The 56964-nt window shown below is 69.5% G+C and carries 54 protein-coding genes and 1 pseudogene (1 of these 55 only partly in view); 24 read left to right on the forward strand and 31 right to left on the reverse strand.

Annotated elements, in window-relative coordinates; genetic code table 11:
- The coding region (locus ABZS69_RS35315; RefSeq protein WP_355379733.1) for a hypothetical protein at positions 1–208 on the forward strand (208 nt) is incomplete at its 5' end.
- On the opposite strand, the gene ABZS69_RS35320 is transcribed toward ABZS69_RS35315, so the two are convergent.
- From ABZS69_RS35320 to ABZS69_RS35370, 11 genes are read right to left on the reverse strand one after another with little or no spacing between them, the layout of a single operon-like run.
- Positions 199–768 (reverse strand): hypothetical protein, encoded by a 570-nt coding sequence (locus ABZS69_RS35320; RefSeq protein ID WP_355379734.1) that lies wholly within the window; start codon positions 766–768, stop codon positions 199–201. The genes ABZS69_RS35315 and ABZS69_RS35320 overlap by 10 nt on opposite strands.
- Positions 765–2645, reverse strand: a complete 1881-nt coding sequence (locus ABZS69_RS35325; protein ID WP_355379735.1) for an AMP-binding protein — start codon at positions 2643–2645, stop codon at positions 765–767. The genes ABZS69_RS35320 and ABZS69_RS35325 overlap by 4 nt, the downstream gene beginning before the upstream one ends.
- Positions 2646–2668: 23 nt before the next feature.
- Positions 2669–3436: an SDR family NAD(P)-dependent oxidoreductase gene (locus ABZS69_RS35330; RefSeq protein ID WP_355379736.1), complete on the reverse strand. Its 768-nt coding sequence runs from the start codon at positions 3434–3436 to the stop codon at positions 2669–2671.
- Positions 3433–4620 carry a CaiB/BaiF CoA-transferase family protein gene (locus tag ABZS69_RS35335; protein ID WP_355379737.1) on the reverse strand — a complete coding sequence of 396 codons (1188 nt, stop codon included), beginning with the start codon at positions 4618–4620 and terminating at the stop codon, positions 3433–3435. Before ABZS69_RS35335 ends, ABZS69_RS35330 begins: the two co-directional genes overlap by 4 nt.
- On the reverse strand, positions 4617–5042 hold the full coding sequence (locus ABZS69_RS35340; RefSeq protein ID WP_355379738.1) for a MaoC/PaaZ C-terminal domain-containing protein: 426 nt from the start codon (positions 5040–5042) through the stop codon (positions 4617–4619). Before ABZS69_RS35340 ends, ABZS69_RS35335 begins: the two co-directional genes overlap by 4 nt.
- The gene (locus ABZS69_RS35345) at positions 5039–5482 is read right to left on the reverse strand and encodes a MaoC family dehydratase N-terminal domain-containing protein (protein WP_355379739.1); all 444 of its coding nucleotides are present in this window, start codon (positions 5480–5482) and stop codon (positions 5039–5041) included. Before ABZS69_RS35345 ends, ABZS69_RS35340 begins: the two co-directional genes overlap by 4 nt.
- A gap of 15 nt (positions 5483–5497) precedes the next feature.
- Positions 5498–6643 (reverse strand): thiolase family protein, encoded by a 1146-nt coding sequence (locus tag ABZS69_RS35350; RefSeq protein WP_355379740.1) that lies wholly within the window; start codon positions 6641–6643, stop codon positions 5498–5500.
- Positions 6640–7074, reverse strand: coding sequence for an OB-fold domain-containing protein (locus ABZS69_RS35355; RefSeq protein ID WP_355379741.1), 435 nt, complete (start codon positions 7072–7074; stop codon positions 6640–6642). Before ABZS69_RS35355 ends, ABZS69_RS35350 begins: the two co-directional genes overlap by 4 nt.
- Entirely contained in the window at positions 7071–8024 is a 954-nt protein-coding gene (locus tag ABZS69_RS35360) for an SDR family oxidoreductase (protein ID WP_355379742.1), read from the reverse strand. Before ABZS69_RS35360 ends, ABZS69_RS35355 begins: the two co-directional genes overlap by 4 nt.
- Before the next feature lie 17 nt (positions 8025–8041).
- On the reverse strand, positions 8042–9232 hold the full coding sequence (locus tag ABZS69_RS35365; protein ID WP_355379743.1) for an acetyl-CoA acetyltransferase: 1191 nt from the start codon (positions 9230–9232) through the stop codon (positions 8042–8044).
- Position 9233: 1 nt separating this feature from the next.
- Positions 9234–10550, reverse strand: coding sequence for an OB-fold domain-containing protein (locus ABZS69_RS35370; protein WP_355379745.1), 1317 nt, complete (start codon positions 10548–10550; stop codon positions 9234–9236).
- Positions 10551–10691: 141 nt separating this feature from the next.
- Between ABZS69_RS35370 and ABZS69_RS35375 the strand changes: the two genes are divergently transcribed.
- Positions 10692–11855 (forward strand): TetR family transcriptional regulator, encoded by a 1164-nt coding sequence (locus ABZS69_RS35375; protein ID WP_355379746.1) that lies wholly within the window; start codon positions 10692–10694, stop codon positions 11853–11855.
- Complete coding sequence (locus ABZS69_RS35380) at positions 11852–12304, forward strand: nuclear transport factor 2 family protein (RefSeq protein ID WP_355379747.1); 453 nt, start codon at positions 11852–11854, stop codon at positions 12302–12304. Before ABZS69_RS35375 ends, ABZS69_RS35380 begins: the two co-directional genes overlap by 4 nt.
- Positions 12305–12380: 76 nt before the next feature.
- Here the strand turns inward: ABZS69_RS35380 and ABZS69_RS35385 are convergent, their stop codons facing one another.
- Positions 12381–13586 carry a sialidase family protein gene (locus ABZS69_RS35385; protein WP_355379748.1) on the reverse strand — a complete coding sequence of 402 codons (1206 nt, stop codon included), beginning with the start codon at positions 13584–13586 and terminating at the stop codon, positions 12381–12383.
- Between the two features lie 525 nt (positions 13587–14111).
- On the opposite strand from ABZS69_RS35385, the gene ABZS69_RS35390 reads away from it, so the two are divergent.
- A complete protein-coding gene (locus tag ABZS69_RS35390; protein ID WP_355379749.1) occupies positions 14112–15071 on the forward strand; it encodes a teichoic acid biosynthesis protein C in 960 nt (319 codons plus the stop codon).
- A 151-nt stretch (positions 15072–15222) separates the two neighbouring features.
- Here the strand turns inward: ABZS69_RS35390 and ABZS69_RS35395 are convergent, their stop codons facing one another.
- The 3 genes from ABZS69_RS35395 to ABZS69_RS35405 all read right to left on the reverse strand — a co-directional run bounded on the left by ABZS69_RS35395 (position 15223) and on the right by ABZS69_RS35405 (position 20163).
- Positions 15223–16788: a PQQ-binding-like beta-propeller repeat protein gene (locus tag ABZS69_RS35395; RefSeq protein ID WP_355379750.1), complete on the reverse strand. Its 1566-nt coding sequence runs from the start codon at positions 16786–16788 to the stop codon at positions 15223–15225.
- On the reverse strand, positions 16785–18605 hold the full coding sequence (locus ABZS69_RS35400) for an NAD(P)/FAD-dependent oxidoreductase (RefSeq protein ID WP_355379751.1): 1821 nt from the start codon (positions 18603–18605) through the stop codon (positions 16785–16787). Before ABZS69_RS35400 ends, ABZS69_RS35395 begins: the two co-directional genes overlap by 4 nt.
- A gap of 937 nt (positions 18606–19542) precedes the next feature.
- A complete protein-coding gene (locus ABZS69_RS35405; protein WP_355379753.1) occupies positions 19543–20163 on the reverse strand; it encodes a helix-turn-helix domain-containing protein in 621 nt (206 codons plus the stop codon).
- A gap of 156 nt (positions 20164–20319) precedes the next feature.
- Here ABZS69_RS35405 and ABZS69_RS35410 point away from each other — a divergent pair, with 156 nt between their 5' ends.
- The 5 genes from ABZS69_RS35410 (at position 20320) to ABZS69_RS35430 (ending at position 24831) form a co-directional block, all read left to right on the forward strand.
- Positions 20320–20517, forward strand: coding sequence for a ferredoxin (locus ABZS69_RS35410; protein WP_355379754.1), 198 nt, complete (start codon positions 20320–20322; stop codon positions 20515–20517).
- The gene (locus tag ABZS69_RS35415) at positions 20514–21716 is read left to right on the forward strand and encodes an FAD-dependent oxidoreductase (RefSeq protein WP_355379755.1); all 1203 of its coding nucleotides are present in this window, start codon (positions 20514–20516) and stop codon (positions 21714–21716) included. The genes ABZS69_RS35410 and ABZS69_RS35415 overlap by 4 nt, the downstream gene beginning before the upstream one ends.
- A gap of 141 nt (positions 21717–21857) precedes the next feature.
- Complete coding sequence (locus ABZS69_RS35420) at positions 21858–23069, forward strand: cytochrome P450 (RefSeq protein ID WP_355379756.1); 1212 nt, start codon at positions 21858–21860, stop codon at positions 23067–23069.
- A gap of 31 nt (positions 23070–23100) precedes the next feature.
- The gene (locus ABZS69_RS35425) at positions 23101–23862 is read left to right on the forward strand and encodes an SDR family NAD(P)-dependent oxidoreductase (RefSeq protein WP_355379757.1); all 762 of its coding nucleotides are present in this window, start codon (positions 23101–23103) and stop codon (positions 23860–23862) included.
- Between the two features lie 33 nt (positions 23863–23895).
- On the forward strand, positions 23896–24831 hold the full coding sequence (locus ABZS69_RS35430; RefSeq protein WP_355379758.1) for an SDR family NAD(P)-dependent oxidoreductase: 936 nt from the start codon (positions 23896–23898) through the stop codon (positions 24829–24831).
- Between the two features lie 653 nt (positions 24832–25484).
- On the opposite strand, the gene ABZS69_RS35435 is transcribed toward ABZS69_RS35430, so the two are convergent.
- Positions 25485–26462, reverse strand: a complete 978-nt coding sequence (locus tag ABZS69_RS35435) for a LysR family transcriptional regulator (RefSeq protein ID WP_355379759.1) — start codon at positions 26460–26462, stop codon at positions 25485–25487.
- An 84-nt stretch (positions 26463–26546) separates the two neighbouring features.
- Between ABZS69_RS35435 and ABZS69_RS35440 the strand changes: the two genes are divergently transcribed.
- Positions 26547–29873 carry a S8 family serine peptidase gene (locus ABZS69_RS35440; RefSeq protein WP_355379760.1) on the forward strand — a complete coding sequence of 1109 codons (3327 nt, stop codon included), beginning with the start codon at positions 26547–26549 and terminating at the stop codon, positions 29871–29873.
- Positions 29874–29986: 113 nt separating this feature from the next.
- Here ABZS69_RS35440 and ABZS69_RS35445 read toward each other — a convergent pair whose 3' ends face one another.
- The 9 genes from ABZS69_RS35445 to ABZS69_RS35485 all read right to left on the reverse strand — a co-directional run bounded on the left by ABZS69_RS35445 (position 29987) and on the right by ABZS69_RS35485 (position 40229).
- Complete coding sequence (locus ABZS69_RS35445) at positions 29987–31174, reverse strand: hypothetical protein (protein WP_355379761.1); 1188 nt, start codon at positions 31172–31174, stop codon at positions 29987–29989.
- Positions 31171–34113: an AAA domain-containing protein gene (locus ABZS69_RS35450; RefSeq protein WP_355379762.1), complete on the reverse strand. Its 2943-nt coding sequence runs from the start codon at positions 34111–34113 to the stop codon at positions 31171–31173. The genes ABZS69_RS35445 and ABZS69_RS35450 overlap by 4 nt, the downstream gene beginning before the upstream one ends.
- Before the next feature lies 1 nt (position 34114).
- The gene (locus ABZS69_RS35455; RefSeq protein WP_355379763.1) at positions 34115–35197 is read right to left on the reverse strand and encodes an HNH endonuclease; all 1083 of its coding nucleotides are present in this window, start codon (positions 35195–35197) and stop codon (positions 34115–34117) included.
- A gap of 201 nt (positions 35198–35398) precedes the next feature.
- Positions 35399–35587, reverse strand: a complete 189-nt coding sequence (locus ABZS69_RS35460; RefSeq protein WP_355379764.1) for a hypothetical protein — start codon at positions 35585–35587, stop codon at positions 35399–35401.
- 94 nt (positions 35588–35681) lie between these two features.
- Positions 35682–35990 carry a hypothetical protein gene (locus ABZS69_RS35465; protein WP_355379765.1) on the reverse strand — a complete coding sequence of 103 codons (309 nt, stop codon included), beginning with the start codon at positions 35988–35990 and terminating at the stop codon, positions 35682–35684.
- Between the two features lie 135 nt (positions 35991–36125).
- The gene (locus ABZS69_RS35470) at positions 36126–36854 is read right to left on the reverse strand and encodes a hypothetical protein (RefSeq protein ID WP_355379766.1); all 729 of its coding nucleotides are present in this window, start codon (positions 36852–36854) and stop codon (positions 36126–36128) included.
- A 377-nt stretch (positions 36855–37231) separates the two neighbouring features.
- Positions 37232–37813 carry a hypothetical protein gene (locus ABZS69_RS35475; protein ID WP_355379767.1) on the reverse strand — a complete coding sequence of 194 codons (582 nt, stop codon included), beginning with the start codon at positions 37811–37813 and terminating at the stop codon, positions 37232–37234.
- 815 nt (positions 37814–38628) lie between these two features.
- Entirely contained in the window at positions 38629–38943 is a 315-nt protein-coding gene (locus ABZS69_RS35480; protein WP_355379768.1) for a hypothetical protein, read from the reverse strand.
- Positions 38944–39101: 158 nt separating this feature from the next.
- Entirely contained in the window at positions 39102–40229 is a 1128-nt protein-coding gene (locus ABZS69_RS35485; protein WP_355379769.1) for a hypothetical protein, read from the reverse strand.
- 208 nt (positions 40230–40437) lie between these two features.
- Here ABZS69_RS35485 and ABZS69_RS35490 point away from each other — a divergent pair.
- From ABZS69_RS35490 to ABZS69_RS35500, 3 genes and pseudogenes are all read left to right on the forward strand, one after another.
- A pseudogene (locus tag ABZS69_RS35490) lies at positions 40438–40647 on the forward strand (helix-turn-helix transcriptional regulator); the annotation flags it as partial.
- 58 nt (positions 40648–40705) lie between these two features.
- Entirely contained in the window at positions 40706–40957 is a 252-nt protein-coding gene (locus ABZS69_RS35495) for a hypothetical protein (protein WP_355379770.1), read from the forward strand.
- A gap of 70 nt (positions 40958–41027) precedes the next feature.
- Entirely contained in the window at positions 41028–41435 is a 408-nt protein-coding gene (locus ABZS69_RS35500) for a hypothetical protein (protein WP_355379771.1), read from the forward strand.
- Here ABZS69_RS35500 and ABZS69_RS35505 read toward each other — a convergent pair.
- On the reverse strand, positions 41418–41600 hold the full coding sequence (locus tag ABZS69_RS35505; protein ID WP_355379772.1) for a hypothetical protein: 183 nt from the start codon (positions 41598–41600) through the stop codon (positions 41418–41420). The genes ABZS69_RS35500 and ABZS69_RS35505 overlap by 18 nt on opposite strands.
- Before the next feature lie 7 nt (positions 41601–41607).
- Positions 41608–41787, reverse strand: coding sequence for an NAD-dependent epimerase/dehydratase family protein (locus tag ABZS69_RS35510; RefSeq protein WP_355379773.1), 180 nt, complete (start codon positions 41785–41787; stop codon positions 41608–41610).
- A 614-nt stretch (positions 41788–42401) separates the two neighbouring features.
- On the opposite strand from ABZS69_RS35510, the gene ABZS69_RS35515 reads away from it, so the two are divergent.
- From ABZS69_RS35515 to ABZS69_RS35540, 6 genes are all read left to right on the forward strand, one after another.
- A complete protein-coding gene (locus ABZS69_RS35515) occupies positions 42402–42878 on the forward strand; it encodes a carboxymuconolactone decarboxylase family protein (protein WP_355379774.1) in 477 nt (158 codons plus the stop codon).
- Between the two features lie 201 nt (positions 42879–43079).
- Positions 43080–44336, forward strand: a complete 1257-nt coding sequence (locus ABZS69_RS35520; protein WP_355379775.1) for an FAD-dependent monooxygenase — start codon at positions 43080–43082, stop codon at positions 44334–44336.
- A 120-nt stretch (positions 44337–44456) separates the two neighbouring features.
- Positions 44457–44795, forward strand: a complete 339-nt coding sequence (locus tag ABZS69_RS35525) for a YciI family protein (RefSeq protein WP_355379776.1) — start codon at positions 44457–44459, stop codon at positions 44793–44795.
- Between the two features lie 14 nt (positions 44796–44809).
- Positions 44810–45955, forward strand: coding sequence for a sigma-70 family RNA polymerase sigma factor (locus tag ABZS69_RS35530; protein WP_355379777.1), 1146 nt, complete (start codon positions 44810–44812; stop codon positions 45953–45955).
- Between the two features lie 63 nt (positions 45956–46018).
- Entirely contained in the window at positions 46019–46330 is a 312-nt protein-coding gene (locus tag ABZS69_RS35535) for a DoxX family protein (protein WP_355380002.1), read from the forward strand.
- Positions 46331–46382: 52 nt separating this feature from the next.
- Positions 46383–46820: an ester cyclase gene (locus ABZS69_RS35540; RefSeq protein WP_355379778.1), complete on the forward strand. Its 438-nt coding sequence runs from the start codon at positions 46383–46385 to the stop codon at positions 46818–46820.
- Positions 46821–47549: 729 nt separating this feature from the next.
- On the opposite strand, the gene ABZS69_RS35545 is transcribed toward ABZS69_RS35540, so the two are convergent.
- Positions 47550–47783, reverse strand: coding sequence for a hypothetical protein (locus tag ABZS69_RS35545; RefSeq protein ID WP_355379779.1), 234 nt, complete (start codon positions 47781–47783; stop codon positions 47550–47552).
- Positions 47784–47838: 55 nt separating this feature from the next.
- Between ABZS69_RS35545 and ABZS69_RS35550 the strand changes: the two genes are divergently transcribed.
- The gene (locus ABZS69_RS35550; RefSeq protein WP_355379780.1) at positions 47839–48357 is read left to right on the forward strand and encodes a carboxymuconolactone decarboxylase family protein; all 519 of its coding nucleotides are present in this window, start codon (positions 47839–47841) and stop codon (positions 48355–48357) included.
- Between the two features lie 80 nt (positions 48358–48437).
- Here ABZS69_RS35550 and ABZS69_RS35555 read toward each other — a convergent pair whose 3' ends face one another.
- Entirely contained in the window at positions 48438–48650 is a 213-nt protein-coding gene (locus tag ABZS69_RS35555; protein ID WP_355379781.1) for a hypothetical protein, read from the reverse strand.
- Positions 48651–48721: 71 nt separating this feature from the next.
- Here ABZS69_RS35555 and ABZS69_RS35560 point away from each other — a divergent pair, with 71 nt between their 5' ends.
- The 4 genes from ABZS69_RS35560 to ABZS69_RS35575 all read left to right on the forward strand — a co-directional run bounded on the left by ABZS69_RS35560 (position 48722) and on the right by ABZS69_RS35575 (position 53916).
- Entirely contained in the window at positions 48722–51421 is a 2700-nt protein-coding gene (locus ABZS69_RS35560; RefSeq protein ID WP_355379782.1) for an AAA family ATPase, read from the forward strand.
- Between the two features lie 137 nt (positions 51422–51558).
- Entirely contained in the window at positions 51559–53088 is a 1530-nt protein-coding gene (locus tag ABZS69_RS35565; protein WP_355379783.1) for an MFS transporter, read from the forward strand.
- A 14-nt stretch (positions 53089–53102) separates the two neighbouring features.
- Positions 53103–53558, forward strand: coding sequence for a GNAT family N-acetyltransferase (locus ABZS69_RS35570; protein WP_355379784.1), 456 nt, complete (start codon positions 53103–53105; stop codon positions 53556–53558).
- Between the two features lie 34 nt (positions 53559–53592).
- Positions 53593–53916, forward strand: a complete 324-nt coding sequence (locus ABZS69_RS35575) for a hypothetical protein (protein WP_355379785.1) — start codon at positions 53593–53595, stop codon at positions 53914–53916.
- Between the two features lie 223 nt (positions 53917–54139).
- Here ABZS69_RS35575 and ABZS69_RS35580 read toward each other — a convergent pair whose 3' ends face one another.
- Both ABZS69_RS35580 and ABZS69_RS35585 read right to left on the reverse strand, forming a co-directional pair.
- Positions 54140–55390, reverse strand: a complete 1251-nt coding sequence (locus ABZS69_RS35580) for a TIGR02679 family protein (protein ID WP_355379786.1) — start codon at positions 55388–55390, stop codon at positions 54140–54142.
- Positions 55387–56964, reverse strand: partial view of a TIGR02680 family protein gene (locus ABZS69_RS35585; protein WP_355379787.1) — the end only. 2511 nt of this gene lie beyond the right edge of the window; 1578 of the gene's 4089 nt are visible here — the last part of the coding sequence; its start codon lies off the right edge, out of view; the stop codon is at positions 55387–55389. Before ABZS69_RS35585 ends, ABZS69_RS35580 begins: the two co-directional genes overlap by 4 nt.

Genomic DNA, 56964 nt, shown 5'->3' on the forward strand with positions numbered 1-56964 from the left:
GTTCCGGAGCCGCGCAACGGATCGCATTCGCAACTCTGAAAGACGCAACAGACCCGCGCGAACACGCAATGCCGGACGCTTGGCCTGCGCTGGAGGCCGCGCCGCGACCGCGGGGCTCGCCCGCCGCGGTGACGGCACGCCGGTGTTCGTCAAGGCATTCGGCGTCTCCGTGAAGGATGGTTCCGAAGACGACGCCGATCAGGCCTGACGCAGTTCCCGTGCCGGGTCGTCCGCGCCCTGCCACGGACCGATGGGTCCGTTGAGCAGGAAACAGCCGTTGGCTTCTGTGCGGGTGCCGTCCGGTTTCGGATGGGTGGCTGCGCCCAGGTAGAGCCCTGGTGACAGCCGGCGTATCTCGTCGACCAGGCCGGAGCGGCCGGGTCCGTTGTTGAAGGCGGTGTAGTCCATCAGCAGTGCCGGACGCCCGTCGATCAGCGACGTGCCGATGCGCGTGGTGAACCGGCCCGCTCGCGGGAATGCGTAGCCGTCGTCGGTGGCCGTGCGGAACACGTTGTAGCCCTCGTCGGCGGAGTACGCCTTCCCGATCCAGTACCCGTTCCGCGAACGTTCCTGGTACATGGATCGGACCAGCGCCTGCACCATGTCGTCGGCCAGTCCGTGAATCGGCAGGAATCCGGCGTATTCGCCGTCGAGTTCGCCCTGGTCCGGTGCCGGCGACGAGGTCCACATGCGGAACAGTTCGGATTGCGTGGTCGCCAGCAGTTGCTGCAGGCCCACCGCCGCGCACGGGTCGATACGCGTCGTCATCGGGGGCCTCCTTTCGTGGTGGGAAGTTTCGCGGTGGCTGTGCCGGAGACGAGGACCTCGTCGTGCTGGTTGGTCACCTGGAGGGTGACCTCCACGATCTGGCCGTGCCTGCGGGTGACGGCGCCGGAGCAGGTCATCGTGTCGCCGGGGAAGAGCTGGCGGCGGAACCGCACGCCGAACTTGCGGATGTTCGGCCTGCCGAGCCAGTCCGTGAGGTAGTGCGACAGCACCCCGGCGGTGAACATGCCGGGCCCGAAGACCGTGGGATAACCGGCGGCCCGTGCGTAGGCGTCGTCGTGATGGATGGGGTGAAAGGAGCCCGAGGAGCCTGCGTACCGCGCGAAGTGCGTGCGGTTCACCGTCTCCTCGACCCGCCACACCGGACCGGGCGCGCCCTCCCGCAGGTTCTCCAGGTCCAGCAACGCGATCTCGCGCTCGCGGATCGCGACGCGGCGGGCCTTGCCGGCGTCGTCGCGCAGCGGTTCGTCCACGATCCTGATCGAGCGCGGAATCTTGTACCGCACCAGCCGCTCGCCGAGGAAGCGCAGCAACTCCTCGGTGGTGACGTCGCCGTCGTTCTCGACGACCGCGTGCACGCGCTGACCGAGGTCGTCGTCGGGCAGCCCGACGACGACCGCGCTCGCGACCCGGGGGTGCTCGATCAGCGCGGCTTCGACCTCGGCCGGGTAGACGTTCGCGCCGCCGGAGACGATCATGTCGATGCGGCGGTCGCTGATGTAGAGGTAGCCGTCCTCGTCCAGCCGGCCCAGGTCGCCGACCGACATCCAGTCCTGCCGCCTGCGGATCTCGGCGCCCACCACCCGTGCCTTCTCCGGTGCACCGGCGACCGGCCGCATGTAGATCTCGCCGACCTCGCCGGGCGGCAGCTCGTTCCCGTCGGGGTCGAGGATTCTGACCTCCCCGCCGACCGGCCTGCCGACCGAACCTCGGTGCGCGAGCCATTCCGTCCCGCTGATCACGGCGCCGACAGGCGCCTCTCCTGCGCCATAGAGCTCCATCAGGTGGTCCGGGCCGATGATCTCGAGCCAGGCGTCCTTCACCCACGGTGGGCACGGGCCTGCGCTGTGCCACACCATGGCCAGGGACGAGAGGTCGAACCGTCCCGGCACGGCGTCTCGCGCGTGGAGCATGCGGGACATCATCGTCGGCACGAGGAACACCCACTGAACGCGGAACCGGGTGATCGCCTCGAGCGCCGCGGCGGCGTCGAACTTCGGCAGCACCACCACGTGCGCGCCGAGGAGAAGGCCCGACCACGCGAACTGGAACCCCGCACCGTGGTACATGGGTGTCGGGACGAGCACCACACCTGACTCGGGCACGCCCATGTGCGTGGCCATGACGGTGAGCAGCTGCGCGGCGTCCTGCGACGAGAAGCTGGACACGATGAGTTTCGGCCGTCCCGTGCTGCCGCCGGAGGTGGTGATCTGCCACGACGGGCTCACCAGATCGCGGTCGACCTGTTCGGCGGTGGGAGGTGGCGTGAAACCGGGTGGCAGGCAGGTCCGCCCTGGGTGCTCGTCCTCGGCGGCCCCCACCACGACCCTCGCGTCGGCCAGATCGACGACGGCCCGGCGTTCTGCGGCGGGAAAGCGGTGGGACAGGGGCAGGGGCACCGCGCCGAGCAGCCAGCACGCGAGCGCGGCGACGAAGAACTCGATGCCGTTGGGCAGAGCGACGGCGACGGTGTCCCCGGCCGTCACCCCGCGTTCCCGGTAGGCCTGCGCCATTTGTCGTGCCCGCTCGAGCAGCTCGCCTCGGGTGAGGTGGTGCCCGTCACACGTCACCGCGGGAGCCCCCGGGTCCTTCTCGGCGAGCTCGCGCAGGATCCGGGCGATGGTCGTCGAACCGGACATGGCTGTTCTCCCTTCCACGGGTTTCATGCGCGCGGACCGGGCTTGAGCACCCGAGTGCCCGCGCCCGAGCCGCCGTCGATCGGGTACACGCTGCCGGTGATGTAGGAGGCGTTGTCACCGGCCAGGAAGGCGACGAGGTGCGCGATGTCCTCCGGTTGGCCCACCCGGCCGACCGGGATCTTGGCGCCCATCCCGCCGGCCAGCTGTGCGACGGCCTCGTTGCTGGCGACGAAACCGGGACACACCGCGTTGACGCGGATGCCGTACGGCGCGAGGTCCAGCGCCGCGGACTTCGTCAGCCCCAGCACGCCGTGCTTGGACGCCGAGTAGGCCGAGGCCGCCCCGACCCCGCTGAGCCCGGCCGAGGAGGAGGTGATCACGATCGATCCGCCGCCCGCGTCCACCATCGCGCGCGCGGACGCCTGCAGGCCGAGGAAGACCCCGCGGAGGTTGACCGCCATCGTGCGGTCCCACTCCTCGATCGGGAAGTCGAGCACCCCGGCGGTGTAGCCCGTGCCCGCGTTGAGGTGTGCGATGTGGACGGCGCCGTAGCGCTCGGCCGCGGCGGCGACCATCGCGGTGTTGTCCTCCGGCACCGCGACGTCGGCACGCAGCCCGAACGCGTGACCGCCGGCGCGGGTGATCTCGTCGGCCACCGCCAGGGCGCCCTTCTCGTCGAGGTCGGCGCAGCACACACGTGCTCCGGCGGCGGCCAGCGCGATGGCCGACGCGGCACCGATGCCGGACGCCGCCCCGGTCACGATGGCGACCCTGTCGTTCAGTGCAGTCATCTGTGTTGTCCTGTTCTTCGAGGTCCCGCGACCGCCCCGGCGGCACGCAGGGCGTCCACTTCGCACTGGTCGAAGCCCCAGTCCCGCAACGCGGCATCGGTGTCGCGACCCGGGGCGGGCGCCGGACCGGAGATCGATCCGGGCGTACGGGAGAACCGCGGCGCGGGCGCCGGTTGCACCACGCCGGAGTGCTCGGTGAACGTGCCGCGCGTGACGTTGTGCTGGTGCTCGGGTGCTTCGTCGTAGTCGAGCACGGGCGCGAAGCAGATGTCCCGCTGGGCGAGCTCGACGTTCCACTCCTCGCGTGTCCGCGACCGGATCAGGTCCGCCAGCCGTTTGCGGATCACCGGCCACTGCCGTCGATCGTCGCGGTCGGGAAGGTCGTCGAGGCCGAGGCTGTCGACCAGCCCGGTGTAGAACTTCGGCTCCATGGCGCCGAGGGAGACGAACTTTCCGTCCGCGGTCTCGTACGTGTCGTAGAACGGCGCGCCGCCGTCGACGAGGTTCGACTCGCGCTCGTCGCGCCACAGTCCGGTCGCGCGCATCGAGTGGAGATGGGTCGCGAGCAGCGCCGTACCGTCGAGCATCGCTGCGTCGATGACCTGCCCCCGGTCGGAACGCGCACGCTCGAACAGGGCGCAGACGATGCCGAACGCGAGCAGCATCCCGCCGCCCCCGAAGTCGCCCACGAGGTTCAGCGGAGGTGGCGGCGGCGCGTTCTTCCTGCCGAGGTGCGCCAGCACCCCGGCGAGCGCGAGGTAGTTGATGTCGTGGCCGGCGAGGTGGGCGAGGGGACCGTCCTGGCCCCAGCCGGTCATGCGGGCGTAGACCAGCCGGGGGTTGCGTGACACGCACGCGTCCGGGCCGATGCCGAGGCGTTCGGCGACCCCGGGGCGAAACCCCTCGATCAGGACGTCGGCCTGTGTGGCCAGGCGCAGGACCGCCTCGACCGCCTCGGGGTTCTTCAGGTCGGCGGCCAGCGAACGCTTCCCCCGGTTCAGCAGGTCCTCGGGCACCGTGTCCGCGGATCCGGTGCTGGGCCGCTCGACCCGCAGCATTTCAGCGCCGGGCCGCTCGATCCGCAGCACTTCGGCGCCCATGTCCGCGAGCAGCATGGCGCCGAACGGGGCCGGGCCCACTCCCGCGATCTCGAGCACGCGTACGCCGTCCAGGGTGCCCGTCACGCCTCCTCCCGGCCCGGCAGCTCGGCCTTCACGTATCCCTGGACCAGCACCTCGCCCTGGGCGTCGATGACCTCGAGCCGAGCTTCGACGACGCCGTCGTGCTTGCCGGTGATGGTGCCGGCGCAGGCGATCGTGTCGCCAGGACGGAGCGGGCGCCGGAACCGCACGCTGAAGTGCCTCGTCCGCCCCACGCCGAGCCAGTCGGTCACGAACCGGGACAGCACTCCCGCGGTGAACATGCCCTGGCCGAAGACGGTCGGGTAGCCCGCGGCCCTGGCGACGTCCTCGTCGAGGTGGATGGGGTTGAAATCACCGGACGCCCCGGCATAACGGACGAAGTCCAGCACCTCGACTGCGTCGGGGACCTGCCAGCCAGCCGTTGTCGCTTCGGGTTCGGCGTCCTCGTAGTACAGCCGGCTCATGATTCGTCCTGTGTCCCGGCGCCCGAGGTCTCGATCAGGATCCCGCGCATCTTCAGCACGTCCTCACCGTGCTGGTTGGTGAAGATGGTCTCGGACTCGATGAACGTCATCGTCCCGCCGCGCGAGCCCTCCTTCTCGTACACGTCCACGATGGATCCCCGGGTCGTCAGCGTGTCGCCGGCGTGGATCTCGCCCAGGTACTCGAATTCCTGCTCGCCGTGCAGCAACCGGCTCATGTCCAGCCCGGCCGGCACCGGTTCATGCCCTTCGGCCTGCCAGTGCGCGGCCGTGACGCAGAACGTGAGCGGCACCGCCGGATCGGGGCCGAAGTAGACGGGGTTGTCGTCCAGGATGGACCTGGCGAACTCCATGATCTTGCCGCGCTCCACCGTCATGGTCATCGGAGGTGAGGTGGTGCCGATGATCGATCGGTCGATCATTTGTGGATCCTTTCCTTACGAACTGAGCAGGGTGCAGCCCGAGGTCCCCGGGATGCCGTAGACCTGGGCCAGGCCGACGCGTGGTGTGCCGGGCACCTGCCTGTCGCCGGCCGTGCCGCGCAGCTGGAGCACGAGCTCGTGGATCTGCCGCAGGCCCGACGCGCCGATCGGTTCGCCGTTGGCGATCAGCCCGCCGTCGGTGTTGACCGGCAGGCGGCCGCCGATGCGGGTTTCGCCCGCGCGGATCATGGCCTCCTGCGCGCCGTCGGCGCACAGGCCGGTTTCGGCCATCGCGATGATCTCGCTGCCGGGTTCGCTGTCCTGCAACTGCGCGATGTCCACGTCGCCCGGCTCGATGCCGGCCATCTCGTAGCAGTCGCGTGCGGCCGCCTCGGTCGGCGATTCGGCGCGCTCGGCGGGCAGCGAGGGGCTGAACACGTTGAAGGAGCCGAACTTCCTGGTGCGGACCGCCACGCCGCGCACGTACACGGGGTGGTCGGTGTAGCGGCGGGCCAGGTCGGCGCGGCAGAGCACGAGCGCGGCGCCGCCCTCGTCCGGAGAGCAGAACATGTACTGCGTGAACGGGTGGTTCAGCATGCGCGAGCCCAGGATCTCCTCTTCCGACAGCGCGGTCCGCCGCCACGCGTTCGGGTTGCGGGCTCCGTTCTCCCGGTTCTTCGCGGCGACCTTCGCCAGCACCTCCCGCGAGATCCCGTGGTCGTGCATGTACCGGGTGCAGCGCATGGCGAAGAACTGGGGCGTCTGCATCAGCCCGAGCCGGCCGTACCAGTCGCCGAGGCCGAGGAAGGCCGGGTCGAAGTCGAACGCGCCACGCGGGTGCTTGTCGAAACCGACCACGACGCCGAGGTCGTGGCGTCCCTGCCCGATCGCGTCGCAGGCCGCGACCAACGCGCTGGTCGCCGTGGCACACCCGTTGTGCACGTTGATGAACTGCACGCCGGTCAGCCCCAGGTGGGAGACCAGCGCGTCGGCCGCGCCGGACCGGAAGCTCCCGCCGTAGGCGAACTGGATGTCCGACCAGGACACACCCGCGTCCGCCAGCGCGGCCCGGACCGCCCGCGCGCCCATCTCCAGACCGGTGACACCCTCGTGCCGGCCGAACGGGAACAGGCCGACTCCCACGATCGCGATGTCACTCATCGGTTCTCCTCCACAGGGCGGAACGCGAACGTCGTGACCACGTCGCCGTCGTCGGCGTCTCCGCCGAGGGGGAACGGCACGAGGCACAGCTCCATCTCCGCGCCGATCCGCGGCTCTTCCCCCTCGTCGACCACCAGCCGGGTCTCGACGAGCACGCCGTCGGGCAGCTCGACGTAACCGAGCGCGAACGGCACGAAGGGGTCGCTGCCGGAGCCGGCGTAGGGCGGGGACTTCGGCCGGTAGGTCTGCGTCGTCCACGTCCACAGCCGGCCCCGCTCGGCGAGGTGCAGCGTGATCATGCCGTCTGAGCCGCAGCGTGGGCAGAGGTCCTGGGTGGGGAACGTGACGGCGCCGCAGCCGTCGCACCGGGCGCCGACGAGACGCGGCCGTCCCGACACCGAGGTGAACAGCCCGTCGGCGATCGCACTCATGCTTTCCCCTTTCGGATGGGTGCGGTCATCTCGCGTACGACCTCGTCCAGCCCCATCTCCTCGGAGAGCAGGCCGGTGGTCGTGCTCAACGGCAGGAGGGCCTCGTCCAGCGCGTCCGGCGTCCACGGCTCGTCGCGTGTCACGGTGTGCTGGAACGTGTAGCCACCGATCACGTCGACGCGGCGTCCGAACACGTGCCAGATGCCGCCGGTGAACGGCGACCGGGGTGAGGCGAGGTACGCGACGAGCGGGCTGATGTTCTCCGGTAGCCACGGGTCGAACCCGTTGTCCGCGGTGGTTTCGGTGAGCTCCCCCAGCCCGGGCGTCTGCTGGACGAGCCGGGTCCTGGCCATCGGGGCGATCGTGTTGACCCGGACGCCGTAACGTGCCAGTTCCTTCGCCGCGACCTGTGAGAACGCCACGATCGCGGCCTTGGCCGCCGCGTAGTTCGCCTGGCCGACATTGTTGAACAGGCCGGCGCCCGAGCTGGTGTTCACGATCGCGGCGACAACCTGCTCGCCCGCCTTGCTCCGCTCACGCCAGTGGTTCGCGGCGTGGCGGCTGACGCAGAAGGTCCCCTTGAGATGCACGTCGAGCACCGCGTCGAACTCGGCCTCGGACATGTTGACCAGCATCCGGTCGCGCAGGATCCCGGCGTTGTTGACCACGATGTCGAGCCGCGAGAAGGTGCCGACGGCCGTGGCCACCAGACGGCGCGCGCCGTCCCAGCCGGCCACGCTGTCGGCGTTGGCGACCGCCCGGCCGCCCCGGGCGACGATCTCGTCCACGACCTGCTGGGCGACCGACCGGTCGCGCCCGTCGCCGTCCGTGGCCGTGCCGGCATCGTTGACGACCACACGCGCACCGAGGGCCGCCAGTTGAAGCGCGTGCGCCCGTCCGAGACCGCGACCGGCCCCGGTCACGATCGCCACCTGCCCGTCCAAATCCATTCCGCCACCTTTCGAGGTCATGCGCGTTCCGTGCCTACGATGGACACGAAGCTCACGCAGCGGCCCGGCTGCCCGCCGAGGTTGTGGGTGAGCGCGAGCGTGCGATCGCCCGGGATCCGCCGTTCGGGTGGCGCTTCACCGCGAAGCTGGAGCCAGCACTCGAACAGCATGCGCAAGCCGGACGCGCCGATGGGATGCCCGAAGCTCTTCAGCCCGCCGTCCGGGTTCACGGGCAGGTCACCGTCGAGGTCGAACGTGCCATTGAGCACGTCCCGCCACGCCTGGCCGCGCTCGGCGAAACCGAGGTCCTCCATCAGGATCAACTCGGTGGGTGTGAAGCAGTCGTGCACCTCGGCCATCGCCAACTCCGCTCGTGGCTCGGTCACGCCGGCCTGGCGGTAGGCGTCGGCCGCGGACTGGGCCGCCTCCGGCAGGGTCGCGAAGTCGTAGCCCGGATCGCGCAGCCCGGAACCGTTGCCGGCGACCAGGGAGAGCGCCTTCACGAACAGGGGCCGGTCGGTGTAGCGGTAGGCGTCCTCGGCGCGTACGAGCACTGCGGCCGCGGCGCCGTCGGAGACTCCGGAACAATCGAGCACGCCCAACTGCCCGGCTACGATGGGAGACGCGGTGATGGCGTCCCTCGAGATCTCCTTGCGGTACTGGGCGAGCGGGTTCCGTGCGCCGTTGCGGTGGTTCTTCCAGGCGATGCGCGTCAGTACCTCCCTCAGCTGCTCGGCGCTCAGGCCGTGTTTCGCGCGGTAGGCCGGGGCCAGCAGGCTGAACATCGCGGGGGCGCTCAGCTCCACGTCGGTGCCGTCACCGTCCGGGCTGGGGATGGCCAGCCCGGAGAAACCGCTGTCTTTCAGCTTCTCCACCCCGACCGCCATGACGACGTCGTAGGCGCCGGAGGCGACGGCATAGCAGGCGTTGCGGAACGCTTCGGAGCCGGTGGCGCAGAAGTTCTCCACGCGCGTGACCGGCTTGCCGCTCAACCCCAATGGCTCCGCCAGCGTGATCCCGCTGAAGCCCGAGCTCATGGTGCCCAGCCAGTACGCGTCGACGCTTTCCCGGTCGGTGCCGCTGCTCTTCCACGCCTGGCCGACGGCCTCCTCCAGCAGCTCCGGCACGCCCTTGTCCCAGTGCTCGGCGAACCGGGTGCACCCCATGCCGACGATGGCCACCTTGTCCTTGATTCCGGTACTCGGCATGTCATGACTCCGTCACCAGGCGCTCGGGACGCGCCTTCCAGAAGTAGTTGTGGATCCCGTTCACCGTGTAGAGCCTGCGAAAGGTCATCTCGACGCGGTCGCCGACGGACACCGCGTCCGGGTGGACGTCGGTCAGCTCGGTCACCCGCCGTTCGCCGCCGTCGAGGTCGACGACGGCGACGATCGTCGGCGGGCTGGGGGAGTGGGCGAGGTGGTCGGTCGTGTACGTCGCGACCGTTCCGTGCACCGTGGACATTCGGCGGCGTGGCTCGCTGCCGGTGGCGAGCTCGAACTTCCAGTGCCGATGTCGGTACGCGGGCGGCCCCGCGGGCAGGGCCGGGTCGGGACGGCGCGGTGGCTCACGCGTCACGAACCCCCGCCAGCTGAGGAACTTCTCGTAGGTGACGTCCTGTCCGGGCGAGTCGAGCTGCGTGCGCAGACTCAGGGCAGGGCGCATCGCCGTGATCGCCGATGTCGTCCGGAACACCAGGACGTCGACACCGTCGGCCAGCGACACGAGGGCGAAGACCTGCCCCGGCTCGGCCTGTTCCAACGCGGAGACGAGGAGTAACTGGCCGTGGGCCGCGCCGCAGTGGCCTGTCCTCGCGGTCAGCTCGCCGTCCCCGTCCCCGTCCCTGTTCGCGCTCAGCGTCTTGCGGACGCTCGCGACCGCGCGGGCGTGTGCTCCGGAGACGAGCGGCCGGACCTCGTCGTGACTCACGCCGGCGCGCGCCAGCGCGGCGTCGACGACCTCGCCGACCACGCCGAGGTAGGCGCTTTCGCCGAACCGGTCCTCCCAGGCGTGGCTGGTGGTCTCCCCGGCGAGTCGCCACCGGTCCATGAGCTCCACCGTGGTCGACGCGGAACCGAGGAACTCGGCGACCACCCCGTCGCCGTCACCGACGACGACCGCCGCCGACGCGTCGCCGCCGAACCGTTCGTCGTCGCTGCCCGGTCGCCCGTTCCGCATGTCGGCGGCGACGACCAGGGTCGGCGGGCCGCCCTGCAGCGCCGTGAGCAGCGACCCGACCCCGGACCGCAACGCGCCACCGCTGTCGACCGCGGTCACGGCCGGGGGCAGGCCCAGCGCGGCGTGCACGGCACTGGCGTTGTTCTTGTCGACGTAGGCGGGCGCGGTGGTGGCGAACAGGAGCCGTTCGATCTCCTGGTGGTCGCGGCCGTGCAGCGCCAGCCTGCCGGCTTCGACCCCCAACGTCGTGGTGTCCTCGTCATAGGAGGCGACGGCGCGGGTGGCGCCGCTTGCCCACTGAATACGATGCAACGGGATATATGCCGCCACCGAAAGGATGCCTCGCACGGGATATGCCCACCCTTCTGCAAGAGCGAAAGATGCAGCCCGGATCGCTGACAGCCGGGCTAAATGCAAGGATAGGTTTACATACGATCCGTGCTCATGCAAGACTTCGTTTACATCAAGAGCTCTATTGGGAGGTCCGCTGTGGACAGTGAGCCGGCGGCTGACGCGAGGCCGCGCCGACGGGCGGAGGAGATCCTGTCCCGCGCGGCCGGCCTGTTCCGGCAGAACGGTTACCACGGTGTCGGCGTCGACGACATCGCCAGGTCCGTGGGTGTCACCGGAGGGGCGATCTATCGGCACTACCGCAGCAAGGAACAGCTCCTCGTGGCGATGATCGACCGGGTCGTCGACAGGCTCGCGGGACTGCTCGAGACAGTGCGGCGGGAGGATCGGGAGCCGCGGCTGCGGCAGCTCGCCGAGGTGACGGTCGGCCTCTGCCTGACGGATCGGGACCTGATGTCGGCCTACCAGCGCGAGATGCGGTCACTGCCCGCCGCTCAGCGCGACCGTGTGCGCGACCAGCAGCGAGAGCTGGCCACGGTGTGGGCGCGGGCGCTGAAGGCCGAAGTGCCCGGGCTGGCCGCGCCGGAGACCCGCTACCGTACGGCGGCGTTGATCGGCCTGGCGCTCACGCCGCTTTCCCACGACGCCGGCCTGCCGGAACCGGAGTACCGCACGATGATCGTGAACCTGGTCCTCGCGGCCGGCCAGGTGCCGGTGCCGGCCTACCCGCGAAGCCGAGGACGCGCGCCGACCGAACCGGACACCTCGCGGCGGCGCGACCGCATTCTGCACGAGGCGATCCGCCTCGCCAGAGCGCACGGATATCCCGCGGTCACCGTCGAGAGCATTGGCGCGGCAGCCGGGATCGACGGGTCCACGGTGTACCGGCACTACCGGGACAAGGAGGACATCTTCCTCACCGCCTACGAGTTGGCCGGCCGCCAGCTGCTGTCCACCCTGGACGACGACGCCTCCGTCCATGAGTTGGTCGCCCGCTACATTGACCACACGCTGCGCCACGGCGACCTTGTCGCGATCTGGCTGACCGAGAGCAACCACTTCACCGGCGCACGCAGCCGGGACGCCCGGGCGCTGCAGGCCGCCTACACCGAACGGTTGGTCCGCGCCCTGCGCGACCTCCGCCCCGAACTGGACAACGAGCACGCGGAGGTGATTGTGAGAGCGGTGTTCCTCTTGGTCAACGGCGCGGTTTCCCTCGGCCCCGCGACACGGTTTTCCGAGCAGCGCATGCGCGCGTTGCTCCAGAGCATGGCCGCGGCCTGCCTGGAGGTGCCGGCGTGAGCTCCCGGATCGGGATCGAGGACCGGTTGGCCATCATGGAGACGATCAACCGCTACGCCCTCACCTTCGACGAGTCCGATGTGGACGGCTTCGTCGACGTGTTCACCTCCGACGGTGTCTTCGAGGCGTTCCTCGCCGGCGACGAGGAGCCGCTGATGACGTTGCGGGGCGCGGCGGACCTGCGTGGCTTCGTCGAACGCGGGGTGCCGGGTGGCGGGATCGCCGTGCACCATGTCTCGGGAGTCGTGTTCGACGTTCTGGACCGCGAGGAGCCGCGCACCCGGGCAACCGTCATCGTCACCAAGCAGTTGGGGAAAGGCCCGGTGGTGGTCACCCACGGCTGGTACCACGACCGCTGGCACGAGACGGACCGCGGCTGGCGCATCGCGCACCGCCGGTACATCTCGGCCGGCTATCCCCCTGCTCCCCGCGCGTCGAGGGAGGGCTGACGGTCATGCTTGCGTAATCGGGGCACCCGTACGGCCCATGGCGCGGCAGGCGGCGCCACGTACGGCGGCGGCATCCTCAGCGCAGGCCGATGGCGCTCTCCCAGAACCAGTTCCAGCGGATCTCGTCGCGGAAGCGGACCACGCCCGCCTCGTACAGGACGCCGATCGCGCCGTTGCCGATGAGCACCATGTCCGAGTAGCCGCCATAGTCCTTGTCGATTTGCAGGCCCGCGTTGTTGACCTTGCCGTCCCAGTTTTGCCAGGTCGCGCCCTCGTCGAAGGACGAGCGGACGTTCATTCCCTTCGGGTTGTTGGCGGCGGTCTTGGGGGTGGCGGGTGCGGACAGCAGGATGCGGCTGTAGGGGCCGCCGTCCCAGCGCTGGCGCAGCAGCGCGGGGTGGGTCGGCGTGGCGATGATGTCGGAGTTGACGCGGAAGTCGCCGGCGAAGGTCAGGCCCCCGTCCGTGCTCACCGCCTGGGCCATGCCGTGGACGGAGGTCGGGTCGTCGACCTGGCCGTTGCGGGCGATCACGAGGACGCTGCCATCGGTCCGCTCCACCAAGGTCTGCTCGCCGAGTTTCAGCACGGACTGGTCGTAGGTGGCGGTCGCGCCGGTCTTCCAGGTCGTGCCGTGGTCGTCGCTGTAGATGAGCCGTACGCTCTGCCGGGTGCCGACGGTGAAGTACACGGGCACCAGCAACCGTCCCGTGTGGGCGCCCCGGGTCAGCTCGATCCCGTGCCCGGGACCGGTGGCGAACCAGTCGCCGGCTCCCGCCGGGGCCTTGATGACGTTCGACAGGTCCTTCGGATCCGACCAGTGCGCCCCGTCATCGGTGCTGACCTGGACCTTCGGGGTGCGCGGGCGGTGCTGTTCCGTGGTGGGCTCGGACGTGCTGAACAGGAACACGGGCCCGGTGGAGTCGGCGACGACCGTCGCGTCCCCCTGGAGGATCGCTCCCGTGGTGCTGCGCAGGACCGTGGTGCTGGCGTCCCATTCGCGGCCGTGATCGGTGGAGCGCCGCATCACGATGTCGAACGGGCCGTGGTCGTCGCAGTTTCTCATGATGCGCTTCTCGGCGAAGGCGAGCAGCACGTTGTTCTTGGTCTTCACCACGGCGGGGAGCCGGTAACAGGTCTTCGTCGCCCCGCTCCCGTACGACGCCCACAAGACCTGCTTGTGGAAGTCGCCCGTCGGGGCCTGCGCGGCGGCGGCGGGGGAGGCGGTGACCGCCATCACCATCAGTGCCGCTGCCGCGGCGTTCAATGTTCGGAACAGACGCATGAATTCCTCTTAGAACGGTGGAGGGCGCACGGCACGGGTCCGTTGACGGCTGCGCTCCTGAGAGGTCTGCCGTGCGAGATCGCGGCCAGTATCCCTCAGCGCCGTGGGGGAGGTGTTGCCCGTGAGTCCACACTTCCTTGACGCTGCGTTGACAGTGCCGGGGGCGCCCGGCCGGGCGGCGCCGTTGACCCGGTTCCGGACGAGCCGTCGCGTCGCAAGATCGGCCGCCACCAATCGTGGGTACAGAGACGATCATGGCGATTGCAACGCAGGCCGAGAAGCGCAAAGCCCTGACGATCCGCTCGGCCCTGCGGGGCCGGCGGCCTCGGGTTGTAGAGGCTGGGGCAAGAATCTGTGCACTTCTGGCCAACACCCCCCGCTGATCTTTTGGCAGAGTGTTGGCCGGTCCACCGCCGGGTGGCGGCATGAGGCGTCAGCTGTCCGCGCCTCTGCGGCAAGTAGCGGTGGTCGACCCGGCCACCAGGGTGCTGACGCGCAAGACCTCCAAGTCGAACGGATGTGGAAATGACCTCTCACACACCCTTAACTCGCAGAGACATCCTGAAGCTCGGCGCCGGAGTCGCCGCGACCGCCGCCCTGGCAACCGCAGAACCCGCGGCCGCCGCCGAGGGAGGCCGGTTCGACCTGACCGCCCCCTCCACCTCGCTGATCTGGAAGAAGGCCCTGTACGACCAGACCGTCCTGCAGTCGTTCGCCATCGACAACAGCAACGAGCACATCTACACCGTCCAGGTGAAGAACGGCGGCGGCTCGAACGCCGCAGGGGATCTGTGCCTGACCAAGCTCAGCCTGACCGGGACGATTCTCGGCCACATGTACCTCATGGGCTTCGGCCACGGCGTCCAGATCGGGGTCGAGCCGTCAGGGACCTCGGCCTACCTGTGGACGGAGACCGACGCGGTGAGCGAGGACGGGAGCGCCCGGGGCAGCAGGCTGGCCAGGTTCAGGTTCGTCGACGGCCAGACGCTGACATCGTCGTCGGCGGCGCTCACCAAGTACACGCCGGTTGCCGGCGCGACCAACACCACGTGCGCGATCGATCCCTCGACCAACCGGCTGATCATGCGATATTCGGACGGGAGCACGTTCCGGTACGCAGTGTTCCCGCTGGAGGCGCTCAAGGCGGGCACGGCGGAGAAGCTGTACGACGTGGCCCAGCCGACCGGCTTGGGCACCTTCCAGGGGTACGCGGGCTATGGCGACTTCGTCTACATGCTGACCGGCAACGCCTACAGCGACACGAACCCCGCTCCTGGCAACACCTACGTCACCTGCCTCGACCTGCGCACGGGAGAGCAGGTCCAGCGCGCGCACAGCGTGGCCGGCAAGTCTCTGGACTTCCGCGAGCCGGAGGGCATGGGCATCCAGATCGTCTCCGGCGCCCCTCGACTGTGCCTCGGTCTGGCCTCGGGCGCTGAGAAAGCGCGCCTGGCCAGCATCTTCTACAAGTCCGTGCTCATCTGAGCCGGCCGAGGAATTGAGTGAAGCCCGCCCATCGATACAACGCCGCAAGCCGGAGCCGGTCGGCGGGCCTCCATCGCCCTGATCATGCGGCAAAGTGCCAGCTACAGCATGAAACCGTATTTCCGGGCTGGGGTTCTGCCGGGGGTGGAGCTCATGGTGCGGCTTCTTCGGGGTGCAGGAGCAGGACGCTGCCGTCGCCGTTCGCGGCGATGATCAGCGAGCCGTCCGCCGTGGCCGCGATCCCGGCGAACGGCCGCGGCATTCCGGGCAGGCCGGGCGGGATGAACAGGCCGGGTTCCGGGCCGGTCAGGCCGGCCGCGGACGCGACCGGAAGCGAGTCGGCTTCGACCTGCACGTCGCCGGTGGCGACGTCGATGGCGAGCAGGCGGCGGTGAGCGGTCTCGACGACGTACACGATGCCGTCGTGGACGGCGATGCCCTGCGGGGCGCCGAGCCCGTCGGCGAGCGCCACGGGTACGCCGTGCTCGACGCGGTACACCGCGGCGAGCCGCTCGTCGCTGACGTAGCAGCGCTGGTCGGCGTCGACGGCGACGTCGACCGGGCGGCCGAGGCTCTCGGCCAGCACGCTGACCTGGTCGTCAGGGTCGATGGCGACGATGCGGCCGGCGCCGGATTCGGCGACCAGCAGGGTGCCGTCGGCGCGCACGGCGATGCCCAGCGGCCGGTTCAGGCCGTCGGCCCGGGTGCGTACCGTGCCGGAGCGGCGGTCGTAGGTGCGTACGTGCCCGTACTGGGAGGTGGCGTGCAGCAGGTCGCCGTCGGCGGCGACGCCGTGCACGAAGGTCAGCAGCTCGGTGGTGGTGACGTCTTCGTCCGGCCGGTCGGCGGGCCGGGCGAGGCGGTAGTGGTCGGCCACGTGGACGCCGCCGCCGAGATCGATGGTCACCCCGAAGGGGCCGCCGAGGCCGCGGGGCACGATCTGGCGGGTACGCCCGTCGCCCGCGAGCTCGGCGACGCCGCCATGCGCGTAGCTGGAGACGAACATCCGGTTGTCGGCGTCGAAGGCGGCGTTGTCCAGGGCGTTGAGCTCGCTGACGATTTCCGACCGGTCGCCGGTGCCGGCCAGGTCGACGCGCGTGACGATCCCGCTCGCCCCGCGGGCGAGGACCAGCAGGGCGCCGGCGCGGTCGAAGCGCACGGCGACCGGATCGGGGACGTCCGCGGCCACCAACTCAGGCTCGCCGCCGTCGAGCGGGATGCGGAACACCTCGCCGGTGAGCATGTGCGGGTAGTAGAGCCGCCCGTCCGGGCCGAGCTGCATCGCGTTGCCCATGGCGAGGCCCGCCGTGAGCACCGTGGGTTCGTCGCCGGCCGGGGACAGCTCCAGCAGGCGCCCATCCGGGATCATCTCGTTGGCGAACACCCGGGTGCCGACGCAGGCGATGCCGTTGGGCGCGGTGATCTCGCCGGTGACAAGCGTGAAGTCCCCGGCCGGGCCCCGTCGCCACACCCGGCCCGGGACCAGGTCGGTCACGTACATCGCGCCGTCGCTGTCGAAGGCGAGGTCGTCGGGGGAGTGCAGCGGCCCGTCCGGTGGCACGACCACCTCGACGTCGCCGGTGGCCAGGTCGACGGCGCTGATCTGACCGGCGAGGAACTGGGCCACGTACAGACGCCCGTCGGGTCCGAAGGCCATGCCGTTCGACCCCCACAGCGGACTCGCCCGGACCAGCACCTCGGCCTTGCGGCGGTTCATCGGTCGCCCGCCAGGATCTCGTCCATGCCGCCCTCGGTACGCCAGCGGCGCAGCAGGTCGTGGAAGGCGACCGGACCGGGCCCGTACGTCTGGCTGACCCGGCGGAGCTTGCCCTCGTTGTTGTAGTAGCCGGGCGTGCACTCGGCCTGGAACCGGCTGTTGTCCGGCGCCAGCTCCCGGATGGTGGCGACCCACGCGTCCTCGGCGTCCCTGGTCGGCTCGACCACACCGAGGCCACGCCGGCGGGCCTCGGCGACCACGGCGCCGATGTGGGTGGCCTGCTCCTGCAGGATGTGTACGAAGTTGACCGCGGAGGCGTTCTGCAGCGGGCCCAGGTGGAACAGGTTCGGGAAGCCGTGGCCGTAGAAGCCGTGCAGCGTGCGGGGGCCCTGCCGCCAGGTGCCGAGCAGGGGCGCGCCGTCCCGGCCGTACACCGGCAGGGCGCCGGAGAGGATGCCGGAGACGCCGACCTCGAAGCCGGTGGCGAAGACGACGCAGTCGACCTCGTACTCGTGCTCGCCGACCACGACCGCCGACTCCGTCATCGCGGTGATGCCGCCGTGGTCGGCGGTGTCGACCAGGGTGACGTTGGGCCGGTTGAACGTCTGCAGGTAGTGGTCGCTGAAGGTGGGCCGCTTGCACATGTAGCGGTACCAGGGCTTGAGCAGCTCCGCGGTGGCCGGGTCGTCGACGATCTCGTCGACGCGGGCGCGGATCTGGTTCATCTTCTGGAAGTCGGCGATCTCGTCGAGGTATCCGCGTTGCTCGGGTGACAGGTCGGTGTCGACGGTGCCGGCCATCAGATTGCGTTGCAGCCGAGCGGTGCTGGTCCAGCCGTCGTTGATCAGGTCCTGTTCGGCGGGTCCGCCGGTGACGACGGTGAGGAAGTTCTCCATCCGTTCCCGCTGCCAGCCGGGCTTGAGCGAGGCGGCCCAGGCCGGGTCGGTGGGGCGGTTGTCGCGCACGTCGACCGACGAGGGGGTGCGCTGGAAGACGTACAGGTGCTGCGAGTCGCGCCCCAGGTGCGGGATGACCTGGATCCCGGTGGCGCCGGTGCCCACGACCGCGACCCGCTTGCCGCCGAGCTTGTGCAGGCCGCCGCTCTGGTCGCCGCCGGTGTAGCCGTAGTCCCAGCGGCTGGTGTGGAAGGTGTGCCCGCTGAACGTCTCGATGCCGGGGATGCCGGGCAGCTTCGGCTGGGTCAGGGTGCCGGCGGACATGACGACGTAGCGGGCACGGAAGTCGTCGCCGCGGTCGGTGCGCACCTGCCACTCGGCCGCGGCGTCGTCCCAGCGCAGCTCCGTGACGCGGGTGTGGAACAGCGTGTCGCGGTACAGGTCGTGGAGTTCGGCGATCGCGACGGCGTGCCGGCGGATCTCCTCGCCGGGCGCGTACCGCATGGTGGGCAGGTAGCCGACCTCTTCGAGCAGCGGCAGGTAGACCGATGATTCGATGTCGCAGTGGATGCCCGGGTAGCGGTTCCAGTACCAGGTGCCACCGAAGTCGCCGGCCTCGTCGAGCATCCGGAGGTCCGCCACGCCGGCCTCGCGGAGCCTGGCGCCGGTGAGCAGCCCGCCGAAGCCGCCGCCCACCACCAGCGCCTCGACCTTGTCGCGGACCGGTTCCCGCTCGGCGCGTTCGGTGTACGGGTCGGCGGCGTAGTAGCCGAACTCGCCGCGGGCGCCCTGGTACTGGGCGTTGCCGTCGGGCCGCAACCGGCGGTCGCGTTCGTGGCGGTACCTGGCGCGTAGCACGTCCGGGTCGAAGCCCAGGTCCGCGACTGTGAGGCGGGCGGGCGGGGTCGGAGAGTGTTCCATGGATGCCCTTCGGATTCGGGAGATCAGGTGGGGAGCGGGTGAGGCCCAGCTCGGCGGCGTGCTCAAAGGCGTTCTTGCTGCGATTGGCGGTGGCGCTCTTGGCCAGGGGCGGTCTCGCTGATGTTGCGGGGCGAAGTCCGCGTCGAAGCGCCGGCGCTCCTCCACCGCCGTACGAATGAGCGAGCGGCCGGTGGCGAGTCGGTCCCGCTTGGCGCGTCGTCCAGCCGCATGCCGATCATTTTGGCGGTTGCCGGCGGACGCGGGCGCTCATGTACGCGGCGAACTCGGCCAGGCTGATCAGTGTGTCCGACCAGTACGCGAACTTGTCAGCAGGTCAGCACTGGTCGGCCGGATCGGCGTCCGTCCACCGGCACGATCGCGCCATCGATGAACGAGGCCGCGTCGGCGATCAGGCAGATCTTGTTGTCGAAAGCGCTCAACGTCCTCTCCTGTCTGGAGCGAGTGCCACAACCGGACAACGCTGTCCGGTAACAATGTAGCCCGTCTGACTGATCATTGTCGAATGCGGGGCATGCTGATGTTGAAAATGCGGACACTGTTGTCCGGTTGGTGGTGTGAGAGTCGTGTCCGGGGCACGGGGCGCCCCAACACGCTCCGGCTCCTTTTGTCGCTGATCACCGATGCGTGCGATCCGGAGCACCCAGCCCACGCCTACATCAAGCGCCACCAAACGGACGGGGCCGCCTACTTCGCAGAAATCCCTGCGCCGACAGCAGGCCGATGGACTGGCCCATCCCGACATCGATCCGGAGCCGTTCGGCAGGCAAATGATCGCAGTCTGGGGCGGACTGCAGCCGCTCAACTCTGACCATATGTACGGCCTCGTTGCGGGGCCCTTGACGGCACGACCCCGATCGCCGCATCCCGCCGAGCCGGTGTATCGATGCCACCGGCCATACGCCTCAAGCGTGGCGTGTCAAAGGAGCCAGTTGTCCGGCTGCTGAAGGGGCACCACGGCCGGCAAAGGGGTGGCTGCCTCGGGAGCCAGGGCGTCGAGGATGAGTGAGAGGTAGCGCCGCCAGCCGTCGCTGTGGGGGTCCATGGTCCACAGCAGTCCCACGAGCATGACCATGATGCGGGGCATGTCGTCGGGCACGAGGTCGGCGCGGATGAGGCCGGCCTGCTGTGCGCGGCTGGCCAGCAGGGTGAGTGACTCGAAGGAACGGGTCCCGGCTTCGCGGGTGATGGCGCCGGAGTCCCTCGCGGCGGCCACGGTGTTGTGTTCGCGGGCCGCCACGGACAGCGTCGCCTCAAGCGCGGTGACCAGGCCACGCTTGGGGTCGTCGTCGCTCATGGCCTGCTCGATGGCGGGCGCGATGTCCTCGGTGAAGCTCTGGTCGAGAGCGTTCCGGGCGAGCACCGCCTTGTCGGGGAAGCGGCGGTAAAGAGTGGCGATGCCTACCCCCGCGCGGCGGGCGATCTCTTCGAGGGGTGCGTCAGGCCCTTGTTCGGCCCAGACCTGCCGGGCGGCTCGCAGCAACTTCTCGCTGTTGCGTATGGCGTCGGCACGCAGCGGCCGTGAGCTGTCGGTGGTCACCCGACAAGGATAGCAAGCGATAGTTGGCTATCGATTGTTGTTGACTTCCCGTGGCGCGGCAAGTAATAGTTGGCTATTACTTAACGGCCGCCGTCTCGGCGGGGCTTCCCGTGATGACAGACCTGCAGCGGGTGTGGCTCAACGAAGGAGAGTCAGATGAAGGTGGCAGTCGAGGCCGACAGATGTGTGGCCGCCGGGCAGTGCGTGCTGATCGCGCCCGAGGTGTTCGACCAGCGTGACGAGGACGGCATCGTGGTGCTGCTGGACGAGACGCCCGCGCCGGAGGTGCACGGCGCGGTCCGCGAGTCGGCCGGGGTCTGTCCCGCGGCCGCCATCCATCTGGCCGAGTCGTGAACCGGATAGTGATCGTCGGCGGGTCCGCGGGCGGGCTGGCCACCGCGGAGGCGCTGCGCAGGGCCGGGTACGGGGGAGCGATCACGCTCGTCGGCCAGGAGCCGCAGCTGCCCTACGACCGACCGCCCCTGTCGAAGCAGGTCTTGACCGGCGAGTGGGAGCCGGACCGGCTCGCCCTGCGCGGCAAGGCGGAGATGGACGCGCTGGGCCTGGAACTGCTTCTGGGCGTGCCCGCGATCGGGCTGGACCTGAGCGGCGGGAGCGTGGCGCTGGCCGATGGCGCCGAAGTGCCCTACGACGCTCTGGTCATCGCGACCGGCGTGCGTCCCCGGCAGCTGCCGGGCAGCGAGGTCGTGGCGGGCGTGCACACGCTGCGCACTATGGACGACGCCATAGCGCTGAAGGCGCGGCTGCTTCCGGGGCGGCGGCTGGTGATCGTCGGTGCCGGGTTCGTGGGCGCCGAAGTCGCCGCCGTCGCCGGCGGGCTGGGTGTGCAGGTGACGCTGCTGGAGGCGGGCCCGCTTCCGCTGGCGCAGGCCATCGGCGAGCAGGCCGGACATGTGCTGGCCCAGACCCACCGCGACCATGGCGTCGAGCTGCGCACACACGCCGCCGTCGCCGAGATCGTCAGCGCGGGCGGGGCGGTCACGGGGGTACGGCTGGCCGACGAGACGGTCCTGCCGGCGGACGACGTGCTGGTGGCCATCGGCTCGGTGCCGAACACCGAATGGCTGCACGGCAGCGGGCTGACCCTGGGCGACGGGCTGGTGTGTGACGAGTTCAGCGCGGCCGCCCCCGGCGTGTACGGGGTCGGGGATGTGGCCCGCTGGCACAACCCGTTGTTCGGCACGGCGATGCGCGTCGAGCACCGCACCAATGCGGCCGAGCAGGGCCTGGCCGTCGCCCACAATCTGCTCCACCCGCAGGCGCGGCGGCCGTTCGCGCCGGTGCCGTACTTCTGGTCCGACCAGTACGGCATGAAAATCCAGGCCTACGGTCACCTGCGCGACCACGACGAAGCACTCGTCCTGGACGGCGACGTCTCGCAACGGCCTCTCCTGATCGCCTACCGCACCGGCGACCGGCTGGCCGGAGTGCTCGCCGCCGGCCTTTCACCCAAGATCCTGCGCGCCTGGCGCGCCCTCATCGCGGCCCGGACCCCATGGGCCGGCGCCGTCGCCGGCACGACAGCCGCGTAACCCGCACCCTGGCGTCGCCCACGCCGGCGCGACAGGCGCGCAACTCGCACTGTGGCGTCGCCGACCCGCACACGACAGCCGCGTAACTCGCACCCTGGCGTCGCCGACCCGCACACGACAGACACCCTTCTGGAGTTTTGCATGAGCATCACGACCGACACCCACGACAACGCCGGCCTTCCGGTCTTCCCCGGCCTACGCTCCCAGCGCTGCCCCCTGGACCCGCCCGCCGAATACGCCGACTGGCGCCAGGCCGACGGCCTGCAGCAAGTGCGGATGTGGAACGGCCACACCGCTTGGGTGGTCACCCGGTACGAAGATGTCCGCACGGTCTTGGGCGACCCGCGACTCAGCGCCGACGCCCAGCGCTATCCGTCCGTGCTCCCGCACACGCAGGTCCCGGCGTTCCCGCGGATGGACGACCCCGACCATGCCCGGCTGCGCCGCATGCTCACCGCCGACTTCACGGTCAAGCGCGTGGAGGCGATGCGTCCGCAGATCCACGAGCTGGCCGAGCGGTTCCTCGACGAGATGATCGGCAAGGGGCAGCCGGCGGACCTGGTTCGCGAATACGCGCTGCCTCTCCCATCTTTGGTGATCTCGCTCCTGCTCGGAGTGCCGTACGACGACCACGAGTTCTTCCAGCGGCACAGCGCCACCATGAACCACGCCGACGCCTCGCCGCAGGACAAGGCGCAGGCCGGCGGGGCGCTGTTCGGCTACCTGCTCGGCCTGGTGGAGCAGAAGGAACGCGAGCCGGGAGACGACCTCATCAGCCGCCTGCTCAGCGAGCGGGTCGCCACGGGCGAGCTCAGCCGCGAAGAAGCCGCCATGAACGGCATGATCCTGCTGTTCGCCGGGCACGAGACCACGGCCAACATGATCGGCCTGGGCACGCTGGCGCTGCTGCGGAATCCGGATCAGGCCGCCCGGATCCGCGACACCGACGACCCCGCCGTGGTGGCCAACGCCGTCGAGGAACTGCTGCGCTACCTTTCCATCGCCCAGGACATGATCGTACGGGTGGCCACCGAGGACCTCACCATCGGCGGGCACCTCGTCCGGGCCGGCGAAGCGGTGACCGTCAACCTGCCCGCCGCCAACCGGGACACGGCGTTCCTCGACCGGCCCGACACCGTGGACCTCGGCCGCAACACCCGCGGGCATCTGGCCTTCGGCTACGGCATCCACCAGTGCCTCGGGCAGAACCTGGCCCGCGTGGAACTGCAGGTCGCGCTGCCCGCCCTGCTGCGCAGGCTGCCGGGGCTGCGCCTGGCCGTGCCGTTGGAGGAGGTGAAGTTCCGGCACGACATGTCCGCCTACGGCGTCCACGAACTGCCGGTCGCCTGGTGACCACCCCGCTACCGGCAGGAAGCCAGAACCGATGGACGCACTGAACGGCAAGGCCGTCGTCGTGACGGACGCGAGCACAGTCCTGGGACGAGCCATCGCCATCCGGGCTGCGGAAGCAGGAGGCGGAGTCATGGCGAACAGGCTCGCGCCCGGCGCCGCCGCGCACGTCGAAGAGGCCGGCGGAACGCTGGTCACCGCTGATGAAGATGTCACGACGACGCCCGGGGCGGAACGGCTCATTCAGGCGGCCGTGGATCGCCTGGGCGGCGTGGATCTGCTGGTGAACACCTCCCGCCCCATTCGCGATGTGCCCTTGGCCGGCATGCTGGAGGAGGACTGGGACGCCGTCGTCAACGGCCACCTTCGCGCGCTCTTCACCTGCAGCAGAGCGGCGACCGCGCTCATGTGCGAGAAGAGGGCCGGCCGCATCGTCAACGTGGCCTCCGAAGAGGGCCTCCAGGGGGCCGGCGGGCAGGCGAATTTCGTGGCGGCGCAGGCCGGCATCGCCGGATTCACCCGCGTGGTCTGCCGAGACGTCGGCAGGTACGGGGTCACGGTCAACCTGATCGTGACGCCTCGGCACCCGCAACCCGCGGACGAGGAGACGTCCGCGACACTGGCGGTATACCTCGGTGGCGACAAGGCGGCCGACATCAACGGCCGGCACTTCCAGATCCAGGGCCGGACCATCTCCGTCCTGACGCACCCCGTTCCGGGGGATGCGCTCTTCCACCCGGGGATGTGGCCGTCGCAGGAGTTGTCGCAACTGATGCCGACGCTGGCAAGAGCGTGACCGCGGAGCGGCGATCCAGAAGGAGCGAATCGAATGGGCGACCTGCTCAAAGGAAAAGTGGCCGCGGTGACCGGTGCCGGACGTGGCATCGGACGGTCGGTCGCGATAGGGCTGGCCGGCGAAGGCGCAAGTGTCGTCGTTAATGACCTCGGAGTCGACCCCGAGGGCGCGGGAATGGATGACGGTCCCGCCATTCAGGTTGTCCAGGAAATCCTGGGGCGGGGCGGGACCGCGGTACCGGACACCGGCAACATCGCCACGATGAACGGGGGACAAGCGCTTGTGAAGACGGCCGTGGACAACTTCGGCCGCCTCGACATCCTCGTCAACGTCGCGGGCATCTTCCGCCACAACCTGATTTTCGACATGCCGGACAAGGATTGGGATGCCGTCCTCGACGTGCATCTGAAAGGGCATTTCGCCTGCATCCAAGCGGCGCTTCCCTCAATGCGAGAGCAGGGGTTCGGCCGGATCGTCAATTTCTCATCCGGGGTGGCGACGCATGGGCGCGCCGCGGCGGCCAACTACGGCGCGGCCAAAGGCGCCATCATCGGTCTCACCCGAGCCCTCGCCCGGGAGACGGCGGAGTACGGCATCACGTCCAACGCCATAGCGCCTGCCGCCGAGACGCGGGTGACCCTCGGCTACGGTCGCCGCGTCAACGAAATGCGCGACAAGTCCGGGGCCGAGCAGACCGGCGGCAAAGCCCACTCCTTGCCCGACCCGGAATTCATCGTGCCGGCCATCACCTACCTTTGCACGGACGAAGCGGCCCGGATCAACGGTGAGGTGTTCCACCTGACGGGCGGCCTCGTACAACGCGCCTTCCCGGAACGGCCCTACCGTTCCATCACCAAGGGGGACGCCTGGACATCGGCTGACCTGGAGAAGGCGCTTCAGCCCGGCCTGCTCTTCGACATACAGAACCCGGCGCCCGCCACCGTTCAGGAAGCGGTGCGGCCCACTTAGAAACGCGGGCGTCAAAAGTGTCCGGGGCCGGTTGACGACTGCAGCCACCATCCCACTGGGAGAACCCTGTGAGAACTCGGCACCTACGAGCACCGGCTGCTGGTCGGGTGGAGCCGGGCCGGCTGGTTCGTCACCGGCTTCGTCGCGGAAGGCTTCAACGACGCCGGCGGACAGCCGGTACGCGAAGCGGCTGCGCAAGGCCGGCGCACTGGCCGAGCACCACGTCGTCCCACGAGCCGACCACGCATACGACATGAACGACGCCGACAAGGCCCGCCAAACCTACGCCCTGATCGCCCGTCACCTCAGAAGGGCCACACAACCCTCGGCTCCTGCGATGGAGTGACCCCTGCACCACGACACGTCTGCGGCAAGCCGTCAACCAGGCGATACGGCCTCCATGCCAACCATCCACCGCTTTCGGTATCACTCCCGAACCACGTCGAGCTGAACCTGCGACCGCCGCGAACGCAGCGCTCACCGCTCTGCTCATGCCCTTCGGCGTGACGCACCAGGGTGGAAGCGTCCACTTCTGTCGGCGTCAGGCCTCGGCTTCCTCCTGGGAGCGCCCATCAGCCTCAGCGGCGCGTGCGCTCGTGTTCCGCAGTTTTCCTCTGGTCACCCGCACCGGCCTGGCGAGCTCGCGGTACCTGCTAGGCGAAGGCCTCCACGTCGTGCTCCGACCAGGACCGGCGGCGGCTGCGCTGCCACGCCTGGTAGACCGGCATCGCCTCCGCCTGCTCCCGGTACGCCGCGGCGAGCACGTCGCGGATACCCGGTACGTGCTCGGCGACCGGCGAATCCGGCGACCACAGGAGCCGCTCCCGTACCCACATCGGGTCGCCGGCCAGTGGCCTGACCACCACGTTCTCGCGCTCGGCCGTGATCGCCCTGCACAGGGACACTCCGTGCCCCTGGCTGATCAGGGAGAACACCAGGCTGGCGTCGGTACGTTGGATGCGCCGCGGCACGAACCCCGCGCGGCGGCAGGTGTCCCGGAACATCGCCCGCATCCTGATGTCCTTGCCGACGCCCGGCAGCCAGCGCTCGCCGGCCAGCGCGGCCAGCGGCACCTCGGGTTCGGCCGCGAGCGGGTGGTCCTTCGACAGGACGACGAAGACGGGCTCGACGCCCAGTACCGCTTCGCTCAGCCCTTCGGGCACCGGCAGCTCGTAGCCCGGATAGTCGACGCTCAGCCCGATCTCCAGCCGGGATTCGGCGAGCAGTTCGACCAGTTCCTCGTCCGCGTCGCTCACGTGCAGGGACACCTCGGCCTCCGGCAGCAACCGGCGGCTGACCGTCATCAGGCCGGCGGCCATCGGCCCGGCCGTGGCGCCGAGCCTGAGCGTCGCCAGGTCGCCGTCGGCGTCACGGCGTTGCACGTCGCGCACCAGATCGTCGTGCAACGCGATGATGCCCTGGGCATGGGACAGGACCATGGCACCCAACGCCGTGGGCTTGGCGCCGGTTCCGTCGCGGGCGAAGAGCCTCCCGCCGAGCGCGCGCTCGATCCGCTGCAACTGCGCCGTGACGGCCGGCTGGCTGTGGCCGAGCACGGCCGAAGCCCGGCTGATGCTGCCGGACTCGGCGATCGCCGCGACAACCCGGAGGTGGCGGATCTCCAACTGCATAACGCGATGTTATGCCCGATTAGGAGTACCTACACCCAATGTCCTGATCTCAGAATCTTCCCTGCACCGTCAGGAAGGAATTTGATGTCCAGGACGTCTCTGCGCCGGCGCCTGCCCGGTCTCTTGCTCACCACCGCTCTGTTAACCGCGAGTCTGACCTCCACCGCGAGCGCGGAGCCCACGCCGAGCGCCGACCCGGCACCCTCCCGGTGGACCTCCGGCACCCAGTCCACGGCGCCCCGTGGCTCGTGGGTCACCCTGCTGACGGGCGACCGGGTCTATGTCGAGGGGAACCGGGTCTCGATCGATCCCGCTCCCGGCCGCGAAAAGGTCGGTTTCAGCCAGTACGAACGCGACGGGCACCAGTTCGTCGTGCCGAACGACGCCCAGAAGCTGGTGTCGGCCGCCCGGCTCGACCGGCGGCTGTTCGACGTGACGGGGCTCGTCCAGGCCGGATACGACGACGCGCACGTCGACGACGTGCCCACCATCGTGTCGTACGAGGCCAAGGCCGCTGCCCGGGTCAGGTCGGCCGGGAAGGTCACCCGCACGCTGCCCAGCATCGGCGCCGCCGCGGTGAAGGTCGGCAAGGCAAAAGCGCACGAGTTCTGGACCGAGGTGACCGCCGGCCCGGCGACCCAGCGCACCGCGGCGTCCGGCATCGGGCGGATCTGGCTCGACGGCAAGCGCGAGGTCTCGCTGGACCAGAGCGTGAAGCAGATCGGCGCGCCGACCGCCTGGGCGGCCGGATACGACGGCAGCGGGATCACCGTCGCCGTCCTGGACACCGGGATCGACAACTCCCACCCGGACCTGGCCGGGAAGATCGTCGAGGAGAAGAACTTCACCGACGCCGCCGACACCGTGGACAACGTCGGTCACGGCACGCACGTCGCGTCCACCATCGCCGGCAGCGGTTCGGCGTCGGGCGGAAAGTACCGCGGCGTGGCGCCCGGGGCGAACCTGCTGATCGGCAAGGTGTGCAGCACCCGTAACTGCGCCGAGTCGGCGATCCTGGCCGGGATGGAGTGGGCCGCCGAGCGGGCGAAAGTGGTCAACATGAGCCTCGGCGGCACCGACTTCCCGGGCGTCGACGTCCTGGAGGAGGCGGTGAACCGCCTGACCGCGAGCACCGGCACGCTGTTCGTCGTGGCCGCGGGCAACGAGGGCCGGAACGGCGGTGTGTCCTCGCCGGCCACCGCGGACGCCGCGCTCGCCGTGGGCGCGGTGGACAAGCAGGATGCCCTGGCGTCGTTCTCCAACCGCGGGCCGCGCGTCGACGGCGCGATCAAGCCGGACATCACCGGGCCGGGCGTGGGCATCGTCGCGGCGCTGGCGAAGGGATCCGACTATCCGGAGTACTCGCCCGGATACACCCAGCTGAACGGGACGTCGATGGCCACGCCGCACGTCGCGGGAGCCGCGGCGCTGCTGGCGCAGCAGCACCCGAAGTGGACCGGCCCCGACCTCAAAGCTGCGCTGGTCGCCACGGCCAAGCCGAACCCCGGCCTGAACGCCTTCCAGCAGGGCGCCGGCAGGGTCGACGTCGGCCGCGCGGTTCAGCAGGCCATCCTGCCCGACGCCACCGGCCTCGCGCTCGGGTCGCAACCGTGGCCGGCCGAAGACGACGTTCCCGTGACGAAGACGATCACCTACCGGAACGACGGCACAGCGCCCGTCACCCTAGACCTCACGACCACGGCGACCGGCCCGGACGGGGCCGCCGCGCCGGCCGGGCTGTTCACGGCCAGTCCGGCGCGGGCCGTCGTGCCGGCCGGTGGAACCGCGGCGGTCACCCTGACCGCCGACACCCGGGTGCCGTCGGCGACAGGCACCTTCACCGGAATGCTGCTGGCCTCGAACGCCGACGGCGTGTCGGTGCGAACCCCGCTGACGATCACGAAGGGACACGAGACCCGCACCGTCACCTTCCGGCTCACCGACCGCGCGGGCGCGCCGGCGAGTGACTACGACCTGTCGGTGGTCGGTCTCGATCTGGACGTCTTCCAGGTTCCCTACGACGCGTCGGGCACCGTGAAGGCCAAGCTCCGGCCCGGCCGCTACCACGTTCAGGCCACGGTGATCACACCCGACGGGACCTCGACGCTGCTGGTGCAGCCGAACCTCACCGTCGGGAACACCGACGACGGAGTCCTCACACTCGACGCGCGCCAGGGCACACCGGTGTCGGTGACCGTACCGAAGTCCTCGGCGCGGACCCGGCTGGCCGCGGCCGGCTTCTTCCGCGTCCTGCCGCGCGGATACGGCCTGGCGGCGCGGATCGTCGGCGCCGACTTCGGCAAGCTGTTCACCGCGGACCTGGGTGCGGAGGTGACGGCCGATCAGGGCACGCTGGTGTCGGAGGTACGCAGCTTCTGGGCCGAGCCGGGCGCCGACGGCACCTTCTACGGCTCGCCGTACGAGTACGACCTCGTGCAGTTCGTCCGCGGGAGGTTCCTCACCGGCTACCACCACACCGTGCGCCCCAGTGAGCTGGCGACCGTGGTCAACCGCAACCACGGCGTGACCCCGGACAAGCAGCAGGGCTACATGCACAACTTCGGGTTCCCGCCCGAGGGCGGCAGCGCGATGTCGGGACCGATCAGGTATGACGTGCCCAGCACCCGGACCATCTACTACAGCGCGAAGGGCGTGGTCTGGGACAACCGGTGGGAGACGAGCGGAGCGCGCCAGACGCAGTTCTGGTACGACGACACCACCTGGCAGCCGGGCAGGAAATTCGTGGTCGACTGGCAACGCGGACCTGCCGGGCCGAAGTTCAACCCGCGCACGTACGTCGCCCGCGCCGGGAACACCATCATGTTGAACATCCCGCCGTTCGGCGACGACTCCGGGCACACCGGCTACTCGCTGCTCGACGGCGGCCGGGTCGGGTTCTACCGCGACGGCGTCCAACTGGTCGAGATTTCAAAGTACTTCTACGACGCCAGCGGGCCGGTGCCGTCGGCCGAGAGCACCTATCGGCTGGAGTACGACGTCGACCGTACGACCGGCTTCAACGCCTCCACCAAGATCAGCGGTGCGTGGACGTTCAAGTCCGGTGAGGTGAGCACGGACAAGTGGACGTACCTGCCCCTGTCGTCGTTCTCCTTCACGCCGCAGGTCGACCTGGCCAACAGCGCACCGGCCGGCCGGCCGTTCAGGGTGCCGGTGAGCCTGAAGGCTCAGCCGGGCTCGGTCGCCTCGCGGACGCGGCGGGTCAGCGTCGAGGTCTCCTACGACGAGGGCGCGACGTGGCGGAAGGCGGCCCTGACCCCGACCGGAACGGACACGTGGCTGGCCACGCTGAACCACCCGGACAAGGGGTCGGTGTCCGTGCGCGCGCACGCGGAGCGAGCCGACGGCGGCACCGTCGACTACACCGTCATCCGCGCCTACAACCTGCGATGACGCCCGGCGGGCCTCGGGCACGTCGACCGAGGCCCGCCGTAGCGGATGATGATCTTCGGCATCCCGCAGGACGGCAGTAGAGAAGGGCATACCTGAGAGACCCGGACGGATCTTCATCCTTCGCCGAGGTCGAGAGTGCCGTATCCGGCTTCGCGGGCGTGCCTTTGCAGGTCATCGATGGTGACGTGGGCGTCCGGTTCGAGCTGGCGGCAGACGCGTTCGAGGAATGCCGTCACTTCTGGCACGGTGCGGCGGGTCGCCGTGGCGTAGGCCAAGGCTCGACTGAGGACGGCCTTGGTCCGTGTAGGGGCGTCGTCGCACCACAGCTGGAGGACGTGGCTGTGCGGGGCCACGTACGAGCCGAGCATCATCAGGGAGAAGGTGCCCTTGTCCCGCGCCCCGACCGTGCGGCCCAGGTAGCGGGAAGGCGGCAGGACCAGTCGGAAGCTGTAGTGGTCGACCCAGGCGAGTGCCTGCGGGGCGATCTTTCGTTCGCGCATCCACTCCGCGAAATGGTCGCGTGGCTGCTCGGAGTCGGTGCTCTCCATCACGTGTGTGGCTGTCGGCCAGGAGTTGAGGATGTCCTCCAGGTGATGGTCCCGCAGTTCGGCGACGCCGGAGTAGACGAGTGTCGTGAGCCGCCGGCCGTCGTGCACTCTGATGGCGTAGCAGGGCAGGAACGCCCGGCCCACCTCCAGCACCTCGAGGTTGAGCAGCTCGTCCGGCAGGTCGTACTCGCCCCGGTCGGGACGCCGGGCCAGCTCCCCGACGGCGCCCGGACGGAAGCCGCGAGCCTCGGGGAGGAGCCGGAAGGCCCGCTGGGCGTATGCGGCGTCCCGGTCGAGGATCCGGACGCCGCGGGCGTAGTGGGCGGTACGCAGTGGCTCGCATCGCACGCCGTCGAAGTACAGGCGCAGCCGCTCCTGCTTCTCGGTGTAGCGGCGGTCGTCGCGGACCGACCGCAGGCCGCGCTCGGTGAGGGAGGGGGCCTCGGCGCTGCCCTCCAGGTGGCCGATGCCGCCCAGGAAGCGCAGCACCCGGTCGACCATGTGCTCGGAGACGCCCAGGAACACGGCGATGTCCTGGAGGCGGGTGAACCCGCCCTCGGCGATGGCGAGGCCGACGTACCGGTCGAGGAGGTCGAACGGGCCGCGTTCCTCGATGATCGCCGAAAGCTCCGCGGCGTGCAGGGGGAAGGCGAGCGCGTGGATCCGAAGTGGCCGGATGCCGGGCAGGTCGGCGGCGTGTTCCAGGGCGCGGGTCTGGGCGTACCGGATCGTGTCGGCCGACGTGCTGCTCATGGGCTCTCCCCGAGGCGTCGCATGATCTCGCGGTAGCCGCGCGGGTCCCCGGCGGTTCGCACGTGGTCGTGCAGCGCCTGTGCCAGGTCGCGGAAGCCGGGGTCGGTGGCGTTGAGGAGCGTGGTGAGATCACCGACGAGGACCAGCCGCTGCTTGGCACGGGAGAAGGCCACGTTGGAGCGGCGTACCTCCCGGAGAAAGCCGACATTGCGGTACGGGTTGCTGACCGTGAACCCGAAGAGGATCGTGTCGTGCTGGCCGCCCTGGAAGGAGTCGACGGTCGCCACCCGGCGGGCGACGACACTCTCGTCGCCGATGCGCCGGGCAAGCAGGGAGGTGACCAGGCCGATCTGAGCCGAGTACGGGAGAATGACCGCCCAGTCATCGGACTGCGCGTGGTAGTGGGCCGCCAGGAGCGCCAGCAGCCTGGCCTCGCACTCGTTCAGCCGGCTGTCCTTGGGCCAGGGCTCGTCCGCGCGGGGTTTGCGGTCGCGCCGCTCGCGCTCCGGGAGCTCCGCGGTGTCGACGAACGCCATGGGAGCGGCGAACAGGTCGTCGTGGTGGACCCGTCTCACGTCGGTTTCCAGGAGACCGCCGTAGAAATGGCGGGAGATGAAGCGGGCCAGGCTCTCGGGCATCCGGCGCTGGAATCGCAGCAGCTCCCTGTTCTCCTGGGGCGTCGAGGGGAACAGCAGCTCGAAGGCGCTGTCGGTGATGAGCCGGGCCAGCCCGGAATCGCCGGGGTGCTCCGCCGCGGCCCAGGCGACCAGCCGCTGATCCGGCAGCGGCGGCAGCTGGACGTGGTCGCCGACGAGGACCGCCCTGCGTGCCCGGACCAGCGGGACGAGCAGGTCGGCCGTGCTGATCTGACCAGCTTCGTCGACGATGGCCACGTCGAAGTCGACGTTGTCTAAATGCTCGCTCGTCGCGGTGCCGATGCAGGTCGCGCCGATCACGTCGGCGTATCTGACGAGCTCGCCGTACAACTGCTCGGTGCGCCGCTCGAGTTGCCCGCGCCAGGATGTCAGGAGATCGAGCCGTCTGCGCATCAGCCCGAGTGCCGAGCTCGCGGCGGGCAGGAACGCGGCCAGCCTCGCCGGGTCGGCACTGATCTCGGGCGTCTCGCTGTCGAGCAGTCCGCGCAGGGACGTGGCGACCTGTGCGGCCCGCTCGGCGCGGGATCGTTGTCCGGCCAGGTCGCGCTCGTGAGCCTGGCGGGCGGCCACGAGGTCGGGATGCGTGGCGCGGACCTGGTCGAGCTCGGCCGCCAATCGTGCCCGGTCCTGCGCGATCGCGGCCAGCGTCCGGCGGATGCCCTCGGACTCGGCGGCCGTCGCGGACCGCTCCCCTTGGAGGCGGGTGAGCCGCCGCAGGAAGAACCGGCCGACCAGCGGGATTGCGGCGGCGCGCTGTGCCCTGCCCAGCGCGCGGTCGAGCCGGTCGAGGGCCTGGACGTGCCCGGCGAGCAGCTCCTCGTGGCGGCGCCCCTCGTCGTCCAGGGCTGTCGTCTGCCGTCGGAGATCGGCGGTCACGGCATCTTCCCGCTCGGCCAGCGCGGCGGCGCTCCGCCGAACGTCCGCACCGGCCTCCTCCAGACGCCGCAGATCCTCGGTGAGCTGCCGGAACAGGGCGTCCGCCGGGCCATCAGAAGCCGCGGCGTCGTAGCGGGCGAGGACGGGCTCCGTCCGCTCGGCGATACGCCGCTGGAGCTCGACCGCCCGCGCCTCCAGCATCAGGTGCTCGCAGCCCGGTGTGACGCCGTCCTCCCGGCCGATCCGCAGGACCAGCAGGTCCTCCGGCAGGTCCTGGAGCACGTTGTCGACCGCTCGGTTGGTGTAGGAGGAGATGAGGACCTTGCGCTGCTCCTCGGCGCAGGCCAGGACGACCTGGCGGATGGTGTGCGTCTTGCCGGTGCCGGGCGGTCCCTGGATGAGGGCGAGGTCGGGAACGGTCAGCGCCTTGTGAAAGGCGCTGAGCTGGCTGGCGTCCAGATGCTCGCGGGGACGGCGCCCGAGCGCGGGGGCGAAGGGCTGGAAGCGGCGGTCGACCAGCGCGGTCAGCAGCAGTGGATTGCGGGCGCGGCCCTCCCGCAGCATCTCGATCGCCGCGCGCTTCTTGTCGTAGGCGATCAGGTTGGGCGATTCGGCGAAGGCGCCGCTCTCGGGGATCCGGTTGAAGTCCACGGGCCGTTCGAACCGTACCGTTGCCACGCCCTCGTCGATCCGCTCGATCCGGCCGCGCAGGTCGGGGTCGCCGTCGATGTGCACGCGGGTGCCTTCCGCCAGCCTGTTGGCGCCCATGAGCTGGAAAGCGTGCACCGACCGTGCGGAGCGGCGGGTCGCGGCCACCGGGGTGACGCGGTGGTACGGGACGAGCCGGCTGGCGTCACCCGCCGAGGACTCGATCCGCCGTCCCTGATCCACCAGTGTGGCGAGCCGGTCGAGATAGGCGGTGTGGGAGGCCCGTACCGTGGGCTCCTGATCGGGCGGCGCGGTGACGCCGGTGGTCCAGGCGGTCTGGACGGCCGGCCAGCTGGAGGAGTGATGCAGTTGGTAGGGGTGGTCGTAGACCCGCCATTGCCCGGCGCGCAGCAGCAGGCCGCCCCGCACGATCTGATCGTGGTCGCTGAAGCGCATCGGATGGATCCAGCCGATCCGGTAGCCGCGCAAGTCCTGGGTGGCGAAGAGCATGAGCGCGTATCGGCCGTCGATGTAGATTTTGAGGAAGTCGTCCCGGCCCTCGCGGCCGCGTTCCAGGCGAGCGGGGATCAGATTCTGCGGCCCGGCCGCCCACAGATCGTGGCAGATCCCTTCCAGCCCTGGTAGGAGCGGATGGCGTTCGCGCTGCCCGACCAGCTTGCCGGGAAAGTTCTTGGACCAGAGCAGACCGACCTCGGGACCGAGGTCGACGACCCTTCTCTCCACGATCTGCTCCTTCACCTCAGCTGCGCAGTCCCGCGCCGAGTTCTGCGATGTCGCCGCGCTCGGCCGGGTCGGGTGAGAGCGCGCGGTCGAGGGCGCGGGCGAAGCGCTCCGGGACGGCGGGGTTCAGGACCGCGGCCGAGACGAGCGGTACAGGTGGGCGCCCGGTCACCGTCACGTGGATCAGCTCGGCCAGCCGGCGGATGTCCTCGGTGGGCTCGGTGGGATGCAGGAACGCATGGCCGGCGTCGCGCAGGAAGAGCGCTCCGTCCCGGTCGGTCATGATCGAATCAGGGTCGAGGGCGCCATGGGCGAGGCCTCTGGCATGCAGGGAGGCCAGCCCTTCGCAGAGCCCGGCGGCTCCGGCGGCCAGGACACGCACGGCCTCGGCCTCACGGCCCCGGCCGCCGTAGAAGCCGGCCAGGGTGGTGAACGAGGGAACCGCGGTGACCAGCACCGCCGTCTCCGCCGTCATGGATGCCGCGACGGGCGGCGGCAGGCAGGGGAGCGCTTCGGTGAGCAGGCCGGCCTCGTCGGCCAGGGCGACGCGGCGTTCCAGGGCCTCGGAACCGGGCCATCTGGTGGCGATCCTGCGGATCCAGACGTGACGGCCGTCCGGCGCGAACGCGAACGCCCGGGACACGATCGCTGTGCCGTCCGCGGACCTCTCCTCCTCGGGATCGCTCGTGACCCGGTAGGCGACGTCCCCGATCTCCACGATCTCGCCGAGGCCCGTCGGCTCTTCGTCGAGTGGCTTGTCGGGCTCCGGTCGGGCCCGTTCGACGACCACCCACCCCTCGTGCTCGGCCTTGATGGCGCGCAAATGTTCATCCGGCCACAGGCCCGGCTCTTTGTCGATGGTTCGATGGCAGCTCGGGCACAGCAACATGAGGTTGCCGAGGCCATCGACTTCCGCCGGCCTGGCCGCCCCCCGGCGAGGCCCGTCCGGGGAGTGCGGCGCGATGTGGCCCATCTCGCCGATGTGGTGGGTGCCGCCCTCGATGTCCAGGGGTCTGCGGCATATGGTGCATCGTCTGTCGGTCGCGTCGAAGAGCGCGCGCCGGATCTCGTTGGGGATGTGCCTGCGCTGAGCTTGCGCCACCCGAGGATGGTAGCGGCTGCCACTTTTAGACGGCGGCGGTCTCGCAGAAGTCCATCGCCTCGTAACGCCGGTAGCTTGTCGCTGGAGAGCCGTCATGATCTGCGGCACGGTCAGCCGCATGCTGCTCGTGGCCTCCCGCCGTCGGAGGCCATCGCGCCGCTGGTCTTGTGCACCGCGACGTCTCCATGGCCGCCGGACCGCTCACCCGGTGACCACTACGCTGGTGGCCTTGCCCGTACGGGAGGCTTGGATCCCGCACACGGCACCGGGAAGGGCTGCCCTGACGGCGACTCCGACCGCCGTCAGGCCCGCCAGTGCGGCCACGGTGCTGGGGATGCGGTTGATCGGCTCCCACTGCAGGACCAGGAACACCACAGACAACGCTGCCACCACCCACAAGTGATCGCGAGCGCGGTCGCGGACCGCAGGATCATGCTTGCAACGACGGGTTTTCGGCGGATGGACCGCGGGTCGTTGAGGTCGGTCACGTCGCAGAGGGGCTGCATCGTGGCGCCCGGGGGACGTTGGTGCCGCGACGGGTGCGCCGATCCGGCGTTGTGACAGCCCGTAGCCCTTCAGCTGTGAAGACCTCTCTGAAGGTGGAGGTGAGGAGCGGGTCGCGATTGTGGATCACGAACCGCAGCCCGGCGAGACGGTCGCCCAGGTCCATCGCCAGGTTGGGAGCCTGTTGCACCGTCCATGCTCCGGTCGGGTGCGCGGTCACTCCGGCCAGACGCGGTCGCCGGGTGCCGTGCTCGATGAAGACCAGCACATACAGCCGCTTGAGCAGCATGGTTTCGACCACCAGGAAGTCACACGCGATGATCGCGTGGGCTTGAGCGGCCAGGCACTGCTGTCCGGTCGGCGCGGATCGGTGAGGTGCCGGGTCGTCCTGTACGCGGGCGGTCGGTGGAGGTCCACTTGCGCGCTACGAGGTCACGGTGCCAACGATCGTCGCCGGGGTGACCGGGAACACCTCCGCCCACCGGGGACGGTGGATCAGCCGAGACAACGCCGCAAGCCACAGCCGGTCGGCGTGACCCCACCGTGGTCGGTCACCGAGCTGACGGCGAAGCACTTGGTTCTCCTGACGAAGCACCGGCAGCTCAACGTCCTTGGACAGATCAGCGCGGACCAGCACCACCAGCAGGCCGAACAAGCCCCTCACCAACCGGTAGACAAGCGACAACAGCACCTCGCGAAACCAGGTTTCGAGCCGGACGCCGTCAAACCACAGGTCAGTGCCGACGTGGCTGAATTTGACGCGGTACAACCAGTTCACCGTGGATGCGCCGGGGTGCCCCCACCTCGGGTTCTCCGCGGCCATGCGCAGGATGAGGGCCTTGACCGCAGCCGCGGTGGAAGGCCGCCCGGGACGGCGACGGTTGCTGTAGTCCCACGGGTGTGCGGGGCAGGCCGGCAACCTGGCCGGGGGAAGATTTCCGCCCGTCGGGAGCGGGGTGTGCAGGTGTGAGCGCGCCGCGAGCCACAGGTGGTCGGCTAGCTCGTAACGCACCGGCGGGACCTGACGGCGTAAGATCGCGTTCTGATGCCGAAGCACCAGCAGTTCCGACTCTTTGGAGACGCTCCTCCGTAGCAGCGGCGCGGGCAAAGACAGCAGGCCCCGATTGACCGCGTACGCCGTGGACGAGATCACAAACTGTGATCCCAGGCGATCCTGACCAGCCGCTTGGCGCCCCTCAGCCTCACGCCCTTGGGACGAAGGCTCCGCATTGGAAGTGATTCGCGTTTCTGAGCCCCACAGCCCCGATCACCTTTTTGGACATCCGCCGACGTGATCGGCTCGGAGGTATCCTGAAGGAATACCGATACGTGGCTTGACCTGGCCGGATAATTAATCGGCGCCCGTAGGACGCCGCATGACCCTCATTCAGAGGAGCAAAAGTCGAGTGATGGACTTGGGGGCCACAGCGCCGAACTGTCGATGACGATCCAGTCCCGCAAATCTTCCACATAGCGTCGGCAAGGGCGAACTGGTCGCGCTATGACGCTGACTCCATCCGGCAGCCGCAGCTACCACAAAATCGGAACCTCCTGTTGGGTGGCCCGATCGATCAAACGTCGATCGGCCAGTGGTTTCTCGAGGCGAAGCTGAACCTTACGGTCATAGCCCATGGCTGTGTGAGCTGATCCTTCCTCCCACGGGAAAAACGGCTCACAGTTATCGCGAACCTCTATCCCAACGGTGACGTCGGTAGTCTGTTCGGAGACTGTCGAACTGGTTACCTCTTGACAGGAATTCACCTGTGCGGTGACAGTGACCGTCTTCCCGTCGGGAGATACAGCGGCAGACGCGATGTTATACCACTGAGGGTGCAGGCCACAGGCACTCAGTGTGATAACGACACCGACTATCGCTGTGAGATGTCCGGGGATGACCCGGAATACTTCCGTCCACCGGCGGCGGTGGATGAGGCGCGACAACGCCGCAAGCCAGAGCCGATCGGTGTGATCCCACCGCGGCCGGCTACCGAGTCGGCGGCGGAGTACCTCGTGACGGAGCACCAGCAGCTCAACGTCCTTGGATAGATCAGAGCGGACCAGCACCGTCAGCAGGCCGAACAAATCCATCACCAACCGGTAGACAAGCGACAACGACAACACCTTGCGATGGTCGCAGCCGTCGCCCTGATCGCGTAGCAAAACCCCAGTTCACAGCACGAAACCGTGATCTCGAGGGGGGACACGCTCGTGGCGCCGTCCCCCCGGAACGGGGCCACGTGTGACTCGACCCCTACTTGACGAAATCGAGCAGAGCGGCGTTGACCAGCTCCGGGTGTAGGGGTGGGTCGAATATTCGATTCATGCGCTGACCTGCAGTCCTTGGCAGGCTTGCAGATCTTGATCGTTACCGTCTGAGCGGTTGCTCAAAAGAGGTTGAGCGACTACTCAAACCGGGGGAGCAGGAGATCCAGCGTGTCTGTCGGACCCGCAGGTCGGACGCTGCGGCTGAATATACGAGCCGCACGCCTTCTGCGCCTGGTGCGCCGACCACGCCTACCTGCCCGAGCTCGTGACGCTCGTCGCGACCGTCGAGGCCTGGCAGAGCGAGATCGAGGCGTTTCCTTCTCGCCGGGATCATCAACGCCAAGAGCTTGGGGACCAACCGAGTCATCTAGTTCGAAGCCCGCGGCGCATACGGCTTTCGCAACCCCTTCAACCAACGCCTCCGGTCACGCTCCGCAACCACACGCGCCAGCAGAAACCGGACCATCCCCGTTTAATTTCGAAGACCCCGAATTTCTCGCCTTCTACCGATTGGCTGATCCGATCACTTTTGGAGTTCGTTGGATACCCGATCGCGCTCATGTGGCCAGCCCCTATACGACGTGCTGAAGATCCCGAGAGATGAGGGCGAGGGTGGCGGCTCCAATAGCCGATCACCCTCGTCTATTTGCTAGGTCGGCAGCCTAGAAATCTGGCGTCAAGAATGCCACATATGTGCCGTCTCGGCCTATCTCCCACGAACCAGCATTGCTAAGGACAGATTCGTCGAGCGGGACATGGTCGACCTCAATGGTCGGCCACTTCAGGCGACGGATAATGATATCTCGACTTCTAAGGACGGCTGCTGCCACGCTGTGAGCGATCGCGTCGTAGCTAGACCTGCTTCCAGGAAAAGCTGAACCGTTCAGGAGCCAGATAAGTTCGTAGAGGCCGATCATTCCATAGTCCTCCAGATGCGCGTTGACTTCATTGAGAAGCCATGATTCCTCGGGACTCATATCAACCTCCTCCAAGTGTTGGGTTTCCCAGCAGGGGCACCTTGGTAGTGGTTCCGGGCTGCGATATCTCCGCGTACGGTCCATGCGTGAGTGGATCAGGACGGTTCCCAGCAGTATAGCCAGGCATTATGTGGATCTGTCGTCCGAAGTTGTCCGGATCAACAAAGACCGTTCCGTCTGGTTTTGGATGTCCACGTGCTGGGAATTGCTGCCTTGATATCGTGCATGCTATGACCTCGCAAGACCTGTGCATCGAAGGTTTGGGGTCTCCGAATTTGACGGCGGCGAGCGGGTTGGGCGCTGTCCTCAACGACATCCAGCGCGTCGTAGGTGAAGCACTGAGTGTCGGCGCCATTGACGGACACATCCGCGATGGAGGCGATGTTGCCGGCCTGGGCGTAGATGTAGCTGGCGTCGCGGGCGATACCGGTCTGGCTCTGGCGGTCGACGCGTGAAGAGGCCAGGCGCTGGGTGCCGTATTGATAGGTGTAGGTGAACCAGGCATTCTTGTCGGCGACCGAGCCGACTTCATACTGCTCGACCTTGCCGGTGTGGGTGTAGGTGGTGCCGGTGACGTAGGTGGACAGGTTGGAGCCCATCGTCGTGCGGCGCAGCAGTTCGTCGTAGCCGTGGGTGACGGCTTCGGCCGCGAGCCCGCTGGCGGCGGGGTAGGCGAGCGACTGCAGGGTGCCGTTGGTGTTGAAGGTGTAGGTGCCCTCCAGCCCAATCTCGGTGGCGGGGACGACCACGCTGGTGCGGGTGGCCCGGCCGAGAGGGTCGTAGCTGTCGACGCGGTTGACGTAGGACTGGCCGCCGACGTACCGGATGGCGGAGGTCAGGGAGCCCTTGCGCAGCGTGTCGTAGACGAAGGACGTGAGCTCGGTGCCGGTGGCCGAGCCGTCGCGGGTCTCGGTGACGCGGGAGAGGCCGTGGTAGCCGGTCCAGATGGTCTTGCCGCGGGCGTCGGTGCTGGTGACCTTGCGGTCCAGGTCGTCGTAGGCGATCTGGGACTCGACGCCGTCCATCGGCTTGAACAGCGCGGGCTGCGGGGCGCCGGTGGACACCTGACGGCCGACGAGATTCTCGCCGAATACCTCTACCAGGGCGAGGCCGTGGCATATTCGTGCGCCATGGCGGGACTGCGACTGCCTGACGCCCGGGCCGTCGTCGGCCCACCGGATCTGTGGTCGCGGCTGCCGGAACGAGACCGCTGAAGCCGGATGGGCAAGCTCGCGACGATCCCATGATCGCCGCAGGCGCTGGCTGGCTTTACGGCTACGGGACAACTCGGTGGTGATCCTGTTCGGGTTCGTGTCTCGAGAGGGCAGGCGGGATCATGGTGCTGCGTCGCAAGAAACAGCTCTTTGTTTATTCGCGGCACCCGGACCCCGTGAGCATCATCTGGATGTCGGCGCTGGCGAGGATCTCATCGATGAGCGGCGGGATTTCCATCCAATCTCGGATCAGATAGCGCGCTCGGCAGCCCGCACCCTGCAGATCCATCACGATACCGAGCGCGAGCGCGAAGTGCTGGCCCTGGTGGGGCAGGGCCTCAGCAACCACGAGATCGGTGCCGAGTTGTTTCTCAGCCCGGCCATCGCGCGCACCCATGTCAGCCGCGCGATGGCGAAACTGGGCGCACGCGACCGTGCGCAACTGGTCGTCATCACTTACCAAACAGGACTGGTCAGCCCCGCGATGTAAGGCACGGCCGAGTGCAGGCCGCCGCCGGCGTCAGTGGTGAACGCGTCGGCTGGACGAGGTGCTGAATCCGGTCGGCCACCAGGTCTGGCTCCGGCACAACCTCCTCCAGCCGTACGCCCTGGCGCCGTCGCTGATCGTCGTCTTCCAGGTGGGCGCGATCGTGCTCGGCCACATCGCCGGCGCGGTGTCGGCGCACGACAAGGCGCTGGAAGTGGTGCGCGCCGGCGAGCTGCGGACCGGCCAGTACCCGATGCTCACGCTCATGGTCGTCTACACGGGCCTCGGCATCACGGTGATGTCCGCGGGCTGAGCCGTGTCACACGCTGCGGTGGGCGCTCGTCCTAGCACCAGAGCGAGCAAGCACAGGAAAGGGACACGATATGATGAACGGCTACAGCAGGCCGGCAAGGATCTTCGTCCAGGTGGCCGTGGTGGTCGGCGCGCTGACGATGCTGGTCTTCGGCGTGTGGATGCGCATCGACCCGGCGGGCTTCGCGGTCTTCGCCCGATTCCCCAATCACGTGCACTTCCTGCACGACGCCGGGGTCTTCCAGATCGGCATTGGGCTGATGATGCTGAGCGCGCTGGTGTGGCATGACGTGTTGTCGATCGTGCTGGTCGGGTTCTTCGTCACCAACACGCTGCACGCGGTGAACCACGCGGCCGACCTGGACCTCGGCGGCAGCCCGAACAACTGGTGGCAGCTCGGTCTCGTCTCGCTGCTGGCGCTGGCCGGCCTCGTGGTGCACCGCAGGCAGCTCAGCCGCCGGTCACGGGCTCACGTGTAGCCGGGTCAGGACCAGCCCGCTCCAGTGGAGCTCAACCTCGAAGACGCCGGGAATGTCCGTGTCGATGCTCAGCGTCGGCGGTCGCCCGGCGGCGAGCTGAGCCTCGCGGTCGTAGCCGTGCACGTGCAGCGTGTCGGCGGCGATGACGGCACGCAGTCGGCGCATCACGCGCTTACCCGGCGCACGTGCCGCAGGCCGTCCCGGCAACTCGGATACTCCGGCCGGCGTCCTCCAGCAGGCGCGCCTTGCCGGGGGAGCGGGTCAGGCCAAGCACCGAATGGCCGGCGGCGAGCAGTCTCGGCACGAGTTCGCCGCCGAGGGTGCCTGTCGCTCCCACGAGCACGACCTTCATGTGCGGTCTCCTTCTGGCTGGTGGTGTGTCATCGAGCACGTTCCCTTCCCGCTGCCACGGCCGGAGTGCCTGGCCGCTCTACGATCAGACGCTGGAGCGCCGCGCACTGTGACACGGTGTTTCGCCGCAGTCGACCAGTTCCGCAAGGTGCGCAGGCTGCGTGCGGACTACATCGGTCCGTGGCTGCCGGAACCGCTGTGGACCGAGAAGAGCGCCGACGGCCGGGAGGAACGCCGTGGCGCCGCGTTACCGACGGGACAGTGGAGCTGGCCGACGCCCATCGCACCCGCCGCCGGATGCGGGCGGCCATCATCCCGTCCGGCCGGACGGCTATGTGGCCGTGCGGACCCGGTCAGGCGACGCGGTGATCGACTACCTGACGACAATCCTGGTCGCCTGAATCGGGACGAGCCGCTTCCAGCCCGCTACCGGAATGCGGGCCGGCGGCCCGCGTCGGCCCGCCCAGGTCACGACGGGCCGGGCGTTGGTGTTGAGAAGGGCGATGACCGACTCTTCGGCGACCAGGATGTCGTGTGGATCTCGGGCCTCGGTGTCCCCTCGGGATGGGCTCGTTCGTCGTTGGGGTGACAGCGAACACGGCAGAGGAGATCATCATGGAAGCGCGACTCAACACCTCCGAGAACCCGGTCACGAGCAAGCTGGCGAAGTACATCATCTCCGCGAACAAGGTCGTGCACGACTCCGCTTTGCCCGCGGTGACGCAGGAGTTGGTGGCCTTGCGTGTGAGCCAGATCAACGGCTGCGCCGCCTGCGTCGACATGCACACCAAGGACGCCGCGCACGCGGGGGAAACGTCGGTGCGGCTCAACCTGGTCGCGGTGTGGCGGGAGGCGACGGTCTTCACCGAGGCCGAGCGGGCCGCCCTGGAGCTGGCCGAGCAGGGCACGCGTATCGCGGACGCGGCCGGAGGTGTCCCCGACGAGGTCTGGGCGAACGCCGCCAAGCACTACGACGAGGCCCAACTCGGCGCCCTGCTGTCCCACATCGCCCTCATGAACACCTGGAACCGGCTGAACGTCATCACCCAGCAGCCCCCCATGGCTGACTACCAGCCGGGACAGTGGGGATAGCGGGCCGGCTATCGGAAGAGCGGGGTAGCGGCGGCGTTTCGCGCCCAAGCCGGATGAGGGACGCGCGCTCCGCAGCAGGCCTCATCCGGCCTTCCGCGGTCGACCTCATTTCCGCCGCCGTCGGCCGGTGGCTTTGGTCGGCTTGGCGGGGGCCGGGTGGGTGGTTGGGGTTTCCTACATGCACCTCTGAGGAGGGAGATCATGGACGTGTCTGATTATCGTGGCCGTCGGGCTCTGGTGGTCGGATTGGGCATCAGTGGGATCGCTGCGGCGTTGCGGCTGCGGCAGATCGGGTGGACGCCGGTCATCGTCGAGCGGAGTGCCGCGCGGCGGTCCGGTGGATACTTCATCGCGTTGTTCGGTGCCGGGCGGGCCGCCGCCGAGCGCCTGGGCATCCTCGATGGGCTGGTCGACCGGGATCCGGACGGTGCCAGCTACGACATCGACCGGGCCGGGAGGCGGCGGCCCGGGTTCAGCTTCAAGGACTTTCCCGGCCGCCCGTGGATGATGATGCGGGGAGACGTGGAGGAGGCCGGGTTCGCCGCGTTGCCGTCCGACGTCGAGATTCGGTACGCCACCGTACCGACCAGAATCGAGCAGGACGCCGAGGGGGTCGACGTGACGCTGGCCACCACCGGCGGGATGTCGGCCACCGAGCGTTTCGATCTGGTCGTCGGCGCGGACGGGCTGCGGTCCACGGTGCGGCAACTGGTGTTCGGGCCCGACGAGAAGTGTCGGCGGCGGATGAACTGCATGGCGGTCGCCTACCAACTGCCCCGTGCGCTCCCCGGTCACGAGCAGACCGACTGCGTCATCCTCATGGAGCCCGGACGGTCGATGTGGACCTTTCCGGTCAAGGATCAGCCGCCTACCGTGTTGCTGAACTACCTCACCGACGATGTGGAGGCCGAGTTCACCGGGCCGAAGGCTGACAGGGTGCGTGAGGCGTTCGGTCCAGAGCCAATGGGGCGGATTCTGGGCGCGGCGCTGGACGCGCTGGAGTCGGCCGAGCACGTGCTGTTCGACTCCGTCGAGCAGGTGCACATGGACCGCTGGCATCGCGGGCGGGTGGTGCTCGTGGGTGACGCGGCCTGGTGCGTGACCCTGTACGCGGGGATGGGCGCCTCGACCGGGATGGCCGGGGCCGATCTGCTGGGCACCATGCTGGCCCGCCACCCCCGCAGCGTCTCCAGGGCCATGGCACAGTGGGAACGGCGCCTGCGCCCGGCCATCGAAGACCTCCAGGACAACGGGATGCGGATGCGCAGCCTGTTCGTCCCGTTCAGCCGGGTGGAACTGGTTCGGCGCAGGGCGCTGATGCGGATGCTCAAGATGCCGGTGATCTCCCGGTTGTTCGTGCCGTGGCAGCGCAAGGTGGCGTTGATGAAGGAGATGGATTTCGCCCATCCCGACTTCGCCCACCCCGGTTCCGTGTGGCCGGCCCCGGCGCCCGCCTGAAAGGCGTCGCACGGAGTCAGGGGCGGGTGGGAAGTCGTTACATTGGCAATATGCGCGTGGTGTCCCTTGCGCGGCCTCTCGTTCGTCGTACTGGTGTAAGCCCCTGCCCTGGAGGTTGCGATGCAGTACGCCCTGCTGATCTACGCCGAGCCCGGCTACCTGGAGACGTCGTCGGACGAGGAGCGTGCGGCGGCGTACGCCGAGTATTTCGCGATGGCCGACGACGACCGCTACGTCAGTGCCGCGCGTTTGCAGCCCGCGGAGATGGCGACCTGCGTGCGGCTGTCCGGCGGCCGGACGCTGATGACCGACGGCCCGTTCGCCGACACCAAAGAGGTGCTGGGCGGCTTCTGCCTGATCGAGGCCGCTGACCTGGACGAAGCGCTCGAATTGGCGGCGCGCGTTCCGGCCCTGCGGTTCGGCGGCACCGTGGAGGTCAGGCCGGTGATGCGGCTCTGAGCGTGCTGGAGGAGGTGTTCCGTGATCAATGGGGCCGGGTGCTGGCCTCGCTGGTCGGGTTCCTCGGTGACTTCGACCGGGCTGAGGAGGCGGCGCAGGAGGCGTTCGCCATCGCGGCGGAGCGCTGGCCGACTTCAGGCGTGCCGGACACTCCGGGCGCGTGGCTGGTGACGACGGCCCGGAACTGGGCGATCGACCGGATCCGCCGGGAGCGCATCCTGGCTCAGAAGGTCCACCTGCTGCCGGCGCCGGAGGCCATCGTGGACGAGTTCGACGACACGCTGATCAAGGACGAGCGGCTTGAGCTGATCTTCGCCTGCTGTCATCCGGCGCTGCCGCTGGAGGGGCAGGTGGCGCTCACGCTGCGTGCTCTCGGTGGCCTCCAGACCGTGGAGATCGCCCGAGCGTTCATGGTCTCGGAGGAGACCATGAAGCGGCGCCTGACCCGTGCGAAGGCCAAGATCAAGGCGACCGGGATCCCGTTCGCGGTCCCGGGCGCGCGTCTGCTGCCCGAACGGCTCGACGCGGTGCTGGCGGTCATCTACTTGATCTACAACGAGGGCTACAGCGGCCGGGTCGATCTCGGCGCCGAAGCCATCCGGCTGGGGCAGGTGCTGGCCGGGCTGATGCCGCGGGAGCCGGAGGCGCACGGGCTGCTGGCGCTGATGATGATCCACCACGCACGGCGGCGGGCCCGGTTCTCCGGTGATGATCTCGTACTGCTCGACGATCAGGATCGGTCGTTGTGGGACCTGCGGCAGATCGCGGCGGGGCGGGCGGTGCTGGATCGGGCGATGGCGCTGGGCGGGCGCGGCGCGTACGTCGTGCAGGCCGCCATCGCCTCGCTCCAGGCGCGTGAGCGCATCGACTGGCCGCAGGTCGCCGACCTGTACCAGCGGCTGGCCGACCTGACCGGCTCGGCGGTGGTCGAGCTCAACCGCGCCGTGGCGGTCGCCCAGGCTGGCGATCCCGCCGCGGCGTTGCGTGTCGTCGATGACCTCGACCTGGACGGCTACCTGTATTTCCACTCGACGCGCGGGGAGTTGCTGCGGCGTCTGGGCCGTGACGCCGAGGCCCGGACGGCCTACCGGCGCGCCCTTGCGCTGGCCGCCTCAACCCCCGAGCGGCGACTCCTGACCCGGCGCCTCGAACAGCTTTGAGCCGGCTGTCCCCCCGGCGGCCGCTCGTTCGTCGTCTGGATATGAGCGACAACCCTGTCCGGCCTGGAGAAGCTCGTCCGGCCCAAGGACAAGCTGGCCGGCAAGTATCCGTGGACGCAAACGTTCTCTCAGACGGCCGTGCGGTCCATCGGCGTGACGGAGCTGCTAGGCACGATCGGGCTGATCGTGCCGGCCACCACCGGCATTGCACCCCTCCTGACGCCGATCGCCGCGACCGGGCTGGCGATCACGATGGTCCTGGCCGGGGCCCTGCACATCCACAGGAAGGAGCCGTCCGGGCTGATGGCCACCGCCGTCCTGTTCGTGCTCTGCGTGCTCGTCGCCTGGGGGCGGTTCGGCCCCTACGGCTGGTGACCGTGGGCCGGACCACCACTCGTACGTACGTCTCGATATGAGGAGCAACCACATGACCACCATTGAGGTCGTGAACAACAAGGCGGCGCTCCGGCGCTTCCACGACGCTGTCGGCACCGGCGACGCGGAGATCATCTCCAGGACGATCGACGAGGTCGTCCATCCGGATGTGCTGATCCGCACGCCCTTGCCCATCGCCACGGCGGGGACGCAGGCGATGAAAGAGGTGCTGGCGGTGCTCCATCGGGCCTTTCCCGACCTCAACGTGCACATCGAGGACGTGATCGCCGAGGGGGACAAGGTGGTCACCAGGAACACGGTCACCGGGACCCACCAGGGCGAGTACATGGGCATCGCGCCGACCGGCAGGTCCATCACGTACAAGGAGATCCTGATCGCCCGCTTCGCCGAAGGGCGGATCGCCGAGACCTGGGCGGTCGTGGACGTTCTCTCGCAGATGCGGCAGCTCGGGGTGATCCCGGCCCCGTAGCCCGCCCGGCGCGGCTGGCGCGGTGACGCTGGTGGCCCACCCGCGATCGCCGTCACCTCCGAACCCATCTGCACGAGGCTGTCCCTCCGGCGGTTACCCATTCGCCGCCGAATATGAGCACTTCCCCGTACCTCCTCATGGAGCTGCCATGAGCAGCATGGCCAGACATGGCCGTGACGCACGCGTGGTGCTCGCTCCCGTGCTGCACCTGTGCAGGAGCTTGCCAGGGCCGCAGTCCGCGGCCTTGTGCGGCCTTCCGCCTGTCTGACGAGGCCAGGGGTGACCGATTCCTGCTCCACCACGGCCTGATGTCCGGACAGCCCGCGCCCGGCGGGAGCGCTACGTGGGCGAGTGGATCAGCGGGTGGCCGGACGGTTTGAGGTTGGCGAAGCGGACGGCCAGCGGCCAGCCCGGTTTGGTGGCGGACAAGCTCTGGCCATGGACGGCGAGGGGCTCGGGTCACACCCGCAAAGACGCTGAAAATCAATCACAGGGCGAATGGAGCAGACGATGACGCAAACGAACGAGCTGCCGCTGCAGATGCGGCGGAACGGGTTCGACCCGGCCGAGGAACTGGGCCGGGCCCGCGACGGCGAGGGCGTGGTCCTGGTGGAGACGCCCTGGGGTCTGCCCGGGTACCTGGTCTGCCGCCACGAGGATGTCCGCCGGGTGCTTGCGGATCCGGCCCGGTTCAGCAGCGCCCTGACCCCACTCCGCGGAGCTGACGCGCTAGACCCCGATGAGCTGGCCAGGATGCGCGCCGGGCAACTGATCGGGTTGGACCCGCCCGAGCACACGCGGCTGCGCCGACTGCTCACCCCGGAGTTCACGGTAAATCGCGGGGTGAATCTTGCCGTCCCAGCCGGGACGATCTCGCTCGTCCGCGCCGATGACGTCCAGCTCGCTCACCGCGGGCCAGCCGCCGAGCCAGTGGGACAAATGGTCAACCAGCAGTCGCTCCACGCTTCCCATTATACGGTAGGGGGGTATAGTACATAGGGAGTCTTGAGGAGGACATATGCGACGTCTCGTCCCGCTTGAGCCCGCCGACGCACCGGGCAAGTCCAAGGAACTGCTGAACGACATCCTCGACAGGAGAGGCGGCGTGGGGGAGATGGTCGCCACCATGGCGCATTCGCCGGCGCTGCTTGAGGGCTACCTGAACTTTTCGCGTGCCATGAAGCGGGTCAAGCTGCCTCGTGCCCTCAGCGAGAAGGTCTCGCTCGCCGTGCAGGAGTGGATCGGATGTGGCACCTGCCTGCAGGCGCACGTCGAGGCGGGGCGAGCGGTCGGGCTCAGCGAGTCCGACATCGCGCTGGCCCGGCAGGGCACGTCCACCGACGCCAGAGAGGCGGCGCTGATCGCCGTTGCCGTACGGGTGCTGGCGGAGCCGTCCTCCATCACTGATGCGGATGTCGCCGATCTCCGGGCACATGGCTGGAGTGACCGCGTTATCGCAGAGATCGTCGGCGTGGTCACCCTCAATCTGCTGACCGGGGCCTTCAACCTCCTGGCCGGCCTGCAACCAGCGAACTGAGCGGTGGCACGATGCCCTGCGTCCACCTTCTGAGGAACCGCGGGAACGCCGTGTCGTCCGTGGCACGTCTCGCGCGTGGTTCATTGGCTGTCGTCGGAGCACAACCGTACGACTGCGTCGGCGACGTGTTCCGCGCTGCCGCACGGCGCCCCCGCTATGGCGCTGACCCCGATGCCGGGCCCGGCGACGATGGCGGTGCGACCGCTCAACGCTGTTCGCGTCACGTTGATCTCGTCCTTGTCCGCGCGGCTGTCCGGTGTTCGGCGGTAGGAGAGCCATGGCTGTAGCCGCATCGGTGAAGTCGCCGGTTCCGGCGCCTCGTGCCCGCGTCTTCGCAGGTGCCGGCGCTTCTCACGCTCGGCGTGTGCTGGGCAGGGACGACGAGCTCCGGCTGCTCGAGTCGTTGCTCCTGCACGCCGCCCAGGGCCGCGGCGGCGGGGTGATCCTGCAGGGCGAGCCCGGCATCGGCAAGAGCGTACTGCTGTCCTGCGCCGAGGAACGGGCCGCCGGTTTCCGGGTGCTGCGCGCGGTCGGTGCCGAGCCGGAGTCCGACCTCGCCTACGCGACGTTGCACCAGCTCCTGCTGCCCGTGCTCGGCCAGGTCGACGGGCTGCCAGGCCCGCAGGCGGAGGTCCTGGACGTGCTGTTCGGGCGCACGCACGGAGCACCACCCGATCCGTTCCTGGTCGCCCTGTCGACCCTGTCGGTGCTGTCCCTGCTGGCCGGCGACCAGCCGGTGCTGTGCGTCGTCGACGACGCACACTGGGCGGATCAGCCGACGCTGAAGACCCTGGCATTCGTCGCCCGCCGCCTGACCGACGAGCCCGTCGTGCTGCTGCTCGCCGCACGGGCCGACGAAGGTCACGGTGCCGATCTGCCCGACCTGCGCCGCGTCCCGCTCATGGGCCTGGACCGGGAATCGGCCAAGGCCCTGCTCGGCGAGCGACGGCTGACCGGGAGCGAGCAGAACCGCCTGCTGGCCGTCACCGGCGGCAACCCGTTGGCCCTGATCGAGCTTGCCGGCCGGCCGTTACTCCCGGAGGGCACGCTTGAGCCGCCGACATTGCATGACGAGCTGCGTCGGGCGTTTCTGGCGAAGGTCCGGGCGCGGCACGGCGGATTGTTGCCGCTGCTGCAGCTGATCGCCGCTGACGGCTCGGGCAGTCTCGATGGCTTCGAGCGGGCCGCCGCGTCGCTGCACCTGGACACCGGCCCGCTGCACCGCGCCGAGCTCGACGAGCTGCTGTCCTACGACGGGACGCGGCTGGTGTTCCGGCACCCGCTGATCCGGTCCGCGATCTATCACAGCGCCACCGCCGAGCGGCGGGTGGCGATCCACCGCGCTCTCGCCGCGGCTTTCGGCGGTCCGGCCGACCAGCATCGCCGTGCCTGGCACCTTGGGCAGGCCGCGGTCGGCCCCGACGAGCAGGCCGCTGAGCAGCTCGAACGCTCGGCCGAGCAGGTGGCCTCGCGCGGTGGCCCGGCCGCGGCCATGGCCGCGCTGTCGCGTGCGGCCGAGCTCACCGCGGACGGCCGGCGCCGGGGACGGCGGCTGTGGACCGCCGCGCACGCCGCCCTGCACGGCGGGTTCACCACGAGGGCCGTGGAGCTGCTCGACCGCGCCGAGCGCGAACCCCTCCTGGACGAAGCGGACCGCATTCCGCTGGCGGTGATGCAGGCCATCGTGGCCGAGTTCGCCAGCTCTCCCGAGGACGCGCTGGGCCTCATCCGGCCGTGGATTCCGCACGTACTGCGCCTTGACCGGCGTCGTTTCGCCCCGACCGTCGCGATGTACGCCGACCTCGGCACCCGCGCCCGCCGCTCTGATGTCTGGGCCGACCTCGCCGGCTGGCTCCAGGGGATTCCGCTGGCGCCGGACGATCCGGAGGACGCGGCGCTGCTGCTCCTGCGCCACGCCGGCCAGGCCCGCGCCGGTCAGGACCCCGCGACCGTGCGATGGGATGGCGCCGCGCTCGATGCGCTCACCGATCCGATCCTGATGACCATGGCCGGCGCCGTGGCACGCGGGCTCGGTGACCACTCGCTGGGCAGGCGCCTGTACCGCGATGCCGGGCAGCTCGCGCGTGTCGGCGGGTCACTCGGCGCGTTGGCGTGGAATCTGGAGTATCAGGCCGCTGACGAGCTCGCGCGTGGCAGGCTCGGGCTCGCCGAGGCCCACGCGGAGGAGGGCTACCAGTTCGCCGTCGAGGTCGGCCAGCCGAGCACGGCCTGCCGCAACCGTGGGCTGCTCGCCCTGTGCGCGGCCATGCGCGGCCGGCCGGACGCCGCCGAGCTGGCCGCCGGCGTGCTGGCCGAGGCGAGTGAGCGCAGGCTGCCCGATGCGATCGTCTATGCCTGGAGGGCGCTCGGCCTGGTCGAGCTGGCCGCCGGCAGGTACCACGAAGCCGTACGGCACCTTGAGGTGGCCGGCGACCGGGACGCCGGCGCGCCCGCCGACCTGGCCATGGGAGTTGTCCCCGACCTCATCGAGGCCCTGGTCCGTGCCGACGAGCGCGACCGGGCCGCCTCTGCCGCGGCGCGCTACGACCAGTGGAGACGGCACACTGCCTCACCCGAGCTGGCCGCCCTCGGTGCTCGCTGCCGGGCGCTGCTGTCCATCGGCGGCGCCGCCGAGGCGCAGTTCGCGGAGAGCCTGCGCGTCGGATCCGACTTCTCGCTGGAGCACGCCAGGACGCAACTGCTGCTCGGCGAGCAACTGCGCAGGAACCGGCAGCGTTCGCAGGCCCGGCAGCACCTGCGCGCCGCGGCCGAGACGTTCCGCCGCCTCGGCGCGCTCGCCTGGGAGGATCGGGTGCTGGGCGAGCTGCGCGCCGCCGGGGAGTCGGCGCGGCCCCGTGACACGGGCGCCTTGAGCACGCTCACCCCGCAGGAGCTGCGCATCACCCTGGCCGTCGGCGAAGGACTGACGAACAAGGAGATCGCCGCCCAGCTCTTCCTTAGCCCGCGAACCGTCGACTACCACCTGCGCAAGGTGTTCCAGAAGGCCGACGTCACCTCGCGCGCCGGGCTCATGCGGCTGGTTCTCGCCGAGCGCTCGAACTGACACGGACCTGCCCGGATCCGCGAGTACTGGCGAGTTCACTGATTCGGCGATCGCCCAGGCCTTCCTAACGTTGGCGCAATCACGTCCGGGCGGTCTGAAATGCCCGCCGGACCACTTCCGACCGAAGGAACGCCCTCATGTCATCCGTGGACATCGACGACGGCCGACGCGCCGGGCTCAGGCAATGGGCGGGGCTGGTGGTGTTGGTCCTGCCTGCCCTGTTGCTGTTCATGATGCTCACCATCCTGTTCCTGGCCATCCCCCAGCTGGCTGCGGACCTGAAGCCGAGCAGCACCCAAACGCTGTGGATCATCGACATCTACGGCTTCCTGATGGCCGGTCTCCTGGTCACCATGGGCACCCTGGGAGACCGCATCGGCCACCGTCGGCTGCTGATTTCCGGCGCCGCCGTCTTCGCCGTCGTGTCGATGATCGCCGCCAACGCCTCCGACCCCGCTTTGATGATCGTGTGGCGAGCGCTGCTGGGCGTCGCCGCAGCCACCCAGATGCCCGCCACCCTCGGCCTGATCTTCAGCACGTTCGCCGATCCCCGGCAACGTGGCATCGCGGTCGGCGTCTGGTCGGGCGGCATCTCCGTTGGCACCGGTCTCGGCCCGGTGATCGGCGGAGCGTTGCTGGAGGCGTTCTCCTGGCGCGCGGCCTTCCTGGTCGCGGTGCCCATCATGGCCATTGTGGCGATCGGCGCTCCGCTGCTGCTGCCCAACCCCCGAAACCCGGCAGTCGGCCGCCTGGACCTGTTCAGCGTGCTGCTGTCGCTGGCGACCCTGCTGCCGATCGTCTACGGCGTCAAAGAACTGGCCAGGCCGGACTCGCTCCTGCCCGCACTGGCCGGGATCGCAGCCGGGCTGGCGTTCGGCGCCTGGTTCCTCGTCCGCCAGCTACGCCTGCCCGAGCCGCTGCTCGACGTGCGGCTGTTCGCCAACCGCGCGGTCAGCGGCGCGCTGGGCGTCTTTCTGCTCGCCGCGATCGCACTCGGTGGCATCTACCTGCTGTTCACTCAGTACCTGCAGCTTGTCGAGGGGCTCTCGCCGCTGCGGGCAGGGCTTTGGGTGCTGCCGGGGGCGGCCCTGCTGGTGGTGGCCTCCACGCTCTCACCCGTCCTGGTCCGGCGCATCCGCCCCGCTCACCTGATCGCGGCCGGGCTGGTCGTACAGGTGATCGGTTACCTGATGCTCACCCAGGTCGATGTCGCGGGTGGGCTGCCGCTGCTGGTCGCGGGCTTCATGGTGCTCTATCCCGCCGTCGCGCCGTCCATGGCGCTGACCACCAACCTCGTGGTCGGCTCGGTGCCGCCACAGAAGGCGGGGGCGGCGTCCGGGCTGGCCACCACCTGCAGCGACCTGGGCATCTCGCTCGGCATCGCTGTCATCGGCAGCATCGGCGCCGTCGTCTACCGGGCCCAGACCGGCACCGCGCTGCCCAGTGGCCTGCCGCCTGAGGTGGCCGCGGCCAGTCGCGACAGCCTCGGCGGGGCGGTGTCGGCGGCCCAGGGGCTCCCGGCCGACATGGCCGCGGCGGTGCTGGCACCGGCCCGTGAGGCGTTCGCCGGTGGGCTCAACGTGGCGGCCGTCGTCGCGGCGGTCATCGCGGCTGGAGCCGCGATCCTGGCGCTCCTCCAGCTCCGTCACATCCCACGCAGCGGCTGAGAGAGGTACCCATCATGGTGTCGATCCGTCGTGCGACGGCCGCTGACGCGGCGACCGTTCACGCGTTGATGTGCGAACTCGCCGCGCATCAGGGCCAGCGGTCCACGGTCGGCGTGAGTGTCGAACGCATGCGAGAGCTGCTCGCGCGCCCCGAGATCACCTATCTGATCGCGGAGCGGAACGGGCGGGAGATCGGCTACGTGTCCTGGCTCGTGCGGGTCAGCCTGTGGTCGGGCGGTGACTATCTCGCGCTGGACGACCTCTTCGTATCCGACGGGCACCGCGGCCACGGAGTGGGGGAGCGGCTGATGTCCGCGGTTGCCGAGGCTGCGGACGGCCGGGTGATCCGCTGGGAGGTCGCCGCGGCGAATGTGGCGGCACAGCGCTTCTACCAGCGCATCGGCGCCAGCCTGATCTCCAAGATAATCTGCCGGTGGCAAGTCGAGCCCGGCGCCGCCGCGGAGTCGTGAAGGAGCCAGAGCGGGCAGATGCGTCCCGCGAGAGATGAAGACGCGCAGGATCGCCAGGATCTGGTACGAGGGCTGGGACGACGGGCACCGAGGCAACGTCCCCGATGCCCTCGCGGCGGCCCGGACCTCGGAATCGTTCAGCGAACGCGTGGAGCAGCGGATCGCCGATACGGTCGTTGCCACCGTCGAGGAGGCCGTGGCCGGGTTCGTCATGGCGGTTGAGGACGAGGTGGAGCAGGTCTACGTCGCCAGGCAGCACTGCGGCACCGACGTTGCGACTGCCCTGCTCGCCGAGGCCGAATGCATAATCACGGCGAACGGTCATGAGCCGGGCCTGGCTGGCGGTCGTCCCGGGTGACAGCCGCGCCCGCCGGTTCTACGAGCGGAACGGCTGGGTCGACGAGCCTGCCCTGCAAATTGCCCAGCTGTCCCGATCTTCACCTATGCGTTGCGGTACACCTCGAAACCGGCATTCGCGATCTCGCGGAGATAGACCTCGGTGCTGGCCAGAAGTTCCATCTGCTTGCGGCTGGCTTTGGCCCTGCTCATGCAGGGCTGCCTGCTAAACCCCACTCGAGACACTAGGGCTCGCTACCTGCCTTCAGGGCCAGGTCGGCGATCAACTCGGCAAGTACGAGCTCCTCCTCGACCCGTACGCCGCGTTGCTCCATCGCGATGCCCAGCTCCGGATCCCAGGGGGTTGGGCGCACCTGCCCTGACAGCGGCGCCGACGAGGGCACGGCTTGATAGGAGGCGGTATCGAAGCGCCACGGCAGGAACCCGATCCGCTCGTGGACCGCGGCGGCGATGGCGATTCCGCCCCAGTCGAAGTCCCCGTGGTAGGCGAACGTCGCGCCGCCGGCCGCGAGAAGGTCCAGCAGCCGCCAGACGGCCGCCGACGGCCAGCCGCCGCCGCATATCAGGGGCGGGCAGGAAGCTCCGAGTTCGTCGGCCGCTGCGGCGACCACGATCGGGTTCTCGCAGATCCTGACCAGGTCTGCGCGCAGCCGTGCTTCGTGGCGGCGGAGTTGACGCAGGGTCAGCACGCACGGTTCGCCCGCCGCTCTGGCGGCGCTCAGCATGCGGCCGGTGGGGGAGCGGTCGTCACCTGGCAGCCCCAGGCAGAGGACGAGGGAGGACAGATCGTCGAGGTGCACACCGACAGCGGCCCACGCCGAGCGGCGGGCGTCCGCGCCGCCTTCGCCCGCGTACGGCAGATCGGACAGGGCGCGTGCCGCGGACACGGCGAGGGTCGCCAGCGGGCGTCCTTCGTCCAGAGCGTGTGCGTCTCCGCAGGTCTCGGCGGCGAGCAGGCCGAGGGGCGTACCCGGAGACGGCAGCCGCTTCAGCACGGTGCTCAGCCGGTCGAGCAGGGTACATGCCTCTCCGGCCGTGCTGGCGAGCCTTCTGACCAGGCCGGTGGACTCCAGCCACGATCGCCACCCGGACAGCTCGGGCCGGTCGGCGATGAGAGCGTCGAGCCTGGCGAAGGCCCCTTCCCAGGCCGCCGCTTGCGTGGCCTTCTCTCCGGCCTGGTCCCGGATCGGGCCGCGCAGTCGTGCGACGGCTTCGCGCAGCCCGCCTGCGGTGACGCCGCCCGCTCGCAGGATGCGGTCCACCTCGTCCAAGGAGACCGACAGGGAAGAGCCGGCTCCCGAACGGCGGCCGAGCAGCGCCTCGGCCGCGCGACGCTGCGCGGAAGTCGCGGTCGTGAGCGTCACCGTCCCGGTCAGCGACTTGCCCTGTTCCAGGCGGCGGCGTGCCCGATCGATCAGCCAGGCGATCTCGTCACCGCCGAGCAGCCGTACCAACCGCTCATCCTGGACGCTCATGCGAACAGGCCGTCCTGTGCCACGGCCACGTCGGGGGCCAGCATCGCGGTGACCGGGCGCTCAGCTCGCCGCCGCTCGCGCCCGTCCCAACGCCACGGGGTGACCAGCACCGCGTCCACGCCGTCTCGACGGGACAGCTGGCAGATCGCAAGCCCCGGAACCTGCGGGTAGCAACCCCATTCGCGCTCGCTCGTCATCACCACGTCCATGTCGAACGTGGCCAGCAGGCCCAGGCATTTGGCGCGCGAGTCGTCGTCGACGCCCGCGAACGCCTCGTCCAGGGCGACCAGCCGAGGAGCATACGGGTTGCCCGCCGATTTGTAGTGAGCCGACGCGGCGGCGAACAGCGGTACCGACGCCGCGAGCACTCTCTCACCACCGGAGGCCGGTCCGGTGGCGGCCCGCCATTGCCCATCCTGCAGCCGCTGGATCGCGAACTCGTGCCACACGCGGTAGTCCAAGGCCCGGGTCAGCGCTTCCATCCATCCGGCGGCAGGGTTGTCGGCGTGCTCGCGGGCGATCCTGTCCTGAAGGAATGCGCCCACGGCCGACCGGTCGGCGACGGACCAGGCGTCCACCATCTGCCGGAGCTTGTCGCGGACCTGCGCCAGCCCTTCAGGAGCGTTCCTGGCGATCTTCCAGACCAGACGCAGGCGCATGCCGGTAGAGGTGGGGCGGGACTCCAGCTCGGTGTTCATCTCCCGGACCTCGGACTCGGCCGCGGCGATCAGTTCGTGCAACGTTCCGGCGACCTCGTTGAGTAGGTGGTTCTCCAGGATCTCGCGTTCCTTGGCCGACAGGAGCCGGGCCCTGTGCCCGGTCTCTTCCGACAGCGCTTCGGCGAGGCCGGGAACGTCCCTGCTGCGGGCCTGGAACAGCACGTCCACGATCATGGCGCCGTCCCGCAGGGTCAGTCCGACCGAGTGCCCGTGTCTGGCCATGGCGTCCGACAGCAGCTTGTGCTCCTCGGCCACCTTCTTCTGCACCCGGTCCCAGGGGCCGTCGCCGTCGTCCACGCCGTCGAGCTCGGCGTTGACCGTCCTGGCCAGAAGCACCGTGGGGGTGGCCGCCCACTGGCCGTCCGTGTCGGGCACGTCCAGAGCGGGGAGCGCGACGTGCAGCAGTCCCGTGGCGGCGAACGCCTGGAACTCCCGTACGGCGGTGTCGCGTGCCGTGGTCGCCTCGTCGATCTGGCTGCCCAGGGCGTCGCGTACGCCCTCAGCCTTGCCTCGTTCCTGCAGGGCCGCCTGTTCCCTGCGGCGGGTCTCGCCCTCGGCTGATGTGCGTACGCGTAGTTCTCGCTCCACCAGGTCGAGCCGGCGGAACAGCTCCTCGACCGCGGCGCCGGCGGTTTCCACCAGTGCGCGGTAGGTCTCTGCCGCGGCGTCCGCCTCGCCGCGTGCCGCCACCGCGGGCTCGGCCGCGTCGTCGAGCCGGCGCCGGGTTCGTTCGAGGTCGTCGGCGGCTTCGTGGGCGGCCTCGTGCGCGGCTCGCCGCGCCTGTTCGGCGGGCCAGAACCGGGCCAGTGCCAGCCGATAGCCGGCGACTCCGCTCTTGACCTCGGCCAAGGCCTG

The sequence above is a fragment of the Nonomuraea sp. NPDC005650 genome, from assembly GCF_040605375.1.
Lineage (GTDB): Bacteria > Actinomycetota > Actinomycetes > Streptosporangiales > Streptosporangiaceae > Nonomuraea.

Coding starts and splice junctions, on each gene's coding strand:
- ABZS69_RS35320 (WP_355379734.1), bottom strand. CDS start 768: ATGACGACGCGTATCGACCCGTGCGCGGCGGTGGGCCTGCAGCAACTG.
- ABZS69_RS35325 (WP_355379735.1), bottom strand. CDS start 2,645: ATGTCCGGTTCGACGACCATCGCCCGGATCCTGCGCGAGCTCGCCGAG.
- ABZS69_RS35330 (WP_355379736.1), bottom strand. CDS start 3,436: ATGACTGCACTGAACGACAGGGTCGCCATCGTGACCGGGGCGGCGTCC.
- ABZS69_RS35340 (WP_355379738.1), bottom strand. CDS start 5,042: ATGAGCCGGCTGTACTACGAGGACGCCGAACCCGAAGCGACAACGGCT.
- ABZS69_RS35345 (WP_355379739.1), bottom strand. CDS start 5,482: ATGATCGACCGATCGATCATCGGCACCACCTCACCTCCGATGACCATG.
- ABZS69_RS35350 (WP_355379740.1), bottom strand. CDS start 6,643: ATGAGTGACATCGCGATCGTGGGAGTCGGCCTGTTCCCGTTCGGCCGG.
- ABZS69_RS35355 (WP_355379741.1), bottom strand. CDS start 7,074: ATGAGTGCGATCGCCGACGGGCTGTTCACCTCGGTGTCGGGACGGCCG.
- ABZS69_RS35360 (WP_355379742.1), bottom strand. CDS start 8,024: ATGGATTTGGACGGGCAGGTGGCGATCGTGACCGGGGCCGGTCGCGGT.
- ABZS69_RS35365 (WP_355379743.1), bottom strand. CDS start 9,232: ATGCCGAGTACCGGAATCAAGGACAAGGTGGCCATCGTCGGCATGGGG.
- ABZS69_RS35385 (WP_355379748.1), bottom strand. CDS start 13,586: ATGCGTCTGTTCCGAACATTGAACGCCGCGGCAGCGGCACTGATGGTG.
- ABZS69_RS35390 (WP_355379749.1), top strand. CDS start 14,112: ATGACCTCTCACACACCCTTAACTCGCAGAGACATCCTGAAGCTCGGC.
- ABZS69_RS35395 (WP_355379750.1), bottom strand. CDS start 16,788: ATGAACCGCCGCAAGGCCGAGGTGCTGGTCCGGGCGAGTCCGCTGTGG.
- ABZS69_RS35400 (WP_355379751.1), bottom strand. CDS start 18,605: ATGGAACACTCTCCGACCCCGCCCGCCCGCCTCACAGTCGCGGACCTG.
- ABZS69_RS35410 (WP_355379754.1), top strand. CDS start 20,320: ATGAAGGTGGCAGTCGAGGCCGACAGATGTGTGGCCGCCGGGCAGTGC.
- ABZS69_RS35420 (WP_355379756.1), top strand. CDS start 21,858: ATGAGCATCACGACCGACACCCACGACAACGCCGGCCTTCCGGTCTTC.
- ABZS69_RS35425 (WP_355379757.1), top strand. CDS start 23,101: ATGGACGCACTGAACGGCAAGGCCGTCGTCGTGACGGACGCGAGCACA.
- ABZS69_RS35430 (WP_355379758.1), top strand. CDS start 23,896: ATGGGCGACCTGCTCAAAGGAAAAGTGGCCGCGGTGACCGGTGCCGGA.
- ABZS69_RS35435 (WP_355379759.1), bottom strand. CDS start 26,462: ATGCAGTTGGAGATCCGCCACCTCCGGGTTGTCGCGGCGATCGCCGAG.
- ABZS69_RS35440 (WP_355379760.1), top strand. CDS start 26,547: ATGTCCAGGACGTCTCTGCGCCGGCGCCTGCCCGGTCTCTTGCTCACC.
- ABZS69_RS35445 (WP_355379761.1), bottom strand. CDS start 31,174: ATGAGCAGCACGTCGGCCGACACGATCCGGTACGCCCAGACCCGCGCC.
- ABZS69_RS35465 (WP_355379765.1), bottom strand. CDS start 35,990: ATGCTGCTCAAGCGGCTGTATGTGCTGGTCTTCATCGAGCACGGCACC.
- ABZS69_RS35480 (WP_355379768.1), bottom strand. CDS start 38,943: ATGAGTCCCGAGGAATCATGGCTTCTCAATGAAGTCAACGCGCATCTG.
- ABZS69_RS35500 (WP_355379771.1), top strand. CDS start 41,028: ATGATGAACGGCTACAGCAGGCCGGCAAGGATCTTCGTCCAGGTGGCC.
- ABZS69_RS35505 (WP_355379772.1), bottom strand. CDS start 41,600: ATGCGCCGACTGCGTGCCGTCATCGCCGCCGACACGCTGCACGTGCAC.
- ABZS69_RS35510 (WP_355379773.1), bottom strand. CDS start 41,787: ATGAAGGTCGTGCTCGTGGGAGCGACAGGCACCCTCGGCGGCGAACTC.
- ABZS69_RS35515 (WP_355379774.1), top strand. CDS start 42,402: ATGGAAGCGCGACTCAACACCTCCGAGAACCCGGTCACGAGCAAGCTG.
- ABZS69_RS35520 (WP_355379775.1), top strand. CDS start 43,080: ATGGACGTGTCTGATTATCGTGGCCGTCGGGCTCTGGTGGTCGGATTG.
- ABZS69_RS35525 (WP_355379776.1), top strand. CDS start 44,457: ATGCAGTACGCCCTGCTGATCTACGCCGAGCCCGGCTACCTGGAGACG.
- ABZS69_RS35540 (WP_355379778.1), top strand. CDS start 46,383: ATGACCACCATTGAGGTCGTGAACAACAAGGCGGCGCTCCGGCGCTTC.
- ABZS69_RS35550 (WP_355379780.1), top strand. CDS start 47,839: ATGCGACGTCTCGTCCCGCTTGAGCCCGCCGACGCACCGGGCAAGTCC.
- ABZS69_RS35555 (WP_355379781.1), bottom strand. CDS start 48,650: ATGCGGCTACAGCCATGGCTCTCCTACCGCCGAACACCGGACAGCCGC.
- ABZS69_RS35565 (WP_355379783.1), top strand. CDS start 51,559: ATGTCATCCGTGGACATCGACGACGGCCGACGCGCCGGGCTCAGGCAA.
- ABZS69_RS35570 (WP_355379784.1), top strand. CDS start 53,103: ATGGTGTCGATCCGTCGTGCGACGGCCGCTGACGCGGCGACCGTTCAC.
- ABZS69_RS35575 (WP_355379785.1), top strand. CDS start 53,593: ATGAAGACGCGCAGGATCGCCAGGATCTGGTACGAGGGCTGGGACGAC.
- ABZS69_RS35580 (WP_355379786.1), bottom strand. CDS start 55,390: ATGAGCGTCCAGGATGAGCGGTTGGTACGGCTGCTCGGCGGTGACGAG.